Raw genomic sequence first — 57,050 nt, 5'->3', positions numbered from 1 at the left:
CGCCGGACTGCTGGTCGGCACGGCGGTCGGCCACCTGGGCAGATCGGGGCGACGATGCCGGCGCGGAGTCCGTCGCCCCGCCGGCGGCCTGCGCCTCGCGTCGCTCCTCGGCCAGTCCGGGCGGCCGGATCAGCGGCAGCGTGTCCGCCGCGACCTCGAAGCGCAGCGGCAGCCGCATCCACATCACCTCGCCGTCGGTCGCGACCTTGATGCGCCGCGCGCCGAAGGCCCGCCCCCGCACCGTCAGCCGCCGGAACGGGAAGTTCTCGACCTGATCCGCCTCGCCCAGCTTCCCGAGCGCGCCGCAGGCCAGCAGCCACAGCAGCATGCCCCGGCCGACGCGCTTGAGCATCACGCCCGCGAGCGCGCCGCCATCGATCGCCCGCGACTCCGGCAGCCCGACCTGCTCCATCTGCAAGGCGTTGTTGCCCACGAAGAGCGTCGGCGTGCGGACATGGCGCGGTTGGCCGTGCTGCTCGATCGTCAGCCTCAGACTGCGGTGACCGCGGAGGAGGGTCGCGATGCCAGCACCGAGGGCCACCAGCCGGCTGCGTCCGAACTGCTGCTTCCAGCTCTCGCGATCCTCGAGCAACTGCGGATAGAGCCCGAGGCTCGCATTGACCAGGAAGACGCGGTCGTTGACCAGGCCCACCTGCGCGGGCATGGGGCGCTCGTGCAGCAGCACGCGCAGCGCCCCGTCGAGGTCGGCCGGGATGCCATGGGTGCGGGCGAAGTAGTTGAAGGTGCCGCGCGGCAGCACGCCGAAGGCGCACCCGCTGCCGAGCACCGCCTGCGCGACACCGTTGATCGTGCCGTCCCCGCCGGCCGCGACGACGATGCCGCCCTCGTCCCGCGCCCGCCGCACTGCCTCGCCCGCGATCTCGGCCAGACGCCCGGGCGATTCGATCGGCAGCAGCACGCAGCGTCGCCCCACCGCCGCGCAGGCCGTCTCCACCGCAGGTCCGACCTCATCGCGGTCGCCGTGACCGGAGGCGCGGTTGAAGACGACGAAGAGGGGCGCTTGCGAGGAATGGTTCGAGGCGGTCATCGGCATGGGGGCGCAGCGACAGGAAGCGGCAACGATAGCTGCCCTGGCAAGCTGCGGACCCACCCAGGCTTGCCGAGGCCCGCATCGGCCTCGATCTGTCGACTACCGCCCACCTGGCACAGGCAGTTCCTCCAGGCCGATCACCAGACGTCGACCGAGCATCTGGACAGCCTCCGCGATGCGCGGCAGCTTGGAGGCATGGTGAGGATCCAGGAGTCGGCGGACCTCCTTCTCATCGACGCCGAGCCGACGCGCCAACTGCACCTGGGACACGCTGGCGGACCGCATGGCGACATGCAACGCGGCCTTGGCCACCGTTTCCGGGGGGGGCGAGACCCAGTGCTCGCGACGTCGCGCGGGCGTGGCCGGAGGAAACGCGAGTCCCTCCGACATGTAGAGCGCGAAGACCTCATCCAACGCGTCCGCCGCCTCGCTCAACGCGTGGTCCTGATCGTCGCCCTGCGTGATCAGTTCCGGCAGATCGCGGCAGGTCACGACGAACCCGCCCTCCTCCGCGGGCGCCAGATGCACGGCGTACTCGAATCGCTCCATGACCCACTCCTTCATAGATCCGTGACCCGAAGCCCCAGCTGCGCGCACATGCCATGCAAGGTGCCAGTCTTCAGTTCATCCTTCGGGTTCCGGACCACCGTTCTCGCCGCACCGAAGTGCAGGATCTGATGGCTGCCTTTGCCCCGCTTGGCGTCCAGCAGGACCGGCACGCCGCGCGCTCTGCCGAGCGCCCGGATCCGCCTGATGAAGTCGTTGCCCGTCATGCGACGACTTTCGGACAATTATGTCCGAATCATCAATGACTGGAAGAAGTCGATCTCGCGGGGCGACTGGCCGCTGGATGGGGCCGGCGCCCTGATCCGAGGAGCGGACGCGAGCGGCCCGCCCCTCACTCCACGAAGTAGGTCCGCCCCGTCTGTCCGCCTTCGACGCTGCGCTGGTACGCGAGCGCCACGCGGGCGGCCGGGACGCCTTCCATGCCGGGCATGAAGTCGCCGTAGTCGGCCAGCGACTCGGTCAGCACGGTCGGGCTGATGACATTGATGCGCAGCCCGCGCGGCAGATCGATCGCCGCGCCACGCGCGAAGCCCTCCAGCGCCGCATTGACCGCGGTCGCGTTCGCGCCCGAGCGGATCGGCTCGCGCGACAGGATGCCGGCGGTCAGGGTGATGGAGCCGCCGTCCTTCAGCACATGCTGGCCCTGCAGCGCCAGCCGCACCTGACCCAGCAGCTTGTCCTGCAGGCCGATGTCGAACTGCGCGGCGGTCATCTCGCTGACCGGGCCGAAGTGCAGGCTGCCCACCGTGCTGACGATCGCGTCCAGCGGGCCGCCCGCGGAGGCCTCCGCGAACAGGCGGCGCACGCTGTCGTCGTCGGTGATGTCGACGCGGAACTGGCCACTGTTGCGGCCCGCGGTCAGCACCTCGTGGCGCTGCGACAGGTGGGCGTGGACGGCTCGGCCGATGACGCCGCTGGCGCCGACGATCAGGACTTTCATGAGGAGCTCCTTCTGGGGATGGGAACGAGAAGAGAAAGGGACCGGGGACTCGGGAAGGCCTCGATTCTTTCCATCACCATCGATTCGATAAAGTCCCCTCCTGTTTCTTCATTCCATAGGAAAGCGATCGAATCATGTTCGACAAGCTGCGCAGCATGGAGGTGCTGGTCGCGGTGGCCGACGCGGGCAGCTTCGCGGCCGCGGCACGGGCGCTGGACCTGACCCCGGCGATGGTCGGCCGGCATGTGCAGGCACTGGAACGCCATCTGGGCGCGCGGCTGATCCAGCGCACCACGCGCCAGCACCGATTCACCGAAGTCGGCGAGGCCTTCACCCAGGACTGCCGCCGCGTGCTCGAGCAGGTCCGCTGGGCCGAGACCGCCGTCGAGCGCAACCGCAGCGAGCCGCAAGGCCAGCTGCGCGTGTCGGTCCCGATCGCGCTGGGGCAGTTCGCGATCGCGCCGCTGGTGGCGGATTTCCTCGCCCGCCATCCGCAGGTGAGCGTCGAGCTCCACCTCGGCGACGGCCTGACCGACCTGCTCGGCGAGGGCTTCGACGCGGCCATCCGCGTCGGAGAGCTGCACGCGGACGGTCTGGTGGCGCGCCCGCTGCGGCCCTACCGGATGGTCATCGCCGGCGCGCCGTCTTACTTCGAGCGGCACGGCGAACCGCGCAGCGTGGCGGACCTGGCCAGGCACGAGTGCCTCAGCCATTCGGTCTGGCAGCGCCGCAGCGAATGGGCGCTCGTGAACGGACGCGCCACGATGCAGTGGCCCAAGACCGCGCGCTTCACCGCGAACCAGGCCGATGTGCTGCGCCGCGCCGCGGTGCAGGGGCTGGGCCTGGTGATGCAGGCCGAGGTGGTGCTGGCCGAGGATCTGGCCGCGGGTCGCCTGCGCGCGGTGCTCCCCGACAGCGTCCCGCCCGCCCGCGCCGTGCACCTGATCTATCCGCCCGATCGACAGCGGCTCCCCAAGCTCGGCGCCTTCATCGACGCGATCCTGGCCGGCTGGGGGCCGGAAGCGGCGCCGACCTCGCGCCCGTCGAACGCGTCGCCGAGGCGCTCCGCGCCTTCGCCTTCGCCTTCGCCTTCGCCTTCGCCTTCGCCTCCGCCTCCGCCTTCGGGTTCGGGTTCGGGTTCGGGTTCGGGTTCGGTTCCGGGTTCGAGCGCGCCCGCGGTGGCACCGGCCCCGACGCGGACAGCGCCTCGATCAACGCCCGCACGCCGGGCAGCGAAGGCGCCTGGGCGGAGTGGCAGATGAGCAAGGTCCGCCGCGCCCAGGGGTCGTCCAGGCGCAGGATGCGCAGCGCCGGAGACAGGTAGCGCTCCGCCGCGCCGCGCGGCATCACGGCCACGCCCGCGCCGGCCGCGACCAGCGGCGCCATCGCGTCGAAACCGCTCACCCGCACGCGGTGATGCGGCACGCGGCCGCAGCGCGCGGCCTGCGCCAGCAGGAAGCGGCTGAGGCCGCTGTCCGCGCCGAGCCCGACGAAGCTCTGGTCCAGCAGGTCGACGAAGCGCGTCGACGCGCGACGCCGCCCCACCGCGGGCACCAGCGCCACGAGCTCGTCCTCCAGCCACGGCCGTGCGTCCAGGCCGCGGGTGTCGACGTGATCCGCCACGATGGCCACATCGGCCACGCCCTCGCGCAGCGCCTGGAGCGCGGCGTCGCTCGCCATCTCCTGGAGCTCGACATCGATGTCCGGATGCGCGGCCAGGAAGCCACCCAGACGCGGCGGCAGCGCCTCCACGATCGCCGCCGTGTTGCCGAGCAGCCGCACCGTGCCGCGCAAGCCGCGCCCGAAGGCCGACATCGCCACATGCAGCGAGTCCAGCTCCGCCAGCACGCGATGCGACTGCCGCGACAGCGCGCGGCCCGCATCGGTCGCGACGGCGCCGGCCTTGGATCGCTCCAGCAGCCGCACGCCGACGCGATGCTCCAAGGTCTGGATGCGCGCACTGGCGGCCGCCAGCGACAGGCTCATCGCCTGCGCGCCGGCCGTGATCGATCCCTGCGCGACGACCGCCTCGAAGAGCTGCAGGTCGAAGGGATCGACGCGGTAGTCGACGGCGCGGCGCTCGATCGGCACCGCACCGGTCGCCGCCGCGGTCTTCACCCGTCGTGGGCGGGACGCCGATCGCGCGACAGAGGCCGAGCCTGATGCGGGGGCGACGGCAGACGCGGCGTTTGCAGCAACGACAGAAGCCGCGCCTGCGGGGCGGGCGGGGGTGTTTCGTCGGCTCTTGGTCATCGTCATCCTCTTGCTGCGCCGAAGGATATCCGCCGCGCTTCGTGATCGACATCCGCCCCCGCGGCCCGTCAAGATGCCGACCATCACGAAGCGACACCTCAAGGAGTTCCGACATGTCGTACGCGCAGCTCGCGCCCTGGCTCGGCATCGCCGCCGTCTTCATCCTGGCCGGCGGGGTCAAGGGCATCACGGGCATGGGTCTGCCCACGGTCGCGATGAGCCTGCTGGGCCTGTGGATGGCCCCCGCCCAGGCGGCGACCCTGCTGGTGATGCCGTCGCTGGTCACCAACGTCGCGCAATGCCTGGGGCCCGCGTGGCGGCGACTGGTCTCGATGCTCTGGCCGGTGTGGCTGGGCATGGTCGTGACGACCGTCTGGTCGCCGGACCTGGGCGCCCTGGCGCCCATCGACGCGCGGGTGGCGCTCGGCGCGATCCTGGTGGTCTACGGCCTGTGGGGACTTTGGAAACCGGTCGTGCCGCAGGTCGCGCGCGACGCCTGGTGGATCGGCCTGGTCGCCGGGCTGGCGACCGGCTTCGTCACCGCGTCGACGGCCGTCTTCGTGCTGCCGCTGGTGCCCTATCTGCAGGCGCTCAGGCTGGACAAGGACACGATGATCCAGGCGCTCGGCCTGTGCTTCACCGTCGCCACGCTCGCGCTCGCCGCGCGGCTGCATGCCTTCGAGGGCGGCACGCTGCTCGCCGGACCGTCGTTCGCCGCGCTGGGCGCGGCGGTCGCGGGCCTCGGGGTCGGCGCGATGGTGCGGGCGAGGATCAGCGCGACCACCTTCCAGCGCGCGCTGTTCCTCGTCTTCATCGCGCTCGGCGCGGCCAACCTGTGGCGGGCGATGTGAACGACGAGCGGGTGGCGGTGCTGGACGAGGCGCGCGTTCGCCTGATCACGCCAGCCGGAACGCCGCGGCCAGCTCGTTCATCCGCTCGGCCTGGTCGTTGAGCGAGGCCGCCGACGCGGCGGCTTCCTCGACCAGCGCGGCGTTCTGCTGCACGGTGCGCTCGACGTCCGCGAAGTTGCCGCGCAGCTGCTGCAGGCTGTCCGCCTCCTCGGCGATCTCGTGGGAGATGCGCTCGATCTCGGCGCTGACCGCCGCGATGCCGCGTTCGATGCCGACGATGGCGGCGCCCGCGGTCTGCACCTCGGCCTGACCGCGCTCCACGCGGCCGACCGAGTCGCCGATCAGCACCTTCACCTCGCCGGCCGCGTCCGCGCTGCGCTTGGCCAGGTTGCGGACCTCCGCGGCCACCACGGCGAAGCCGCGTCCCTGTTCACCCGCCCGGGCCGCCTCGACCGCCGCATTGAGCGCCAGGATGTTGGTCTGGAAGGCGATCGCGTCGATCACCGAGACGATCTCCGACATGCGATGCGAGCTGGCGCCGATCGCGCCCATCGTGTCGACGAAGCCCTGCACCAGGCGTCCGCCATGGGCGGCGCTCGCGCTGGCCTCGTCGGCCAGGCCGCGCGCGCGGGCCGAGGCCTGCGCCGTGCCGTCCAGCGTCTCCGACAGACGCTGGACCTTGTTGGAGGCCTCCTCCACACGCGCCGCGGTCGTCTCGCTGCGCACGCTCAGGTCCTGGTTGCCGGCAGCGATCTCGTCGGCCGCGCCGTGGATCTCGCCCGAGGCGATCTGCATCTGCGTCACCAGCGCGCGCAGCCGGTCCCGCATGGAGCGGATCGCGTCGATCATGCGGCCGGCCTCGTCGCTGGAGCGCCACGGCGAGTCGGCGGTCAGATCGCCATGGGCGATACGGTCGGTGAGCCTCTCGGCCTCGCGGATCGGCCGCCAGACGCCGACCAGCGTTCGCCACAGCATCAGGCCCAGCGCGATCAGGCCGCCGATCACGACGACCGAGGTCAGCATCAGGCGGCGCTGCATCGCGGCCTCGCGCTCGTCCAGGCGCTGGGCGACGCCGTCCATCACGCGGGCGGACAGCTGCGACTGCAGCACCGCGCCCTTCTTGAGCGTGGCGACCAACTGGTCCAGCGGATAGTTCACGTCCTTGGCCGAGGCCTCGAGCGCCTCCAGCACGACCTGGCGCTGCTGGTCGACGCGCTGCAGCGTCTCGGCGTACTCGGCGGCGCGCTCCGTGTCCGCGGCGGCGGCCTGGCGCAGCGCGGCGGTGAGCTGGCGCAGGTCCGCGCGATAGCGCCCCGCGGCGTTGCCGACCGCGGCCACGTCGTCCACCGCGGCGGCCGACGCGATCGCGCCCAGCTCGGCCAGCGTGTCCGTCAGCTGCGGCGCGATCTGCAGGCCGGCGACGATGTCGGCCTGCATCGCGCCGTCGGCCTGCAGCATCAGACCGCCATGCGCGTTGAGCCGCGCGATGGCGTCGAAGATGCCGTCGACCAGCGCGCGGTACTGCGGCGCCTGGACGTTCAGCATCTGATTCGGGCCCTTGTCGTGCAGCGTCTTGAACTGCGCGCGGAGCTCGTCCACGCCGGCGATCAGCGGCGCGCTGTCGCGCACCGGCGCGAGCTCGACGACGACCGCGTCGAAGTCCTGCTGCAGCTTGGCCGCGGCGGCGTCGCGCGCGGCGGCCTGCTCAGGATGGGAACCGGCGGTGGCCGAGGCGAGGCGGTGCTCGGCCAGATCGGCGATCACGCGTTGCCAGGCCTGGTTGGCGGGAAGCGCCGCGCGCTCCAGGCGCACGGTGCCCAGGGCGTTCAGCAGGTTGACGCCGAGCTGCCCGGTGGGCAGCAGGCAGACCACGCCGCACAGCAGGGCGACGAGGGCGAGACGGTGTTTGAGAGACATCGGGCAAACCTTGGGAGGTCGGGTGAAGCGGGTGTGCAAGGGAGTGCCCGGCCAGTCTTGCAATGCTTTGTTACAGCCTTGGTGGAAGCCCTGAATCCCCCCGCCTGGGCGACCGGGCTTCATCGGGAATTAATGGGAAGCGGCTAACTTCAGGATCGGCCGTGAAGTTTTCACGGTCCATGGCCGGTCGCCCTGCGCGGGCGGGGCGACCGGGGGTCGGGAGGGCCCCCTTGCAAGCGGGCCGGAGGCGTCCCTTAAACTCGCGCCCCATCCCACCGCCATGAGCGCGCCATCCATGAAGAGCTCCAAGACTCGCCCCGCCACCAAGGTCACGCTGGGCATGGTCGCGGAGCACAGCGGCGTCTCGCCCAGCACCGTCTCCCGCATCCTCAACGGCACGGCCGTCGTCAGCCAGGAGAAGAAGGACGCCGTCGACCGCGCCATCGCCGAGCTCGGCTTCGTCCCCAATCCCATCGCCCGCGTGCTGGCCGGCGGCCGCTCGCTGAGCGTCGGCGTGGTGACGCAGGCGATCGACAGCCCGTACTACGGCGTCGCCTTGCGCGGCATCGAGGAGGTGCTCGACGCGGCCGGCTACGTGCCGCTGTTCGCGAGCGGCCACTGGAACGCCAAGGAAGAGCAACGCTGCATCGACACGCTGCGCGCGCGGCGCGTGGACGGGCTCATCGTCCTCACGGGCCGCCTCAGCGACGAGGCGCTGCGCAAGCTCGGCAAGGAGCTGCCGGTCGTCGTCACCGGGCGGAATCTGAAGGCGAGCGGCTTGTACTCGCTGAACTTCAACGACTTCGAGGGGGCGCGGTTGGCGACCCATCACCTGCTGTCGCAAGGGCATCGGAAGATCGCGTTCATCAGCGGGGATCCGGTGCATCCGGACGCGCAGGAGCGGCTGCGCGGGTATCGGGCGGCGCTGGAGGCGGCGGGCGTGAAGTACAAGCCGGCGCTGGTGCTGCCGGGCATGTTCCATGAGGAGAGCGGGCTGATGGCGGTGGAGCGGCTGATCGACAGCCGCGAGCCGTTCACGGCGATCTTCGCGGCCAACGACCAGATGGCCTTCGGGGCCTCGCTGGCACTGTACCGCCGGGGGCTGCGGGTGCCGGATGACGTCTCCATCGTGGGGTTCGACGATCTGGCGGGCGCGGCGCATTCGATTCCGCCGCTCACGACGATTCATCAGGCGGGGCTGGAGCTCGGACGGTGCGCGGCGCAAGCGCTGCTGGACCTGCTGGCGGATCGCAAGCCGACGGCGCAGTTGCCGGAACCGCGGTTGATCATCCGGTCGTCGACGCGAGGGGCTTGAGGGGTTCGGCGAGCCCGGAAGACCCTCTCCCCTGCCCTCTCCCGCAAGCGGGCGAGGGGGCCCACCGCGCTAGGCGATGGGATGTGTGCTTAGCCCTGACTTACTCCCTCGCCCGCTTGCGGGAGAGGGCGGGGGTGAGGGTCTTCGGGCTCCTTAGCGATAACCCTGGTACGTTCCCCCTCCAGTGATCGATATTATGAAAGCGCTTTCATAACAACATCGACACGGAGACCTCCAGCATGCGGCAGTGGGCCCGACGGCTATTGGCGACGGCATTGACCCTGAGCGCGGGCCTCGCGGGGTCAGGCCTTGCCGTCGCCGGCACCACGCTCACCGTGGCCGCTTTCCCCGCCGTGGACGAGATCGTCCGCGCCGCGCTGCCCGAGTGGAACCGCCTCCACCCCGACGTCGAGGTCCGCGTCGTGAGCCGCGAGCTCAACGACCACCACACGGCGATGACCACGGCGCTCTCGACCGCCAAGGGCCTGCCCGACGTGATGGCGCTGGAGATCGGCTACCTCGGCCGCTTCGCGCAGGGCTCCGGCCTCGAGGACCTGTCCCAGCCGCCCTACTCGCTGCGCGCCGACCGCGACCGCTTCGTCGGCTACGCCTTCGACCAGGCGACGACCGCCTCCGGCGCCGTCGTCGCCGTGCCCACCGACATCGGCCCGGGCACCCTGCTCTACCGCACCGACCTGCTGGCCCGCGCCGGCCTGCGCGAGTCCGACCTCACCACCAGCTGGGACGGCTACGTCGCCGCCGGCGTGCGCCTCAAGGCCGCCACGGGCGCCTTCCTGCTGGCCCATGCGCGCGACATGAAGGACATCGTCATCCGCACCGGCCTGCGGCCGGGCGAGGGGCTCTACTTCGACAAGGACTCCCGTCCCCTGGTCACGTCGCCGCGCTTCGTCCGCGCCTTCGAGCTCGCCCGCGCGGTGCGCCGCCAGCAGCTCGACGCCAAGGTCACCGCCTGGTCCTCCGACTGGACCGAGGGCTTCCGCCGCGGCGGCATCGCCACGCAGATGGCGGGCGCCTGGCTCGCGGGCCACCTGAACAGCTGGCTCGCGCCCGGCACCCGCGGCCAGTGGCGCGCCGCGCAGCTTCCCGAGCACGCCTACGCGGCCTACGGCGGCACCTTCTTCGCCCTCGCCCGGCACGGCGACGCCGCCCGCAAGCCCATGGCCTACGCCTTCATCCGCTTCATGACGATGAACCGCGCCCAGCAGCTGGCGGCGTTCAAGGTCCAGGACGCCTTCCCCGCGCTGGTCGACGCGCAGACCGATCCCTTCTTCGACCAGCCGCTGCCCTTCCTCGGCGGCCAACCCGCGCGCCGCGACTGGCGCGAGGCCGCCGCCCACATCCGCGCCTTCCCCGTGCACAAGCAGGACGCCTTCGCCCGCGAGGTCATCGACACCGAGCTGGACAAGGTCCTGGACCGCGACAAGGACATCGCCACTGCCCTCGCCGACGCGCAGCGCCTGCTGCTGCAGCGCGCGCGGCGCTGACCGGGATCCCCGACGATGAGCTTCCGACTGCCTCCCGCCCTGCGCCTGTCGCCGCGCTACGCCCCCTATGCGCTGCTGGCGCCCTTCCTGGTGCTGTTCGCGGTCTTCGGACTGTTCCCGCTGCTGTTCTCGCTCTACCTGGCCTTCCACAGCTGGGAGCCCACCAGCGGCCTGGGCGCGATGCACTGGGTCGGTCTGGACAACTTCGCCTTCGCGCTGCAGGACGACTGGTTCTGGAAATCGCTGCGCAACACCGGGTGGCTCGCGATCGCGTCCGGCGTGCCGCAGCACCTGGTCGCCATCCCGCTCGCGACCTTCCTGCACATCGCCTTCAAGCGCTGGCGCAATCCCATGGTCGGGGCCTACTTCCTGCCCTACATCACCTCCTCCGTCGCCATCGCGATCCTGTTCAGCTCGCTGTTCTCCACCGACTACGGCCTGATCAACATCGCCCTGGCCACGCTGCGCGAGTTCCCGGTGCTGGGTCATCTGATGCCGCAATCGGCCATCGACTGGCTCAACGATCCGGACGCGCTCAAGCCCGCCATCTCGATGATCGTGTTCTGGCGCTACGTCGGCTTCAACGTGGTGCTCTACCTGGCCGCGCTGCAGACCATCCCGCCCGATCTCTACGAGGCCGCCACCATGGACGGCGCCAGCCGCCTGCAGCAGTTCTTCCACATCACGCTGCCCAGCCTGCGGCCGATGATCTTCTTCGGCGTGACGCTCAGCGTCATCGGCGGGCTGCAGCTCTTCGAGGAGCCCTTCATCCTCACCGGCGGCAAGGGCGGCTCCGACCAGGCCGGCATGAGCGCCGCGGTCTACCTCTACCGCAACGCCTTCGACTTCAACGACTTCGGCGCCGCCAGCGCGATGTCCTGGCTGCTGTTCCTCATCGTGGCCGCGCTCACGTGGCTGACCAACCGCGCCTTCCGCCCCAAGGGCGAATGAGCACGCCAGCGCGCAAGACCGACCAGGCCGACCCATGAGCACCACGATGCCCGCCGCCCCCTTCGACGCCGCCGCGCCCCGCGCGACGCAGCCGCCGCGCATGACCGCCTGGGCCGCCTACCTGCTGGTGGGCGCCGGCGCGCTGATCATGCTGGCCCCGTTCTATTTCATGTTCGTCTTCGCGACCCACTCGCGCACCGAGATCTTCAGCCTGCCGCCGCCGCTGTGGTTCGGCGACGACTTCCTGAACAACGTCGCCATCCTCACCAAGCGCCTGCCCTTCTGGCGCAACCTCGGCCTGAGCCTGTACGTCGGCGTCTGCAACACCGGCCTGACGCTGCTGTTCTGCTCGATGGGCGGCTATGCCTTCGCGATGTACGAGTTCCGCTTCAAGAAGGCGCTCTTCGGCCTCGTCATGGGCACCATGCTGCTGCCCAGCTTCATGAACATGATCCCCAGCTTCATGATCATGGACCTGCTGGGCTGGATCGATCAGCCGCGCGCGCTCTACATCCCCGGCGCGGCCAGCGCCTTCGGCATCTTCCTGATGCGCCAGTTCATCAGCTCGGCCGTGCCGCGCGAGCTGGTCGAGGCCGCGCGCATGGACGGCTGCGGCGAGCTGGGCATCTACGCCCGCATCGTGCTGCCGCTGCTCAAGCCGGCGCTGGGCACGCTGGGCCTGATCACCTTCATCGCCTCCTGGAACAACTTCATCGGCCCGCTGGTCGTCATGCGCTCGCCCGAGATGTACACGCTGCCCCTGGCGCTGCGCAGCCTGCAGAGCCCGGTGGACACCGAGTGGGGCGCGCTGATGGCCGGATCCGCCATCGCGACGCTGCCGCTGATCGTCCTCTTCGTCCTGTGCTCGCGGCAGCTCATCTCGGGCCTGACCGTCGGCGCCGTCAAGTGAAGCGCCCCGCGCCCGGCGCCTTCGCCCCTTCCAACGAACACCCCCACGCGACTCGATGACCTCGACTGCTTCCACTGCTCCCGCCGCCTCCGACGCCCGCGCCGTCACCCTGCCGACCGCCTCGGCGACGGACTTCCCCGCCGACTTCGTCTGGGCCGTGGCCACCAGCGCCTTCCAGATCGAGGGCGCGCACGATGCCGACGGCAAGGGCCCGTCCATCTGGGACACCTTCTGCCGCCAGCCCGGCGTGATCGCCGACGGCAGCAACGGCGACACCGCCTGCGAGCACGTCCTGCGCTGGGAGCAGGACCTGGACATGATCCGGGACCTGGGCGTGGATGCCTACCGCTTCTCGGTCTCCTGGCCGCGCGTGCGCCCCACCGGCGACGGCGACTGGAACGAGGCCGGCCTGGCCTTCTACGACCGGCTCGTCGACGGCCTGATCGCCCGCGGCATCAAGCCCTACCTGACGCTGAACCACTGGGACCTGCCGCAGGCGCTGCAGGACATCGGGGGATGGGGCAGCCGCGCCACCGTCGATCGCTTCGTCGAGTACGCCATCGGCATCGCCAGGCGCTACGGAGACCGCGTCGTCTCCATCGCCACGCACAACGAGCCCTGGGTCGTCGCCCAACTGGGCCATGAGACCGGCATCTTCGCGCCCGGCCTCAAGGACCGCGCGCTCGCGGCGCAGGTCTCGCATCACCTGCTGGTCAGCCACGGGCTCGCGATCACCGCGTTGCGCGCGCTGAAGCTCAAGGCCTCGCTGGGGATCGTGCTCAACCTCGCGCCCATGTACCCCGCCACCGACAGCGAGGCCGACCGCGCCCAGGCGCGCCTGGAGGACGGCAAGCTGCGCCGCTGGTACATGGACCCGCTGTTCAAGGGCCACTATCCGGCCGACGTGATCGAGATGCTGGGCGAGGACGCGCCCCAGGTCGAGGCCGGCGACATGGACCGGATCCGCGTGCCCATCGACTTCCTGGGCGTCAACTACTACTCGCGCGGCATGATCAGCGCGGACGGCAGCTTCGACGTCAGGAAGAGCGGCCTCGAGCTGACCGACATGGACTGGGAGATCTACCCGCAGGGGCTGACCGACCTGCTGGTCCAGCTGCACCGCGACTACCCGGTCCCCCGCCTGTACGTGACCGAGAACGGCGGCGCCTTCAAGGACCCGGTCGGCGCGGACGGCCAGGTGCACGACGCGGACCGCACCCGCTACCTCGACACCCACATCGCCGCCGTCGGCGAGGCACTGCGCCAGGGCGTGCCCATGGGCGGCTACATGGTGTGGAGCCTGATGGACAACTTCGAGTGGGCCTCGGGCTACGCCAAGCGCTTCGGCATCGTGCACGTGGACTACGCGACGCAGCGCCGCACGCCCAAGGACAGCGCGCTGGCCTACCGCGACTTCGTGCTGCGGCAGCGCGCCCAGCGCCGCGGCTGAGCGGCCCCCCCCCCGGCAGAGCAAGAACGCAAACGGAGCCTCACCCCATGGGACAAGTGACGCTGCGCGGCATCCGCAAGCGCTACGGTGACAACGAAGTCCTCCGCGGAATCGACCTGGACGTGCGCGATGGCGAGTTCATGGTCTTCGTCGGCCCCTCGGGCTGCGGCAAGAGCACGACGCTGCGCATGATCGCCGGCCTGGAGGACATCAGCGGAGGCGAGCTGCTGATCGACGGCACGCGCGCCAACGACCTGCGCCCGGCCGACCGCGGCGCGGCGATGGTGTTCCAGAGCTATGCGCTCTACCCGCACATGACGGTCGCGGAGAACATGGGCTTCGCGCTGAAGATGGCCGGCGTGGGCCGCGCCGAGCGCGACGAGCAGGTGCGCCGCACCGCCGAGATCCTTCGCATCACGGACCTGCTGGACCGCACGCCCAGGCAGCTGTCCGGCGGCCAGCGCCAGCGCGTGGCCATCGGCCGCGCGATCGTGCGCAAGCCGCGGGTCTTCCTGTTCGACGAGCCGCTGTCCAACCTGGACGCCGCGCTGCGCGTGGACATGCGCATCGAGCTCACCCGCCTGCACCAGCAGCTGGGCACGACCATGATCTACGTCACCCACGACCAGGTCGAGGCCATGACCATGGGCGACCGCATCGCCGTCTTCAACCGGGGCGGGATCGAGCAGCTCGGCGCGCCGATGGACCTCTACCAGCATCCGGCCAACGAGTTCGTCGCCGCCTTCCTGGGCGCGCCCAAGATCAACTTCGTCGAGCGCCCCGGCGCGGACGCGCCCGGCCCCTGGCGCCAGCTGTGGGAGCTGCTGGGCGGCGCCGCGCGCCCGGCGGCGCACCGGCTGGGCCTGCGCCCCGAGCACCTGCGCCTGGCCACCGAGGGTCAGGGCGTGCCCGCCACCGTGGTGCTGGCCGAGCACCTGGGCGACGTGTCCATCCTCCACCTGCGCGTCGACGGCCTGCCCGGCCTGCTGACCGCCAAGCTGCCCACGGGCGCATCGATGCTGCACGACGGCCATGCGGTGCGCCTCATCGCCGACGCGTCCGACGCGCTCGGCTTCGACGTCGAGGCGCGCGCCCTGCCCGGGCGACCGCGGCCGGACCCGGCCCGGGCCGGCGCCGACGGCGTGGCGCAGGCCGCGGCCTGACGCGCGTCGCGTCGCGCCGCAGGGCGGGAGGCCCCCGGGCCTCCCCGCTCACGCAGTTCCGTAGTTCAGTCGTCCAGCAGTACCCGCGCCGGTGTGGCGCCAACCCCTCGCTAGGGAAAGTCAGTAGAGGACCCGGGGCCGAAGCGGATAAATTCTGAAAGCGCTTTCACAAACATCCGCCGAAGCATCGGATCCAGCTTGCCCTGCCTCCCATCGGGCCCGCCACGACGGGGCCCCGGCCAAGTCTGAGAGATAAGAAGGAGACAAATGAAGCACGTCCATTCCCACCGGCCGCGCGCCCAGGCGCCGCGCCCCCTGCCGATCGCCGCGGCCTGCGCGCTGCTGGCGCTGTCGGCCGCCGCGCAGGCCCAGCAGGCGCCCGCCGCGCCCGAGGCCGCCGCCTCCGCGGCGCAGGCCGATGCCGCCCGCAAGGACCAGACCCAGCAGATCGAGACCGTCGTCGTCACCGGCATCCGCCAGTCGATGTCGACCTCGCTGAACCTCAAGCGTCAGCAGCGCGGTGTCGTCGACGGCATCGTGGCCGAGGACATCGGCAAGTTCCCCGACACCAACCTCGCGGAATCGATGCAGCGCATCTCGGGCGTGTCGATCGACCGCTCGATGGGCGAGGGCTCCAAGGTCACCGTGCGCGGCGTCGGCCCCGACTTCAACCTGGTGCTGCTCAACGGCCGCCAGATGCCGGCCTCGACCATCGCCGACACCGGTCCGTCCAACTCGCGCGCCTTCGACTTCGCCAACCTGGCGTCCGAGTCGATCGCGGCCCTGGAGGTCTACAAGACCAGCCGCGCCAGCACGCCCACGGGCGGCATCGGCGCGACCATCAACATCAAGACCGCGCGTCCGCTGGACACCGGCAAGACCGTCGCCAGCCTGGGCGTGAAGGCGGTGCACGACGCGGGCAACTCGCGCCTGCCGGACAACCTCAAGGGCGACAGCGTCACCCCCGAGGTCTCGGGCATCTACAGCACCACCTTCGGCGACGGCAAGTTCGGCATCGCGGTCTCGGGCAGCTTCCAGAAGCGCGACCTGGGCTACAACAGCGCCGGCGTGCCGGGCGGCTGGCTCCCGTTCAAGGGCGACGAGGGCGGCTGGGGCTCGATCCCGCAGGCGGGTCAGCCGGGCTCGCAGAACATCACCAACCGGCCCGGGCCGAACGATGTCTACTCCGTCCCGCAGAACCTGAACTACAACATGAACGGCGTGAGCCGGGAGCGGACCAACGGCCAGCTGACCTTCCAGTTCGCGCCGACCAAGTCGCTCACGACCACGATCGACTACACCGCGTCGCAGAACAAGATCCACACCCGTCGCAACGACGTGTCGGCCTGGTTCAACTTCGGCCCGTCGACCAGCTCGTGGACCAACGGCCCGGTGTCGGGTCCGCTGCTCTACGGGGAGACCATCGACGGCGTCAAGAACCCGGCCGACATCGCCATGGGCGGGGCCGACTTCGCGGTGAAGAACAAGAACGAGTCGCTGGGCTTCAACGCGGACTGGAAGGCCAGCGACAAGCTGCGCTTCGAGTTCGACGCCCACCACTCGACCGCGACCTCCGGCGCCGACAGCCCCTGGGGCACCAACAACGTCATCGGCACGGCCAGCTACACCCGCGGCACCACCACGGTGGACTTCAGCCAGCAGCTGCCCATCCTGATGATCGACGGCGTGGCCGATCCGGCCAAGCAGCTCGTCACCGGCTCGTCCTTCCGCAACAGCTACATGAAGTCGCAGGTCGACCAGCAGCAGCTGCGCGGCAGCTGGAAGATCAGCGACGAGTCCAAGCTGGACTTCGGCGTCGGCCTGTCCAAGGTGCGCAACCGCTCGGCCTACTCCAACGTCCAGCTCGACACCTGGGGCGGCGCCACCAGCGCGGCGGACTATCCGGACAGCGTCTGGCAGCAGCAGAACCTGCGCAACTTCTTCGGCAACATCTCGGGCAGCGGCGACCCGCGCCTGTTCACCAACTTCTACACCTTCAACTTCGGCGCGGTGCGCGACCTCGCCGCGGCCGCCGCCGCCGCGGCCAAGGCCAAGGACCCGAACAGCCCGCTGTCGGCCGACAAGTACCTGGCGTCGAACGTCTTCGACACCGATCGCCGCACCACCGAGAAGTCCTCCAGCGCCTACGCCGAGTACACCCGCGAGTGGGAACTGGGCGTCCCGATGAGCGCCACGGTCGGCCTGCGCTACGAGAAGACCAAGGTGACGTCCAGCGCGCTGGTGCCCATCGCCACGGGCATCAGCTGGGGCTCCAACAACGAGCTCACGGTGAACAAGGGCACGCCCGGCTTCACCACGCTGGACGGCAGCTACAAGTACTGGCTGCCCAGCATCGACTGGGACGCGGACCTGACGGACAAGCTCAAGCTGCGCGCCAGCTACGGCACCTCCCTCGGCCGTCCGGGCTGGGACGCGATTCAGGGCGGACAGACGCTCAACGACCTGGCCCGCATCAACGGCGGCACGGGCGCGCAGGGCAACCCGGCGCTCAAGCCGCTCAAGGCCAAGAACATCGACTTCTCGCTGGAGTACTACTACGCGCCGGCCAGCTACGTCGCGGCGGGCTTCTTCCGCAAGAACATCGCGAACTACATCGGGTCGACGCTGCAGAACATGACGCCGTTCAACTTGCACACGCCCATCGGCGGCAAGTACTACCAGGCGGCGCAGACGACCGGCGCCTGCAACGGCGACATCACCTGCATCCGCGACTACATCCTCAACAACTTCAACGGCCAGCCGGGCGTGACCAGGACGGGCACGGCCAACGGCCATGCGACCGGCAACATCGTCGGCCAGCCGGACGACCCGATCGCCAACTTCCAGATCACGGTGCCGGCCAACACGCGCTCCAACAGCCTGAACGGCTACGAGCTCAACGTGCAGCACGCGTTCGGACGCTCGGGCTTCGGCGTGGCGGCCAACTACACGCATGTGAAGTCGGGCCTGAAGTACGACCCGATGAGCTTCGACCAGCAGTACGCGCTGATCGGCCTGAGCGACTCGGCCAACCTGGTGGGCTTCTTCGAGAACGCCAAGTACAGCGTCCGTGTCGCGGTCAACTGGCGCGACAAGTTCCTCGCGGCGGTGAACGACGGCAACACGCTGGGCCGCTCGGCGCCGATCTATACCGAGCCCTACACGCAGGTGGACGTCAGCCTGGGCTACAACTACAGCGAGCGGCTGAGCTTCCAGGCCGAGGCGATCAACCTCACCGACGAGGTGATCCGCCAGCACGGCCGCACCAGCCAGGAGGTCTTCTCGGTGACGCAGACGGGCCGGCGCTTCATGCTGGGGCTGCGCTACAAGTTCTGACCCGCCGCCGGGGGTAGTCCCTGGCCCTGCCCGCGGCGCGCGGCCCGTAGCATCCACGGTCCGCGCGCCGCTTCCTCCTTCCGACGTCAATGAGCTCCGTCCTCCTGAATCACGCCGACCATGCGGGCCTGCGCCTCGTCACGCGACGCGGCACGGCCTACGGCGACGGCGTGATGTCCTCGCCGCTGTTCCCGCCCGAGTTCCGCAGCGCGCAGGCGCACTACCCCATCGTCTTCCGCGCCGACGGCGACGGCGGCTTCCATCCGGTCGCGCTGTTCGGTCTGGTCGAGGGCAGCAACCTGTTCCTCGCGCACGACGGCCCGGACACGGTCTGGGACGCGCACTACCTGCCCTGGGCCATCGAGCGTCAACCCTTCATGATCGGGCGCGGCGACCCGGGCGTCGACGAGCTGCTGGTCCACGTCGACCTGATGCATCCCCGGGTGCGGCTGGCCGAGGACGACGACGCCGCCGTCTTCGACGCGCTGGGCCGTCCCACCGAGTACCTGGAGCGCTCGGCCTCGCTGCTGCGCGCGATCCACGAGGGCATGCAGACGCTGCCCGCCTTCATCGACGCGCTGCTGCGGCACGAGCTGCTGGAGTCCTTCGTGATGGACGTCGAGTCGGCGCGCGGCGTCTCCCGCCTGGCCGGCTTCCACGCGATCAACGAGGAGCGTCTGGCGGCGCTGGACGCGGACGCGCTGGCCGCGCTGCAGCGGGCCGGCCATCTGGCGCCGATCTACATGGCGATGGCCTCGCTGTCGCAGCTGCGCGCGCTGATCGAGCGGCATCGGCGCCTGGGCCTGTGAGCGCGACGCGCCGACCATGAAGCCGATCCGCGAGATCGCCGCCACGCCAGGCCGGCTGCCCGACGACCTGCTGTCCGCAGCCGAGCCGGTGGTGCTGCGCGGCGTGGTGTCGCACTGGCCCGCGGTGCAGGCCTCGCGGCGCTCGGACCGCGCCGCGGTCGACTACCTGCGCCAATGCTGGCGCGGCGAGCCGGTGGCCATCATGACGGGCGCGCCCGAGATCGACGGCCGCTTCTTCTACAACGACGATTTCAGCGGCTTCAACTTCGGCCGCGAGGACGCGCCCCTGCCCGCGGTGATGGAGGCGCTGCTCGAGCTGCGCGCCGAGCCGCGTCCGCCCTGCTTCTACGTCGGCTCCACGACGGTCGACACCTGCCTGCCGGGCTTTCGCGCGCACAACGACCTGGACGTGGGCGATCCGGACGCGCTGGTCAGCGTGTGGCTGGGCAACCGCAGCCGCATCGCCGCGCATTACGACCTGCCGGACAACGTCGCCTGCGTGATGGCCGGCCATCGGCGCTTCACGCTGTTCCCGCCGGAGCAGCTGCCCAACCTCTATGTCGGCCCGCTGGACTTCACGCCCGCCGGCCAACCCGTCAGCCTGGTCGACCTGAGGGCGCCGGACCTGGCGCGCTTCCCGCGCTTCGAGCAGGCGGCGGCGCACGGGCTGGAGGCGGTCCTGGGGCCCGGCGACGCGGTCTACATCCCCAGCATGTGGTGGCACTCGGTCGAGGCGCTGGACGGCTTCAACGTGCTGATCAACTACTGGTGGCGGCAGTCGCCGGCCCACATGGACTCGCCGGTGCTGGCCCTGATGCTGGCGCTGCTGACGATGCGCGACCTGCCTCCCGCGCAGCGCCGTGCCTGGCAGGGGGCCTTCGACCATTACGTGTTCGCGGCGGACGCGGACACGGCTGCCCACATCCCCGAACACGCCCGCCACGCGCTGGCCCCGCTGAGCGCCGAGGGCGCCGGCCATCTGCGCGCCCATCTGATCCAGCGCCTGCGGCGCTGAGGAGCCTCTCATGACCCAAGCCCCGACCTCCCGCCGCCCGGTCCGTCGCGTCGTCATCGCCGGTGGCGGCACGGCCGGCTGGATGGTGGCGGCCTGCCTGTCCAGGACCCTGGGGCGGCTGCTGGACATCCGCCTGGTGGAGTCCGACGAGATCGGCACCGTGGGCGTCGGCGAGGCCACCATCCCGACGCTGCTCACCTTCCATCACCTGCTGGGCATCAGCGAGCCGGAGTTCATGGCCGCGACGCAGGCGACCTTCAAGCTGGGCATCCGCTTCGAGGGCTGGCGCGACGTGGGCGAGGACTACATCCATTCCTTCGGCACGACCGGCACGGACCACTGGACCGCCGCCTTCCAGCATTTCTGGCTCAAGGGCCGCGAGCGCGGGCTCGCCTCCGACTACGGCGACTACTGCCTGGAGCTGCGCGCCGCGCAGGAGCACCGCTTCGCGCATCTGCCACGGGCCGGCATGAACTACGCGTTCCACATGGACGCGACGCTGTACGGGCGCTATCTGCGCCGGCTCGCCGAGGCCCATGGCGTGCAGCGCATCGAGGGCAGGATCGCCGAGGTGCTCACGCACGAGGGAGAGCCCGGCGCCGCGCCGACCGACCGCGACCTGCGCGCGCTGCGGCTGGACAACGGCGCCGAGATCGAGGGCGACCTCTTCATCGACTGCACGGGCATGCGCTCGCTGCTGCTGGGTCAGACGCTGGGCGTCGGCTACCAGGACTGGTCGCACTGGCTGCCCTGCGACAGCGCGATCGCGGTGCAGACCGCGTCGGTGCGCGAGGCTGTGCCCTACACGCGCTCGATCGCGCATCCCTGGGGCTGGCAGTGGCAGATCCCGCTGCAGCACCGGGTCGGCAACGGCGTGGTCTTCAGCAGCCGCTACACCGACGACGACACGGCGCGGTCGACGCTGCTGGGGAACATCGACGGCGAGGTGCTGACCGCGCCCCGCGTGATCCGCTTCAAGCCGGGCCAGCGCGACGTGGTCTGGAAGCGCAACTGCGTCGGCGTGGGCCTGGCCAGCGGCTTCCTGGAGCCGCTGGAGTCGACCAGCATCCACCTGATCCAGCGCAGCGCGATCCGGCTGATGCAGATGTTCCCCAAGGACGGGATCCGCGAGCCCGACATCGCCGAGTACAACGCGCAGATGGCCGACGAGCTCGAGCACATCCGCGATTTCATCGCGCTGCACTACCACGTGACGAATCGGGCGGACTCGCCGATGTGGCGGGACCTGCGCGCGATGGCGCTGCCACCGTCGCTGCGGCACCGCATCGACCTCTTCCGCGAGACGGCGCGGGTGTTCCGCGGCCAGAACGAGCTGTTCACCGAGAACTCCTGGGTGCAGGTGATGTTGGGGCAAGGCCTGACCCCGGAGCAGTTCCACCCGACGGCGGACCTGATGGGCGACGCGGAACTGGCCGGCTTCCTCGGCGACCAGCGCGCGCGCATCGAGCAGACCGTGCGGCAGCTGCCGCCGCACCAGCAGTACGTGATGAAGTACGGCCCGGCGATGGCGCCCAAGGCCGCGACGGCCGCGGCCTGAGCGATCAACGGAGGCGGCCTGCGCGCCGGCCCGATCCGGTGACCGCCCCTCCTCCGACCGGCGCACCCTGCGCCGCCATCGTGACGAGACTCCGCGCGCCGGAGGGCGACCACCGCGGAACGCGCCCCAACCTGGCGTGAGAATCGCGGGGTCGAATCACATGGCCCGCGCGACGACTACGGGCCTCCACCCGGGGAGGGCTCGCATGACCGATCACGACTCCACATACGCCGGCGACTTCGTGCGCGTCGCCACCTGCTACACGGCCACGGAGGCCCATGTGCTGCGCAACGTCCTCGTCTCCGCCGGCTTGGATCCCGAGGTCGCGGACGCGAACATGGCGCAGATGCAACCCTGGATGACCGTCGCCTTCGGCGGCGTGCGGGTGCTTGTTCCGCAATCGCAGGTGGCCTCGGCGCGGCGGGCGATCGAGGACTACGAGGCAGGGCGGCTCGTGCTGCCCGGCGAGGATCCCGCGCCCGAGCCCTTCGCCACCTTGCCCGCGCCGGTCTTCAGCATCGACCGCGCGGCGCTGCTGAGCTTCGCGCTGACGCCGCTGTTCGGCGTGGCGGTGCAGATCTTCAATGCGTCCGTCATCGGCCCGAGTGCCCAACGGCTGGGGCACTGGCTCTGGCTGGCCTTCTTCCTCGTCGCGACGCCGGGCAGCATGGTGCTGCTGGCCGCGGGCAATCCGGGGTCATTCATCGTGCTGCGCGCGGCACTCTCGCTGTCGATCTTCACCGGCGCCTGGTATGTCTTCTCGGCGCAGAAGCAGAGCCGGCAGTTGCTCACCGTCTACGGTCCGGCCTATCGCAAGCGGAGCCTGCTGACACCGGCGATCGTCGCGGCGCTCGTGGCCATGGCCCTGGGCCAGGTCTGGAGCACGCTGGACTGAGATCCGCGTCCTGATCGTCCGCGCGAGGCGCGGCGCCCGGGGGCCCGCCCTTCACGACCAGTTCCTTGAACCCGGTCCGCGCGTCGACCTCACGCGACAGCGATCCCGCCGGCAGCCAGGCGACGAGCAACTCCGCGGTCGTCCGCACGGCGCAGCCCGCCGGCACATGGCCGCCGACGACGCGGCCTTGCGCGTCGGCGACCACCGCGTGCAGGTGCGCGCCCGCCGGCGACAGCGATCCCGACAGCGACACCAGCTCGCTGGGGCCCGGGATGGGGGTCTCCTCGTCCGCCTCCGCCAGGCGCAGCCGCGCGTCGGTCAGGCTGCCGATGCCGGCGACGACGAAACCTGACGCGCCCTCGCGCGCGCACAGGGCCTCCAGCGCGCGTCGCAGATCGTCACCGGGCTCGAGTCGAAGGGCTTGGAGGCGCATCGGGCGAGTGTAGGACGCGCCATGCCGGGTCCCGTGGCGCCCCGGCCCGTCGATCCCGCGCCACATCCGGGTCACCGGATCCGGCGACACCGCGCGCCCGCGTCACCGGTCACGCGGGCAGCCCGGCGGTCAGACATCACGGATCCTCGGGCCGGGCCCCGCCCATCGGCCAAACGGCCGATGGCCCCGTCACCGTCCGCACTTCAAGAATTCATCCGGCCCGGACATCGTCCCGGCCCGAGAACAACGACATCCGAGAAGAGAGGACCCCATGAAGCACCTTGCCACCAAGCCCCAGGCCGCGGCCCTGGCGACCACCCTGATCCTGCCCGCCCTGCTCGTCGCCTGCGGCGGCGGCAGCGACAGCACGACACCGGCGCCGGTCACCCCCACCTCCCTGGTGATCAACGGCACCGCCGCCACCGGCGCGGCGATGGCCAGCGCCGTCGTGAAGCTGAACTGCGCCAAAGGCACCGCCACCGTCACCGCCTCCGCGGCCGGCGTCTTCAGCGCCACCATCACGGACGGCGCCCTGCCCTGCGTGCTCACCGCCACCAGCGCCGACGGCAAGACCGAGCTGCACTCGCTGGCCGCCGGCACGGGCAACGCCGCCACGACCGCCAACGTCACGCCACTGTCCGAGCTGCTGATCGCGCGCCTGTCCGGTGGTGACGCCAAGGCCTTCGTCAGCGGCTTCGGCGCCAGCACGGCCATCAGCGCCGCCGACGTCACCGCGGCCCAGACCGCGCTGCTGGCCTCGCTCAAGGCCGCCGGGCTGGACACCGGCAGCGTCACCGACATCGTCGGCGGCGCGCTCACCGCGGGCAGCAGCGCCGGCTATGACGGCGTGCTCGACAAGCTCGGCGTCCTGCTCACCTCCGCGGGCATCACGCTGACGGACCTCAGCACCGCGGTCTCCACCACGACCAAGACCGGCTCCGACACGAGCAACGCCACGATCGGCACCCTGCTGGCCCCCGCCGCGAGCGACTGCCCGGGCTTCAAGAGCGGCGCGCTGCGCGTCATCGACCTGACGGGCGGCGAGTCCACCGTGATGACCGTCGACGCCACCAAGCTGACCGTCAACGACGGCACCACCACCTATCCGCTGACCAGGAACGCCGCCTGCGACTACACCGTCGGCAACGCCAACGCGGCGCGCGTGCTGGTGTCGCGCGCCGGCGTGGCGGTCTTCATGTCCGGCTCCGGCAAGACGGGCTGGGTCGGCGTGGCCTTCCCCGAACAGAAGCTGGACGTGTCGGCGCTCGCCGGCACCTATGACGCCGTGACCTACGACGCGGTGGCGGGCGGCGGATTCGGCGACACCGTCTTCGCGGCCGATGGCAAGAACGGCCTGTCCCACAACTGCACGACGCTGACCGACTGCACCGCGGACACCAACGACAAGGGCCAGCTGGTGCCCAACGCGAAGGGCGGCTTCGACTACACGAACGATCCTCGCAACGACCACGCCCGCGTCTACGCCTATCGCAACGCCTCGGGCAAGCTGCTGCTGGTGGGCCAGGACGACGACGGCTCGCTGACCCTCTTGGTCAGCAAGGACAAGCTCGCGCTCCCGGCGGTCAATCGCGTCGCCAACTACTGGCAGTTCACCGTCAACAGCGCCGGCCTGGGCGCGGTGGTGTCGGACGCCAACACCATCACGGCCGCGGACAGCGCGACCGGCCTGGTGACCCGCAGCTTCGCGTCGGACGGTCATACGGACAAGGTCACCTACAACGCGCCGTACGACGGCTTCCGCGCCCGCGTCGTCAACAACTGCGCCAGCGCCTCGGGTGGCGCCTACGCCTGCAACGCCGTGGCGCAGCTGCCCTATGGCGGCCTGGTGGTGTCGGTCAGCGCCGACCCGGCGAAGAACTTCGTCAGCGTGTCCGTCGACAAGCCCTGACCCGGGTTTGCGCGACTCCCCGCCCCGAGGGTTCACGGGCATGGTGTCGGCGAGTGTCGCCACCTGCCCCGCCATGACCGTGACCGACGAGATCGAACGCCCCGAGGACGCGGCCGCCCTGGACGCCGCCGTCGCCAGCGAGAAGCGCCGGCTGCTGGTCGACGGGACGACCGCCGACGTGCTCGGCTCGGTCGGGGCGGTGATCGTGATCGTGCTGGCCGAGTACGCCCACGCCGATCACGCGCGGATCGCGCTCTGGGCCGGCGGCATGCTGGCCCTGCTGCTGGGGCAGGTGCTCTTCGTCCGCCTGCAGCGGGGCGCCTCCGATGCGCGCTTCCTGTCGCGCTTCGTGGGGCTGGCCGTGGCGCTGGCCCTGGGCTGGGCCAGTTGCGCCCTGCTGGTGCGGCCCGACGACTTCAGCTTCGAGGCCTTCGATGTCCTGGCGCTGTGCGTCATCTTCACCGCCGGCAGCGTCTACAACGCGCACCACCTGCCGGCGCTCTACGGGTTCCAGTTCGCCGGACAGGGCGCGCTCACCCTGATCTACGCCGTGCGCGGCGGCGCCTCGCTGCTCAACGGGCTGATCGCGGCCGGATTCGCGATCCTGATGTGGACGCTGGTCGGCTACGGGCGCAGCTTCCACCGCGGACTGGTCCGCGCGGTCGAGCTGGGTTTCGAGAACTCGCGCCTGGTCGCGCAACTGCAACGCCGGACGCAGGCGCTGGAACAGGCCAACATCGCCAAGACGCGCTTCCTGGCCTCGGCCAGCCACGACCTGCGCCAGCCGCTGCACGCGATCAGCCTGCTGATCAGCCTCCTGGGCGAGCGCGCGCGCGGCCAGCCACCCATCGAGGATTTGATCCGCCGCGTCGAGTCCTCCACCGAGGTCATGGAAACGCTGCTCAACGGCATCCTGGACATCTCCCGGCTGGACGCGGGCGTCGAGCGGCCGCGCATCGGCGCGGTGCCGGCCCGCCAGATCCTCGAGCGACTCGAGCGCCAGTTCGCGCCGATCGCGACCGCGCACGGCCTCCAGTTGCGGGTGCGCGTCGACAGCCGCGCCTGGGTGCGCAGCGACCCCGCGCTGCTCGCCCGCATGCTCGACAACCTGGTCGCCAACGCGCTGCGCTACACGCCACGCGGCGGCCGGGTGCTGGTCGCGTTGCGGCCGCGTCGCGGCGGTGAAGCCGCGTTCGAAGTGCGCGACAACGGCATCGGGATTCCGGCCGACAAGCTCGACGAGGTCTTCGAGGAATTCGTCCAGCTGCACAACCCGCGCCGCGAGCGGAGCATGGGGCTCGGCCTGGGCCTGTCCATCGTGCGGCGCACCGCGCGGCTGCTGGCCCACCTGGTGGAAGTGCGCTCGATGCCGGACCGCGGCTCGGTCTTCCGCATCGTCGTGCCCCTGGCCGACGCCGACTCCCCGGTCGAAGCCGGTCCGCGGGCCGACACCGAGACGCCGGACGGACTGATCCGCCTGCGGGTGCTCGTGGTCGACGACGAGGCGCCGATCCGCGAGGCCCTGCGCGAGCTGCTGGAGGCCTGGGGCTGCGACTGCATCACCGCCGCCGACGGCGCGGAAGCGATGGACCGGCTGGACGACGACCTCGACGCCCTGCTCTGCGATTACCGGTTCGAGCAGGAGACCGGGGTGGCCCTGGTGCTCCGTCTGCGCGAACGGCTGGGGCGCGAGGTGCCGGCGCTGATCGTCACGGGAGACGTCACCGCGCATCAGTTGATCGACATCGCCAGCAGCGACCTGCCCGTGATGCACAAGCCGGTCAATCCGGCCGCGCTGCGACGGTGGCTGGCGAGCGCCGGCTCAGCCGTTCAGGCGTAGGCCCAGGCGGGCCGCGGCCACCACCGCCTGCGTGCGCGAGGTCACTTCCAGCCGGCGATAGAGCGCCTCCAGGTGCGTCTTGACCGTGGACTCGGAAATGTCGAGCACCTGGCAGATGGCCTTGTTGCTGCGCCCTTCGATCAACAGGCGCAGCACCTGCGCCTGGCGCGGCGAGATGCCCAGCGCGTCGGTGGCCTCGCGCGGCGCGACGGGCGCCTGCGAGAAGCCGGCAGGAAGAAAGACGCCGCCGTCGAGCACGGTCCGCATCGCCGCGAGCATCGCCCCGGTCTGCGAGGTCTTGGGCACGAAACCCGACGCGCCGTGATCGATGGCGCCCAGGATCAGGTCGGGGTCCTCGCTGGCGGAGAGCATCACGTAGCGGGGGCGCGGGGCCCGCGCGCGCAGATGGATCAAGCCGTCGAGGCCCGCCGCGTCGGGCAGGGACAGGTCCAGCATCACCAGCGTGATCGGTCCGCCGGCGGCCTCCGGGTCGGCGTCGTCCGCCGCGAGGCAATCCAGTGCCTGCGCGAGGCTGCCGGCCTGCAGGACCTGCCAGCGCGGGAACTCATGGGCCAGCAGCAGGGCGAGCCCCTCGCGGAACAGCGGATGGTCGTCGACGAGAAGGGCGCGGGTCTGCACGGTGGAGCGGCGGCGGGCCGGAGAGTGGCCTCATCAGAACACAGCCACGGGACCCGGGTCGACACACCGATTCGCGGGGATGGGCGTGGGCCCGGTCCAACGCTCCGGTCCGCCCCGTGCCCCCATCGCCCAGAATCCGCGACTTCGGACACCGTCGGGAAACATTCCTGACACCAGAACAACGAGACCGATCTCGAGGGATACCTTGCCAAGCCGCCTCCATGCCCCCCGCGCCGCCAGCCTGTGCGCCGCCGTCCTCGCCCCCGCGCTGCTGATCGCCTGCGGCGGCGGTGGTGACACCGTCAACAAGAACGTCCAGGTCGTCCCGGTCATTCCGCCGCCACCGACCACCAGCTCGCTGGTGATCAAGGGCACGGCCGCCACCGGTGCCCCGATGGCCAATGCCGCCATCAAGCTGAGCTGCGCCAAGGGCAGCGCGACCGCCACGGCCACGACCGCCGGGGCCTTCACCGCCACCATCACCGACGGTGCCCTGCCCTGTGTGCTGACCGCCACCAGCGCGGACGGCAAGACCGAGCTGCACTCGCTGGCCGCCGGCACCAGCAACGGCAACGCCAACGTGACGATCAATGTCACGCCGCTGTCGGAGCTCCTCATCGCGCACCTGTCCGGCGGCGATCCCAAGGCCTTCGTCGCCGGCTTCGGCAGCGGCACGGCCATCGCGACCTCCGACGTGGCGGCCGCCCAGATCGCGCTGCTGGCGGCGCTCCGGGCCGCCGGCCTGGACATCACCACGGTCTCCGACATCGTCGGCGGCGCGATCACCGCCGGCAGCGGCGTCGGCTACGACAGCGTGCTCGACAAGCTGGGCGCGATGCTCACCGACGCCGGCGTGTCGCTCGCGGACCTCAGCGCCGCGGTCTCCGGCACCGCCAGGATCGGCATCGACACCAACCACGCCGCCGTCGGCACCGTGCTGGCCCGCGCCGCCACCGACTGCCCGGCGCTCAAGGGCGGCCCACTGCGCCTGATCGATCTGACCAGCGGCACCGCGCAATTGATGACGCTGGATCCGGCCAAGCTGACCGTGTCGAACGGCACCGCCAGCTACACGCTGGTGAAGAACGCCGCATGCGACTACAGCGTCCCCAGTCTGATGAACGCGCGCGTGCTGGTCGCCCGCTCCGGCATCGCCGTCTTCTTCGTCGGCTCGGGCAAGACCGGCTGGGTCGGCGTGGCCTTCCCCGAACAGCGCCTGGACCTGAGCGCGCTCGCCGCCACCTACAACACGGTGAGCTACTCGAACGTCGCGGCGGGCGGCTTCGGGGACACGGTCTTCGCGACCGACGGCAGGAACGGCCTGTCCCACAACTGCACCACGCTCAAGGACTGCGTCGCCGACACGCAGGCCAAGGGCCAGCTGGTGCCCAACGCCGGCGGCGGCTTCGATTACGCGAATGATCCGCGCGGGAGCCAGGCACGCGTCTTCGCCTATCGGACCCTGTCCGGCAAGCCGATGATGATCGCGCTGCGCAACGACCACACGGTCACCGTGATGACCAAGCAGGAACCGCTCGCGCTGCCCGCGCTCAACCGGGTCGCCGCGTACTGGCAGTTCAATGCCAACCAGTACGGCGTCTTCCCGGCGGTCGTCGACACCAACACCGTGACCTCCGTCGACCCCGCGGCCAGCACGGTGACCCGCCTGTTCTCGTCGGACCTCCACACCGACGCGGTGGTCTACAACACGCCCTTCCCAGGCATGCGACACCGCGACGGCGCCTCCTGCGCGCCCGTGAAGGGCGGCTATGTCAGCTGCAACTCCGCGGTGCACCTGCCCTTCGGCGGCATGCAGCTGTCGGTCAGCGCGGAGCCGAGCAAGGTGATCTTCATGACGGTGGTCGTCGACAAGCCCTGACCCCGACCACGCGGGCGCCCTCGGGCTCCCGCGCCCGTCGTCATCCCTTCAGGTGGGCAGCGCCAGCTCCCACGTCTCCCCCACCAGGTCCTGGCCGAAGCCGCGGAAGGACTCGGTGCCGACGAGCTGGTAGCCCGCCTTGCGGTAGATGTGCTTGGCCGCGTCCAGCTGGCTGTTGGTCCACAGCCGCACCCGGCGATAGCCCGCCTCGCGCGCGAAGCGATGGCATTCGGTGACGAGCCGGTCGCCCAGGCCCAGGCCGCGGGCGCGGGGCTCGACCAGCAGCAGCCGCAACTGGGCCGTGCCCTCGATCGGCGCCTGACTGCCCTCCTCGCGCGCCTGCACCAGGCACACGCTGCCCAGGTTCTCCCCGTCGCGATCCGCGATCCAGCAGGCCTCGCGCGCCGGATCGAAACGCTCGATGAAATCGGCGGCGATGCGCGCCACCAGCGCCTCGAAGCCCAGGTCGAAGCCGTACTCCCGCGCGTACAGCGCGCCATGCCGCGCGATCACCCAGCCCAGGTCGCCCGGTCCGTGCGGGCGCAGGACCACGTCCCCGTCGGCGCCCGGCTCCCCGAGCAGCCGCTGCACCCGCTGCATCGCCTGCAACAGCTCCGCCTGGCGCGCCTCGCTCAACGGCCCCAGCATCTCCGCGACCTGCGCCTGCGATCGGCGATCCAGCGGCTTGAACGCCCGCCGCCCCGCGGGACTGAGCCGCAGCAAGGACTGCCGCGCATCGACCTCGCTGCGCGTCGCGCGCACCAGGTCGCGCGCCTTCAGGTCGCGCAACAGGCGGCTGAGGTAGCCGCCGTCCAGGTCCAGCAGACGCCCCAGGTCCGTGGCGGTCAGGCCGTCGCCGTTCTCCAGATGCGCCAGTTCCCAGAGGATGCGGCACTCGGTCAGGCTGAACTCGGAATCGAGCAGGCCCTCGTTCAGCACGCCGATCCGGCGTGTGTAGAAGCGGTTGAAACGACGGATGGTCTCGATGCGGTCGGGGGCGTCCATGGCGCGATCCTCGTCGAGATGCTTGCTTTTGGCAAGCATTTTCCTGGCCACGAATCCGGGCGATCCCTCGGGTAGAACCGAGCATTCCCGCGCGCCGACCCATCGCCACAATCCGGGCCACAACAAGCATCGAGGGAGGAACGCATGGGCAGGATCCATCGGTCGCCGCGCGCGACGCTGACCGCCGTCGCCGGCACCTTCGCCGCCGTCACGGCCATCTCCACCGTCCTCGCGCTCGCCGCGGCGGGTCCCGCGCGGGCACAGGCCGCGCCTCCGGCCCAGCCGTCGATCGAGGACTTCTTCCGCGATCCGCAGATGCGCCAAGTCAAGCTGTCGCCCGACGGCCGCTTCCTCGCCTTCGTCGCCAACAAGGGCGACAGCGCGATGCTGGTCGTCGCCGACATCGACAGCGGCATGAAGCCCACGCCGGTGGCGGGCTTCCAGGACGCGGACGTCGGCACCTACGCCTGGGTCGGCAGCGAGCGCCTGGTCTACACCTCCGCGCAGAACCAGGGCGACCGCTGGCGCACGCTGCACAACTCCGGTCTGTGGGCCGTCAAGCGCGACGGCACCGAGCGCCGCCAGCTGATCCACGCGATGTACGGCGCCGACGGCCAGACCGGCTCGCTGGTGGCCAGCCGCATCCTGCCGGTGGAGTGGCAGCTCCTGCGCGCGCCCGACGACGGCAGCAACGAGGTGCTGGTCGTCAGCGGCCGCTTCGACGGCCGCGAGCAGCTGGCCGACGTGCGCCTCGCGCGGCTGGACATCACGACCCAGCGGCGCCGCAACCTCGATGCCGACGCGCCCCGGGAGACCAAGGACTGGGCCATCGACGTGGCGGGCGAGCCCTGGGGCCTGGTCACCTTCGAGGGCTCGAACGCCAGCGTCCATCTGAAGAATCCCGCCGGCGGCTGGTCGGTCTGGAAGACGGGCGGGCTCTACGAGAACGCGGCACCCGACCTGTTCGCGTCGGACGGACGCGGCCTGCGACTGGTGGTCACGCGCAATGCCGACCGGGTCGACGCGCTGTACCGCGTCGATCCCAAGACGCTGGAGATCGAGGCGCAGCCGCTGATCGCCACCAAGGGCTACGACTTCGACGGCGACGCCGCCTTCGATCCCGAGACCCGCCAGCTGCTGGGCCTGCACTTCGAGACCGACGCGCCCTCGGCCTACTGGTTCGAGCCCCGGCTCAAACAGTGGCAGGCCGAGGTCGACAAGCGCCTGCCCGGTCGCGCCAACCGGATCGACTGCGGCCGCTGCCTGCGCACCGGGCGCTTGCTGGTGACCTCGTTCTCGGACCAGCAGCCCATCCAGTACCTCCTCTTCGACACGGCCAAGGGCAGCCTGACCTTGCTCGGCTCGACGCGCCCCTGGATCCGGGCCGCGCAGATGGGCCAGCGCGACCTGAGCCGCATCCCCGCGCGCGACGGCCTCGAGATCCCCGTCATGGTGACCCAGCCCGCGGGCAAGGCCGCGGGTCCGCGACCCGCCGTGGTGCTCGTGCACGGCGGCCCCTATGAGCGCGGCACGCATTGGGGTTGGGACAACGAGGCGCAGTTCCTGGCCAGCCGTGGCTACGTCGTCATCGAGCCCGAGTTCCGCGGCAGCATGGGCTACGGCGACAAGCTGTTCAAGGCGGGCTGGAAGCAATGGGGCCTGGCGATGCAGGACGACATCAGCGATGCGCTGAAGTGGGCCGTCAAGCAGGGCTGGGTGGATCCGAGGCGGGTCTGCATCGCGGGCGCCAGCTACGGCGGTTACGCGGCGCTGATGGGCCTGATCAAGGACCCGGGCCAGTACCGCTGCGCGGTCAGCTGGCTCGGCGTCACCGACATCGGGCTGATGGCCTCCGACGAATGGAGCGACATGTCGGACGCATGGCGCACCTACGGGGTCAAGGCCATGGTCGGCGACCCCGTCAAGGATGCGGAGCAGATCCGGCAGACCTCGCCGGTGCGTCGCGCGGCCGAGATCCGCCAGCCGGTGCTGCTGGCCTACGGCGGCACCGACCGTCGCGTGCCGCTCAAGCACGGGCAGGAGATGCGCGCCGCGCTGGAGGCGGCCGGTCATCGGCAGGTCCAGTACGTCGTCTACAACGACGAGGGCCACGGCTGGCGCAAGCTCGCGACCCAGGTCGACTTCTACGGACGGATGGAGCGCTTCCTCGCCGAGCACATCGGAACGGCATCGGAACGCGGTCCTGACGCGTCGCCGACGGCCGGAGCGTCCGCCCGGTAAAGAAGGGTTGCGGGCGACATCCGGCGCGTGTCCGGGGTCAACGACGTCGGAGAGACTTCGTTGTGGAGCGGCAGGATCGACCGACATCCGGATCGATCCGCTTCACTTCAAGGAGATCACGAATGTCCTCTCGCACCCGCCTGGCCGCGCTGTCGCTGGCCGTCGCCGCCTTCGCGCCCCTGATCGCCTGCGCGCAACCGCTGCCCGGTGCTCACCCCGCCTACCTGCACGCGCTGACCGACCTGCGCGCCGCGCGCTGGATGCTGTATCACCAGCCGGGCGACGACAAGGTCTTCGCCGAGGAGGATGTCGGCATCCGCGAGATCGACGCGACCATCGCCGAGATCAAGGCCGCCGCGATCGATGACGGCAAGGACATCGGCGACCACCCCAACGTGGACGTCCACGAGCACGGCAGCCGCCTGCTGCGCGCGATCGAATCGCTGGAGAAGGCCAAGGCCGACATCTCGCGCGAGGAGGACAACCCGCAGAGCCGCCAGCTGCGCCATCGCGCGCTGGAGCACCTGGACCGCGCCATCCACGCCACCAAGTCCGCGCATGCGCACTGGCTGAAGGACATGGGCCGCTGACCGGTCCGCGCGGCTCGTCGGCCGCGCCGTCGAGCGGGTCCTCGAGCGACCCGCGATCGACGCACCAAGGCCTCAACGCGGCGCTGCGGTCCCCACGGACTTCAGCGCCGCGATCACTTGGGTGTGGGCCTGCACCAGCGCCGGCGACTGATCGAAACGTCGCGCGTAGCGCTGCTTGAAGTCCTCGGCGCTGTCGCGGTCCAGGCTCAGCAGATCGCGCGCGCGCTGCGCGACGGCCAGCGGCGTCTCGTCGGCGTCGGCCGCGCCGTCGATGGCCTCGTCCAGCATCGTGATCAGGCGGCTGAGCGGCTCCAGCCAGCGCATCTCGTCGCCGAAGGCCATCACCTGCAGGAACTCGCCCGCGCTCTGCGGGCCGTGGGTCTTCTCGTAATCGCCGCGCTCCAGGTCGACCAGACCGCGGTGCAGGTCGAGCAGGCTGCTGCGGAGTTGTTGGCAGGCTTGAGTGGACATGGTGTTCTGACCGGAAAGCGAAGACGGCCGCCAGCTTAGCGCCGCCAGACGACGCCTGCCTCTCTCCCTGGCGACGGATGTCCCTGCCAGATGGGAGAGGCGCGATCAACCGAGGAATGCCGGTTGCCGCGCACCCGTCGGCTGCGAGGATCGCAGTCGCCGGCCCGGGGCCGGCTCCAGCCGCGGCCCACGAGGCGCGCGGTTCCCTCTCACATGTCGGAGACAAGCATGAGCAGCAAGACCGCCAAGAACACCGTCTGCGTCTGGTACGACAAGGACGCCGAGGCCGCCGCCCACTTCTACGCCAAGACCTTCCCGGACAGCCGAGTGGACGAGGTGATCCACGCGCCGGGCGATTTCCCCTCGGGCAAGCAGGGTCAGGTGCTGGTGGTGAAGTTCACCGTGATGGGCATCCCCTGCGTCGGACTCAACGGGGGGCCGCAGGTCCAGCACAGCGAGGCCTTCTCCTTCCAGGTCGCGACCGATGATCAGGCGGAGACCGACCGGTTGTGGAACGCGATCGTGGGGAACGGCGGCAAGGAGAACGCCTGCGGCTGGTGCTCGGACCGGTGGGGCATCCGCTGGCAGATCACGCCGCGCGTGCTGACCGACGCGCTGTCCGATCCCGACCGCGCCGCCTCCAAGCGGGCGTTCGACGCGATGATGACCATGACGAAGATCGACGTCGCGAGGATCGAGGCGGCGCGCAAGGGATGAGCGCCTCGGCGGGACGGCGCGCCCGCGGCCCCGTGGCTCAGCGCGTCCTCCCGCAGGCGGCGTCGAGCGTCGCCCGATCCGCCACCGTCGCCACCTCGTCGCGCGACGCCTCGTAGGCCGGCTGCAGCCGCTCCAGGCGCGGCAGCGGCGGCTTGCCGGCCGCGACCGCTCCGCAGAACTGCGCGACCGCGGCCCGCGCATTGCGGAGCCGGACCGCCGCGGACGGATGCGTCTTCCGGCCTTGCGTCGCCAAGGCCGGCAGGCGCCGGTCGGCATCGCGCCAGAACGCCACGGCGCCGCGGATGTCGTAGCCGGCCAGTCCCGCGAAGACCAGTCCCAGCGTGTCGGCATCCAGCTCCTGCTGGCGCTCGTCCCGGGGCGTGTCGTCGTGCGGCGTGGGGTGGTTGGTCTGCAGCAAGCCGAGCAGGCCGTCGTCATATCGACCGGCCTGTCCTTCGCGTTGCCGCTGCAGCCGCACGTAGCCGTGCGCCAGCACCAGGTGCGCGAACTCGTGACCCAGCACCATGGCGAGCTCGTCGCGGGACAGGCGCGCCTGCATCTCACGGGTCACGAAGGTCCCGGAGAACAAGGCGAACGCGTTGGTGACGCCCGCCGCGTCGAGCGGCTCCGTCCGGATGGTGCAGACGCGGGTCCCCTGCGCGTCGAAGTCCGCGAGCTTGCCGCACCACGGCGCCGCCACCACCCGCAGCTTCGCGTGGATCGCCTCCAGGTCGGTGTCGTCGGTCGCCGCGTGCGCGGCCATCGTGACCGCCATCGCGGACACGAGTCCGGCGGCGACCCGCCGGAGGATCCCTCTTCTCATCCACGTCTCCCTGCTTCCGAGGAGGGCCATGATAGAAGCCCCCCGTGTCATCCCGGGGTCAGGACTTGCCGGGGCGTCCCCCGGATGAATTACATTCGCCGACGGCCGGCGTCAGGGAGGCGCCGGAATCACCCGACCGCTCACGCCCTCGATGGCGTGACGAAGAAACGGAACGGACTCATGAAGCCGAAGAAAACCCTCGTGCGCGCGGGCGCGCTGATCGCCGGTGTGCTCGTCGCCGCCGCCGCCGGCCATGTCGCCGCGCGCGCCTACGAACAGGACCGCGCATCCGCCGTCCCGATCGACCTCAACGCCGCCTTCGACCCCAAGGCCTGCTACGCGCGTTGCATGGAAGAGATCAACGACGCCCGCAAGTGCGATCGCATCTGCGATCCGAATCAGAAGTAAGCCGCCCTGTCGAGCGGCACCCCAGGGTGCATCCGTGAAAGAAAACCTCACCGGCGCGTTGATCGCCGTGGCCGCGCTATGGGCGGGCGACACGCTCGCCCAGTCGCCCGGCCCCGCGACGTCCGCCTCGCCATCCCCCGTCACCGCGTCACCGGCGTCGGTCACGCCCGACGCGGTCCCGGCCGACACGAAGAAGGCCTCCAGCCCGGGCGCCCCGACCGCGTCGCTGCAGACCGTCGAGGTCTCCGGGAGCGCCTCCGACGCCGCCCAGCGCGAGGCCTTCGTCGCCGGCCGCATCGTCATCGGCCGCCAGGCCATCGAGAAGAGCGGCGTGAGCACGGTCAAGGACCTGCTGCGGCGCGAGCCCTCGGTCACCGTGTCCGCCAATGGCCGCCTCGGCCTGCTCGGTCTGCCGGGCTACACGCAGATCCTGGTCGACGGCGTCGCGCCGCCCGCCGGGCGTGATCCGATGGAATCGGACCTGGTCCACATCGAGCGCGTCGAGATCATCAAGGGCTCGGTGGCCGAGCACGGCCCCTTCGGCATCGCCGGCACCATCAACCTCGTGACCCGTCGCACCGAGCGCGTCGCCAGCGAGTCGCTGCGCATGACCGCGCAAGGCGGTCCCGACAGCGTGATGGGCGACGGCGCCTGGTCGCTGACCTCGGTCGACAAGCAGACCGGCACCACGCGCAGCCTGCGCGCCTCCTTCCGCGACGGCGACACCCTCGTGCGCGCCCGCACGCGGACCTCGGTGTCCTTCGCGCCCTGGGGCGATGGCGACACCGCCACCCGCGACGAGCGCCAGCACCAGCGTCGCACGCAGGCCTCGCTCTCCGCCAACCTCGGCTGGCGCGACTCGGCGACGCGCGAGTTCTCGATCGATCCCAGCCTGTTCCTCCTGGCCCTGAGGAATCACGGGGACGAGCAGTATCTGGAGCGCCCCGGCACGCCGTCGGTCGACGCGCGCGTCGCCGCGCGCCACGTGCTCGTCAACGTCGGACTGGACCTCACCTGGAAACAGCGCTTCGCCGATGGCAGCCGCCTGCAGCTGCGCGTGACCCCCGGCTGGATGCAGGTCCGCCGGCGCGGTCTGCGCGAGGACGGCCTCGCCACCGCCGCCGACCTGTTGCGCGAGACCCTGCGTCAGCAGCACGCGCGCAACGACCATCTCAAGCTCGACTACAACGCCGCCTCGCCCAAGGACCACGACATCAAGGCCGGCCTGGGCCTGGGCCGCAACGCGGTGGACCACCGCGTGGACGCCTGGTTGCAGGGGCAGGACGACCCGACGCTGACGCCCTACTTCGGCAAGGTGGGCAGCGCCCGCACGCGCCGCGCCAACGCCTTCATCCAGGACGACTGGCGCCTGAACGCCCAATGGGCGCTGAACGCCGGGCTCAGCGCGGACTGGCGCGACATCGACCAGGTCGACGGTCCGCTGCGCGCGTCGAGTCGATTCACGGTGCTGGCGCCCTCGCTGAACCTGGCCTGGAAGCCGGCCGACGGCGGACGGCTGCGCGCGCGGCTCAGCCTGGCGCGGACCGCCAGGCTGCCCGACGCCGATCAGCTCAGCGCCCGCCCGACGATCAATCCGCTCGCGCCCTGCCGGCCCGGCGGCCCCTGCGGCGGCAACACCCCCGACCAGGCCGATCTGGTCGGCAACCCGGGCCTGCGGCCGGAGAAGGCCTGGGGCCTGACCGGCTCGCTGGAGCGGTACATCGGCAAGGACTCGACGCTGGGCGTGGATGTCTTCGCCCGGCGCATCGAGGACCTGGTCGGCAGCGAGCTGCTGCTCGCCGCCGTGCCCTGGTCCGCGACGCCGCGCTACATCAGCCGTCCGATGAACTTCGGCAAGGCCTGGTCCGCGGGCATGAGCCTGGACGCCCGCATGAAGGCGCCCGAGTTCATCGACGGCGCGCCCAAGCTGGAATTGCGCAGCGGCATCACCTGGGCACGCTCGCGCGTGTCCACCGTGGCGGGTCCGGACAACCGGCTGGACGGGCAGTCGCCGTGGTCGGGCAAGGTCGGCCTGCGCTGGGAACCGGCGGCCTGGCCGGCGGAGCTGAGCCTCGACATCAACTGGCTACCGCCGACCTGGCGTCGCGCGGACGACACCCGCCTGACCCGCAGCGGCCGCCAGATCGACGCGGACCTGCAGATGGCGTGGACGCTGTCGCCCAAGACCAAGATCCGGGGAACGATCAACAACCTGCTCGCCCGCGATCGCCGCAGCGACGACTGGTTCGCGCTGGTCGGCACGCCGAATCCGGCGACGCTCGACCGCTCGATCGTCACGCGTGGCGATCGGCGCTTCGGCCTGACGGTGGAGATGAAGCTCTGAGGGCGCGCGCGCACGCGGTATCGCCGGAGAGGGCGATCTCCGATGCCGCCGCCATCACGACGCCGTGCACGAGGCGATGAGCGCCTGTCGACCGGCCGCCGACAGCCACTCGTCGGGCGCGGTGTCGACCGCGCCACACAGCGCCACCTTGTCGCGACTGCTCATGAGCATGCCCCGCTGCAGCGGCGACATGTCGGTGAAGTGCCGCAGCACGAAAGGCCGCACGCGGTCCCGCTGCGCCTCGTCCAGCGACAGCAGCGCGATCAGGGTGTAGGCGGTGTCGGCCTGGCTGCGGCCCTCGCGCCGCGGCAGGCTGTCCACCAGTTCCTCCACGGCGAGCGCCGCGTCCTGCGCCGTGCGCAGGGCCTGCGGCGAGCTCAGGTCGGCGATGCCCTGCCAGCCCGGCACCGTCTCTCCACGCAGGAAGGCCCGCGTGTCGGTCATCGCGGAGAGCAGCGACTGATCCGGCGCCTGGGCGGAATCGATCCAGGCCGCATGCAGCAGCTCGAGCTGCAAGGGCAGATGCCGCGAGCTGCCCAGCCCCATCCGGATCTCGTTGCCCACGTCGGCGCACTGGGGACCCGGCGCCGTGAACAGGCGCGCCTTCTCGCGCGTGGCCGTCTCCCCGCCCAGGAAGGCGAGCTGACGCGCGGCCGCCTCGACCGGCCGGCAAGCCCCGCCCTTCTCGATCGCCGCCACCAGCGTGGCGACGCGCGCGGCCTCCTGGCCCTCGTCCGCCGCGGTGATGGTGAGCATGAGCGGCGCCGTCGTGATTCGCGTGCTCGAACGATCCGAGGGCTTGGCCGTCACGCGGCGCTCGATCGCCGTCGTCACCGCCAGCTCGTAGCGCCCCGGCTGCTGGAAGCTGATCGCCCGATTGACCACCACCGGCAGACGCACGGGCTTGGCCCCGATCACGCGCATCGAGCTCATGTCGAAGTGATCGACGCCACGCGCGCGGAACCAGCCGGTCGCGGGGCTGATGTCGATCTGCCGGCTCACGCCGCTGGACTGCTCGTCGACCGCATAGATCCACGGGCCGGCCGTCCCGCCATCGCGCGCCACCAGCACCAGATCGAGCACGATGGGCTCGCCCTGCGAGAACGTGCGGCGTCCCCCGCGCGGCTCCAGCCGGACCTCGAGTCCCCCCTCGTCGATCGACGTCGAGGCGGCGCGGCTCGACGTCGCCACGGACGCCGGTTGTGCCGCCGCCGGCGGCGTTCCCGCCATGACACCGAAGGCGCCCAGGGCACCGATCACACCGACGATGAGCTTGCGCATGCGCCTCCCCAGGCTTTCGAGGATCGCGATGGTAAGGCGCCCTCGGGCCGGCCGCGCCAAGAACGCGCTAAGGCGGCGTCGCAGCCTGATAGACGCGCACGTGCTCGACCTCGTAGCGGACGGGGAAGATGCGGTCGTCGATCGGGCCGCCGAGGTCACCGCCGATCGCGAGATTCAGGATCAGGAATTGCGGCTGGTCGAAGGGCCATTGCGCCGCGCCCTGCCCCAGGTTGGGATAGGCCGCGTGCACCTGTCCGTCCACGCCGAAGCGGATCTCCCGCGGCGTCCACAGCATCTGGTAGTCGTGGAAGCGACCGCAGGCGGTCTTCAGCACGCGGCCGTCGCCGACGCCGTGGCCGCCATGGCCCGAGCTCGTGTGCACCGTGCTGAAGACCCATTCGGGCTTCTGGCCCATGTGCTCGAGGATGTCGAGTTCGCCGCTCGCCGGCCAGTCGCCCTGGCTGCCGAGCATCCACACCGCCGGCCAGGTGCCCTTGCCGCAGGGCAGCCTGGCGCGGATCTCGAAGTAGCCATAGGTCCACTCGGCCTTGCCCTTCGTGATCAGGCGCGTCGAGCTGTAGTGCTGGCCGCCCCAGTCCGGGCGCGAGGACAGATCCTCCTTGCGCGCCGTGATGACCAACTTCCCGCCTCGCTGCGCGGCGTTCTCGGCGCGCGGCCCCGAGTAGTACTGCTGCTCGTGGTTGTGCCAGCCCTGCTGATTCATGCCGGTGTCGTAGGCCCACTTCGACGCGTCGGGCAAGGCGCCCGAGGGGCCGTCGAACTCGTCGGACCAGACGAGGCGGTAGCCGGCGGGCAGGCCGATCGTGCCCGTCGCCGCGCCGCCCTTGCCGGTCGCGGTCTGCGGCGCGGTGGTCGAAGCGGAAGCCGAGGCGGGTGTCGACGCGGCGGCGGTCGCGATCGGCGTGGGGGCGCCGCCGGGCGTGGCGGAGGCCGCTTGCGCGTGCGCGTTCCCGGGGCCCGCGGCGGCGCCGGTGCCGATGGCGATCGCCGCCATCAGCGGCACGGCGGCCCGGCGCCGCGACAGTCGTCCTTGCTTCGAGCTCAATCCGGATCTCCCTGTCGATGTCTCAGCGCCGGGCGCGCAGCGCGAGCAGCTGCTCGGCGTCGACCAGCGCGGTCTTGATGGTCTTCTGTCCGCGCAGCACCTTGTCGAGCTCGGTCTGCACGACCTCCTCGGCGAACTTGTTTTGCTTGTGCACCGGCATCGCCGTGATGCGCAGCGCATCGTCGCGCCACAGCAGCCGCGCGCGCTGGCCGGCGAGGAAGGGCACGGGCTCGCTGAAGAAGGGATCCTCGTGCACGTCGCGCAGCGCGGGGAAGGCGTCGTAGTCCTTGAAGGCCCGCAGTTGCTGCTTCGAGTCCAGCGTCATCAGCTGGATGAAGTCCCACGCCAGCCGCTTGCGCGCCGGCGCCGACTTGCGCGGAATCGCGTAGTACGAGCCGCCGTAGGCCGAGTGCGCGCCGCCGGGCAGCGAGGCCGCGCGCCACAGTCCCCTGGTCTCCGGCGCGACGAAGGCGTTGAGCTGGCCGACCAGCCAGGCGCCCGAGAGTTCCGTCGCCAGCCGGCCCTGCTTGAAGCCCGCGCCCCAGTCGTTGGACCAGGCCTGGACCTTCGCGTCCAAGCCCAGTTGCCGCGCGCGAAGCGCCACCTCGAAGGCGCGCTCGAAGCGCGGCGAGTTCACCAGCACGCGGGAGTCGACGTCGAAGTACAAGCCCTCGCCCGGCTTGAGACCGTCGGCGACGAGGATGTCCTTGATCTCCTGCACGTTGGCGATGAGATAGGCCCCGGTCCGCGCCTTGATGCGCTCGCCGGCCGCGACATAGCTGTCCCAGTCGCGCGTCAGCTCGTCCGGCGTGACGCCGGCGCGATCGACGATGTCCTGACGGTAGAGCATCGTGCCGGGGCCGATGTCCGTGGGCATCGCGACCATGGCGCCGTTGCGGGCGACGGCCTGGTCGTAGGCGTAGGGGACGAGGCGGGATCGATGCGCCTCGACGCCGAAGGGCGCCTGACGCAGGTCCTCCAGCCCCCCGCCCTGCGCGAAGCGGCCGACGTAGCTCGATTCCAGGGCCATCACGTCGGGCAGGCCCACCGCGGTCGACAGCGAGGTCGTCATCGCCGTGTGGTGATCGGCGTACTGGCGCATCAGGATGCGCAGCTCCACGTCGGGATGCATCGCGCGCCAGGCCGGGATCGCGGTGCGGGCGATCTCGTCGACCAGCGGGAAGGCGGCGACGGTGAGGACCTCGGCCGGCTGGGCGCGTGCCGGGACGACGATCAACGCGGGCAGCGCCGGCAAGGCCATGCCCGCCAGCCAGGTGCGGCGTCGGATCAGCGTGGGATGCTTCAAGCGCGTCCCCGGCGTCAGCGCGGCAGCGCGTAGCTCGCGATCGCGCGGGCCGGCAGATCGGCCACGCAGGCCTGTCCATCGACGTTCAGCACGAATCGGTGCGCGCGCTCGCTGCGGTTCATCACGACGACGACGAGGGTACCGTCCTCGTTGACGGCGGCGGTGCACTCCAGGTCCTGGCTGCTCGCCGAGCACAGCACGCGATGCGCGCCGGGACGGATGAAGCGGCTGAAGTGGCCGAGGTAGTCGTAGGAGCTCTGCGGCATCAGCCGGTTCTGCGCCCGATCCGCGAGCATCGGCGCGCTGCACAGGTTGCCGACGTGGTTCGGTCCGCCGGTCTCGTCGAGCAGCAGGTTCCAGTCGATCCAGCCGACGGTCCAGCGGTTGAGGTCGTTGATCACGCTGCGGGCGTAACGCTCGCCGGTGGCCCAGGCGCCGATGTGCGGGCCGCCTTCCTGGCAGCCTTCGGTGAAGAGCAGCTGCTTGTCGGGGTAGGCGTCGTGCAGCAGCTGCACGTGATCGAAGTGGTCCTCGACGTACCAGTGGAAGCCGCAGCCCCAGACGTACTTCGCGGCCTCGGGGTCGGTGTAGACGACGTCGGCGCGCTGCACCATCTGGTCGCGGTTGTGGTCCCACACGACGATGCGGATGCGCGCGAGGCCGGCCGCGTGCAGCGCGGGGCCGAGGTGGTCGCGGACAAAGTCGCGTTCCTCCTCGGCGGAGTAGAGGCAGGAGTCCCAGCGCTGGGTGGCGTCGGGTTCGTTCTGGACGGAGACGCCCCAGATGGGCACGCCCTCGGCCTCATAGGCCTGGATGAAGCGGACGTAGCACTGGGCCCAGGCCCTGGCGTACTGCGGCAACAGCTTGCCGCCCTGGTTCATCTGGCCATTGGTCTTCATCCAGGCGGGCGGGCTCCAGGGGGAGACCAGCAGCTTCATCGGCGTCGGCGCGATGGCCTGCGCGGCCTTGATCATCGGGAGCAGCGCACGGCGGTCACGGTCGATGCTGAAGTGGGCGAGGGCCTCGTCGCCGGGGACCTCCGCATGGGCGTAGTTGCCGAGCGAGAAGTCGCAGCTGTTCATGTGGACGCGGTTGAAGGTGTACCCGTGTCCGGCGTTCGCGTCGAAGTAGGCGAGGAGGAGCGCGTGGGCTTCCGCGGGGGGCAGGTGTTGCCAGGTGGTCGCGGCGGCTTCGGTGAAGGCCCCGCCGAAGCCTTCGATGCGTTGGAAGCGCCTGGCGGAGTTGACCACCAGCTTGGGCATGCCGCCGATGGCGGGGTCGCGGGTGAGGTGGGCGATCGGGGTGAGCCCGAGGTCGGGCTGCGGGGCCAGGCGCGTCGAGGAAGCGAGCTCCTCCCCTTTCGCGGACAGCGTCCAGCGCAGGGACGCGCGAGCGCCCGCCGTGTTTGTCTCCGTCATGGAATGCCTCTGTTCGGGTCAATGCTGCGAGCGCTTTATGAAAGCGCTTTCATGACCCGAGCATAAAGGGCATCGACGGGTCGGTCAAATTGGGGGTGGTCCCGGGGGGCTCGCTGTCTGCAACGGCCCTCACCCCAAACCCCTCTCCCACGCCGTGGGCGAGGGGCCGCGTTGTGATCAGCGTCGCTCACCAGCCTCAGGTGGACTCTTCGCCTTCACTGGACAAGTCGACCAATGGCTTCTCTTCCTGCTTGGATCCCTTCCCGGAGCCCTTCTTGGATTCCTTCGATTCCTTCTTGGGTTCCTTCTTGCTTTCCTTCTTGGTCGTCTTGCTCTCGCTCTTGCGGGTCGGTTTCAGTTTCACGGACGGCCCGAACGAGGAGGTCTCGTCATCGAGTCTTTCCGCCCCCTCGTAGGAAAGCCGAACGCGGGGATCCGATGTACGGTCGTCGTCGGACTCTGACGACCCATCCAGCAGGGGCAACGCCAAAGGCCTCGTCTTCGCTTGATCATTGGTTCTCGTGCGCTTCTTCTGACCGAACGGAGACTTCTTCTTTCTCGGCTTCTCGTTCGTGGAGACCGTCAAGGGGTAGCTCTTGTTGAAAGTACCGCCTGGCGTGTGGTGATCAACGGTGATCGAGGGATACCCAGGCCGGGGTGTCGGGGAGAAGTGCTGATTCTCTCGATTGAACGATTGCTTGGCTTCAGGGCTGAACGCCGACAAAAGCGTGACCGAGGGGGCCTTCTTGCGGTGAGCATCGGCGATGGCGGAGTTGGCGTTCCCCTTGGCCTGCGAGGAATCCCCATCGATCGTCTTGACCTCACCATGGAGCGAGGATCCCGTGATCTTGTACCCGGCTGATTTCCTTTTCGAGAGATCGAAGCGGAAGAGATCGGCCCCAGCCTTGGCGCCAGGTCCGATGACGGACGGCGGCTCTGTGCTGTCCACACGCCACATCCCCGGTTCCGCGGCTTCTCCCGCCAAGGTGGTGGCGGCGTGATTCGCCTTGAAGTCGAGATTGGTCTTGAGCGCGCTCGCCTTCCCGTTCTCCTTGATCTGCAGCTCATCCAGCTGCTCGTCGAACTGCTGAGCCCGTTCGGCTGCTTCGGCCCATCGCGCAGCCGCGTGTCCATATCGTTTGGCATTGAAGAAGCCCTGCACCACGCCATGCCCGGCAAGTCTCGCGATGCTGGCGCGCTGCGCAAGTTGCCGCGGGGATCGGTGGACAGACTCGATCAGGGCTTGCTGCCGAGACAACCGGGCGCCGCCGGGTTGGCTTGCCTGACGCTCATCCGGGCCTTTCGAGCCCGTCGTCATCGACTCGGCCGCCGGCCGCGACGAAGCGAACTCGAGAGGGGGCCTCGGCGATCGATGGCGATTCGACATGGACGTGTCCCACTGGATTCCTCAACGCGCCATGATCCATCGCGTCGAGAGGAAGCGGCATCAGCAGATCGCTGAATCGGCGCGCCTCGTGCGCCTAGGAGGAGGGTCAGCCCGGCTGACGCGCGCCCGCGATGATGATCCCCATGCCGACGAAGCAGACGGCCACGCCGATGAGATCGGTCGTCGTCGGCGAGATGCCGTCGACCAGCCAGAGCCACAGCACGGCCACGCCGATGTAGACGCCACCATAGGCGGCGTAGACGCGGCCCGCGGCGGTGGGGTGCAGGGTCAGCAGCCAGGCGAAGAGGCCGAGACTCAGCGCGGCGGGGAGCAGCAGCCACGGGGACTTGTCCTGCTTCAGCCAGAGCCAGGGGAGATAGCAGCCGACGATCTCGGCGAGCGCGGTGACGACGAACAGCGCGAAGGTCTTGAGCAGGTCCATGGCGGGGGATTGTCGGGGCGCTCAGGACGCCCCCGACCCTCCCCCAAGCTCAGATCGCGAAGGCCAGCCCGTCGGCCGGGGCCGAGATCTTCTCGGCGTCCCACAGCGCGAGGCCGCCCTCCAGGCTCCAGGCCTGCGCGTGGCCGAAGCGGCGCAGCGCCTTCGCCGCCTGCGCGCTGCGATTGCCGCTGCGGCAGAAGAAGATCACCGGCGCGTCGGCCGGCAGCGCCGACCAGCGCGGCAGCGCGTTGAGCAGCGTCGACAGCGGCACCGACTCGGGCGCCAGCTCGCCGGTGGGGCTCAGGCGCACCTCGTAGTCCTCACGGACATCCACCAGCACCGGCGCGACCGCGCCGCGCAGCGCCGTGCGCAGCTCCGCGGCGCTCATCTCGACGCGCTCGGCCGCGCGGGCGCACGCCACGCGTGCACCGCAGGCCATGGTCTGGTACTCCGTGGGCGGCAGATCGCGCTCGAGCTCCGCCTTCTCGGCGGCGAAGGCCTCGGCGCTCAGCCGGCCGCGCAGCACGCCGTCCAGCAGCGGCTGCGCGAGGGACTCGATCGCGAGCGTGGTCGCGAACCGGTCGTCGTAGTCATGCCCAGGAAGCAGCGTGACGTCGGCGCCGACGCGCTCCGCCAGCGTCTTCAGCGAAGGGCCGAAGGCGAGCGGCGCGCTCACCGTGAAATCGCTGCGGCCCAGCGCGCCCGGCATCACGGTGTCGCCGACGAAGGCGGCTCGCAGGGTCTCGCCCTCGTGGAGCAGGTAGGCGGTGGCGTCCTCGGTGTGGCCGGGCGTCGCCAGCCGCGACAGCCGCAGCGCGCCCAGCGCGAGGCGGTCCTGATCCAGCGGCCAGCCCAGCGCGTCGACGCGATGGCCTTGCGCCTCGGGCGCGAGCAGGTCCTTGGCGGCCGCGCGCAGCGCCGGCGCGGACGAGGCGTGATCGCCGTGGCTGTGCGTGTCCAGCACCGCCGCGAGCGCGATTCCTCGACATCGCATCCATTGCGCCAGGCGCTCGGTCAGCTCGGGCAGCGGATCGATGACGACCGCGCGGCGGCTGGCCTCGTCGGCCACCACGTAGCAGCAGGCGCCGTCGACGACGAAGCGGGTCAGGCGCTCGGCGTGGCGCGGGGCCTCGTCGGCGGACGGGATCTGGCAGCTCGCGCGCAGCGACTCGCCGCAGGCGCGCAGGCGGCGGCAGGCTTCGTCGAGCGTCGTGTCGGCATCGGCGCCGCCGAAGGACAGGCGCACCGCGGCGGCCGTGCGCCAGGCCGGCAGGCCCATCGCCTCCAGCACATAGCTGGGCTGCGCGCGCGAGGCGCCGCAGGCCGAGCCCCCGCTCACCCGCAGGCCGGCGGCGTCGAACAGGTCCAGCAGCAGCTTGGCGCTCAGGCCCGGCACCGAGACATTGAGCGTCGTGGGCAGGCTGAGCGCGAAGGGGGCGTTGAAGACCACGCCCGGGAAGGCGTCGCGCAGCGCGGCGGCCAGGCGCTCGCGGCGCTCGGCCAGCCGCTGGGCGGAGGCGAAGACCTCGCCGGACTCCAGCGCCTTCAGCACGGCGCCCAGCGCGGCGATCCCGGCCATGTTCTCGGTGCCCGAGCGCAGCGCGCCCTCCTGGCCGCCGCCGGCGATCAGCGGCGTGAAGGGAGCGCCGTCGCGCACGTACAGCATGCCGATGCCCTTGGGGGCGTACAGCTTGTGGCCGGAAAAGGGTGCGTAGTCGATCGGGCGGCGGTCCAGGTCCAGCGCCAGCTTGCCCAGCGCCTGCACGCCGTCGACCAGCCACAGCGCCGGGCTGCCCTGCAGCGCCTCGGCGATGCCGTCCAGGTCGCTGATCACGCCGGTCTCGTTGTTGGCGGCCATGGTGCAGACCAGGCCCGCCTGCGGCGCCTGCTCGCGCAGCCAGGCCAGGTCGTGGCGCCCGTCCAGGCCCACCGGGATGGCGACGACCTTCAGGTGCAGGCCCAGCAAGGCGTTCCAGTGCTTGAGCGCTTCGGGCACGGCCTTGTGCTCGGTGGCGCCGTAGAGCAGCTGCGGGGGCAGCGATTCGCCGGTGTCGCGGCGGCGGCGCAGCGCGGTCAGCGCCGACAGCACGGCCGTCTGGATGCCCTCGGTGGCGCCGCTGGTGAACAGCAGCCGGCCGGTCGAGGCGCCCAGCACCCGGCGCGCGGTGGCGCGGGCCTCGTCCAGGACGGCACGGGCGCGCAGGCCGCTGCCGTGGATGCTGCTGGGGTTGCCGAAGGCCTCCGCCATCACGGACAGCGCGGCGGCGCGGGCCTGCGGCAGGACGGGGGTGGTGGCGTTGGCGTCGAGATAGATTTCCATGGGCAGCGATTGTCGGAAGGCGCCTGGGGAATCTACGTGCAAAATCCGGCCCGCGAACGCCCTCTTACGACATTCGATTCCAATCCATATGAGCAAAACGAAATTGGATTCCATCGACCGCAAGATCCTCGCCGTGCTGCAGGAGGACGCGACGGTCCAGATCGCCGATCTGGCGGCCCGGGTCGGCCTGTCGCAGACGCCGTGCTGGCGCCGGGTGCAGCGGCTGAAGGAGGCCGGCGTGATCACCCGCGAGGTGATGCTGGTGGACCGGCACGCGGTGAACGTGGGGGTGACGGTGTTCGTCTCGATCAAGACCAACGTCCACGGTCAGGGCTGGTTCGAGCAGTTCCGCGCGGCCGTCGAGGCCATCCCCGAGGTGGTCGAGTTCTACCGGATGAGCGGCGATGTCGACTACCTGCTGCGCGTGGTCGTCCCCGACATCGCCGCCTACGACCAGGTCTACAAGCGCCTGATCGCGGGCACCCAGCTCTTCGACGTCAGCTCCAGCTTCGCCATGGAGGAGCTGAAGTTCACCACGGCGCTGCCCTTGTCCTACATCGGATGAGCCCGTGCCCGCGACGCTCCCTCTGAGCACCGTCCGGCCTGCCCCCGACGGGCCCGCCAGGCGCGGGATTACCCGCCCCCTCCCGCGCTGACGGCTGTCGGCGCATTGCCTACACCCGCTTCTCGGATTCCCCCGACCCGCCCTGCCGCGATCGGCTTCTGCAAGTCACAAGGCGTAACGCCGAAGATTTGTCCATCGCAAACAGGGGGTCGCCATGAACAAGTTCTCGAGCAAGCAAGTCGCCAAGCGCCTGGTCGTCGGTCTGGGCCTGATGGCCGCCTCGGTCGCCGCGCAGATGTCCGCCAACGCGCTGACGGTCACCAGCACCTTCCAGGTCACGGCCACCATCACCAGCTCCTGCACGGTCTCGGGCAGCACGCTGAACTTCGGCAGCACCATCGACCCGCTGGCCACCGCCGTGCCGCTGGACGCCGCCTCGACCCTGACGGTCACCTGCTCCAACACCACCCCCTACGCCGTGTCGCTGAACGCCGGCACCAACGCGGGCGGCGCCTCCAACTTCACGGCCCGCACGATGAAGAGCGGCGCCAACACCCTGGGCTACCAGCTGTACCTGGACTCCGGCCGCACCACGGTCTGGGGCGACGGCACCGCCAGCTCCAGCACCAAGTCCGGCACCGGCTCCGGCAGCGCCCAGTCCCTGACGGTCTACGGCCGCATCCCGTCGCTGAGCGGCGTGATCCCGGGCACCTACACCGACACGGTCACCGTCACGGTCACTTACTGATCGCGACGCCGGGCGCTCCGGCGCGCCCGCGGACGGGACGCGCGCGAGCGGCACAATGCCGCCTCCAGACGCAGCCCGCCCCCGAAGGAGTCCGATTGAGCGCCGTGAAACCGGGACCCGGTCCCAGCCGCGAGGCCGCGCTGTTGCGCGGCGTGGGTCTGTATGCCGTGGGCATGCTGTTCACCCGTTTCGCCGGCTTCCTGATGCTGCCGTTCTACACGGCGGTGCTGAGCAAGGAGGCCTACGGCTACGTGGACCTGGTGCTGACCGGCTCCACGCTCTTCGGCACCGTGGTGACCCTGCGCCTGTTCGACGCGATCTACCGCGCGCTCTGGGACGAGCCCGACACCGACCGTCGCGCCGCGATGATCACCTCGGTGCTGGGGCTGACGACGATCAACGCGATCGCCGGTTCGGCGCTGGTCTGGGGCGTGCTGGCGCTGGCGGACATCCCGCTGCCGCACCCCTGGCTGCTGCTGGCCTGGACGGTCCTGCGCATCCCCGCCGAGTTTTTCCAGCAGACCACCCGCGTGGTCGGCGACCGCTCCGCCTACGCCGGCGCGGCCATCGTCAACGCCAGCGCCATGGCCGGCAGCAGCCTGCTGCTGCTGGGCGTGTTCAAGCTCGGCGCGCTGGGCTACCTGGGCGCGATGACCGCGGCGTCGGCGTCCATGCTCATCTACCTGCTGTGCAAGGACACCGGCGCGCGCCTGGTGCGGCCGCGGCTGTTCTCGCTGGCGGTGCTCAAGCCCATGCTGGCCTACTCGCTGCCGCTGGTGCCGGCGGCGGTGAGCTGGTGGGTGATCCGCATGATCGGGCGCTACACGCTGGGCCATTCCCATGGGCTGCAGGAGGTGGCGGACTTCGCCGTCTCGGACAAGCTGCCCGCGGTGGTGGCCATGCTCAACATCACCTACTACATGGCCTGGCAGGACGCGGTGCTGCGCCAGTCGGCCCACGGCGACCGCGAGGAGCAGGTCGCCTTCTACCGCCGCGCGCTGGGCGCCTACGCCCGGCTGGGGCTGGTGGCGCTGGGGCTGATCGCGCTGTTCCTGCGGCCCTTCTTCGCGCTGATGATCGACCCGTCCTACGCCCAGGCGCGCACCTACGTGCCGCCGTTGCTGCTGGCGGTCTTCCTGCTGTGCGTCGGCGGGCTCTACGACGTGCTCTACCAGCAGCAGCGCCGCACTGGCGCGATCTTCGCGACCAGCCTGGTGTCGGCGCTGGCGGCGGCCGTGGCCAGCGTCGCGCTGGTGCCGGCCTTCGGCGTCTGGGGCACCGTGGTGGCCACGATGAGCGCGGCCGTGGTGCTGGCCACGATCCGCGGCATCGACCAGTACCGCCGGCTGGGCCTGACCCTGCCCCTGCGGGACATCGCGCTGGGGGCGCCCTTCTTCGCGCTGGGCTGGGCCATGAACACCGTCACCGATCCGCTGCGGTACACGGTCGGCGCGGCGCTGGTCTGCGTGGCGGCCCTGGTGACACAGCGCTCGCTGCTGATCGCCGCCTGGGGCCACTGGCGCGCCGGCAAGCAGGCCAAGGCGGCGCCCGCGGCGCCTGTCACCGAAGACACTGACAAGGCCTGACCGCGCCCCTCCCAGCCCCCTCAAATCGGCGTGAACCCTGTGTGAATGGGGCGTGAGGACCCTTAACATTCGCGTTTTCGGCCCGCAGAGGCCGACGACGAGAGGTTCAGGGGGAAGAGGATGGGGCAGCAACACGCGCAAGCCCGGCTGCTGATCGCGGCCGTCTATCACTCGCAGTTGCCGTATCTGTGGCAGCTCGCGCATGGCCTGGAGCGGGCGGGCTGGCCCGCGATGTTCCTGGCCTTCACGCCGCGCGAGCGGGACTGGCTGCGCCTGCAGGGCGCGCCCGCCTGGCCCGAGGATCCCAGCCGCCTGCCCCTGCCCGCGACCCCGGTCTTCACCGATGCGGAAGCGGCCGAGATCCTGGGCTTCTCGATGTCCAAGGCGCCCGCGCCGGCCCGCACCGCCGACTGGCGCGCCCGTCTGGAACGCATTGGCGCCGCGATGGAGATCGCGCTGGACCGGCACCGGCCCGAGGCGGTGCTGGTGTGGAACGGCAGCGAGTTCATCGGCAAGGCACTGTCGGTGCTGGCCGCGCGCCGCGGGGCGCGCACGATCTTCATGGAGAACGGCTACTTCCCGGCGACGCTGCAGATCGACGACGAGGGCGTGAACAGCGGCTCCTCGATGACACGGCTGCCCTTCGACGCGCTGCGCCAGGCGGTGATGACGGCGATGCCGATCGTCGCGGTCGAAGGGGTGGAGACGGCCCCGGTCGGTGCCGCGGCGCCGATGACCTCGCTGGTCCCGACCGCCGGGTTCAGCCGCGCCTACAACCTCAAGCGCTTCCTGCTGCGCCGTTTCGATCCCACCCATCTGCGCAAGTACCCGGAGAACCGCGGCAACAGCCTGCTCAAGACCCGCCAGCTGAGCCGCCGGCGCGCCGCCGTGCCGGTGGACGAGATCGCCCTGCCGGAGCGCTACGTCTTCATCCCCTTCCAGGTCCACGACGACACGCAGATCCTGGAGAACTCGCCGCACTTCCGCGCGATGGAGACCTTCTTCGAGCATTGCCACGCCGCCATTCGGCGCCAGTTCGGGCCCTCCATCGGCATCGTCGTGAAGGAGCATCCCGAAGACCTGTTCCGTCACGACTACACCGAGCTCAAGCGCCGCTTCCCGGACGTGACCTGGCTGGTGAAGTTCAACGTCGACCAGTTGATCCGCGATTGCGCGCTGATGATGGTGGTGAACTCGTCCACCGGCCTGCAGGCCATCGCCGCCGGCAAACCGGTCGTGACCTTCGGGCGCTCGTTCTACGCCCGCCCGGAAATCTGCTTCCCCGTCGATGATCTGGCGGCCACCGAGGCGCAGCTCGCCCGCGCGGCCGACGGCCTGACGCCGCAGATGGCCGCGGACGCGGCGACCTTCGTGGACTACCTGAAGCAAGTCTTCTTCATCAGCGGCACCTGGTCGCGGGTGGAGCTCCACGGCGTGCTGCGCAGCGTCGAGCGCGTGCTGCAGCTGCTCACGCCGCCGCGGGACGCGGCGCCGGCCCTGCCCGAGGACGAGCCCCTGCACGTGGCCTGACGCGCTCGAGCACCGGCCGCGGGCCTTCCGCGGCCGCGTGCTAGAGTCCGCCCATAGATTCGCGCAAGACCTTCTCCTGAGGTCTTTTTCCTGCGGCCCCGCTGGTCACCCCCGACCTGTCTCGCGAGCGGCTCGCTTCAGCAACATCTCCCCGCTGACTGCTCTTGAGTGTTTCTGTCTCGGCACACCTTCGTGCGCCGAGTAAATCTGCATGCGCAACGACAAGGAACATCATGACGATCAAGAGCGGAACCGTGAAATGGTTCAGTGACGACAAGGGCTTCGGCTTCATCACGCCGGCCGACGGCAGCAAGGACCTGTTCGCCCATCACAGCGAGATCCAGTCCTCGGGAGGCTTCCGCACGCTCGCCGAAGGCGCGAAGGTGGAGTTCGAGACGAAGAACGGCCTCAAGGGTCTCCAGGCGACGAACATCCGCCCGGTCTGATCCCGTCATCCTTCGACGCCATGGGAGCGGACGACGCGAGCCGACGCTCTCCCCCTTCGACGGCGCCTGGTCCGAGCGGCGGACGCCCACACGCGAGAGCCATGCACGGCACCAGCATCGAGGTGGGACGATTCCGCGTCTCGCCGATGACCTCCACCGACCGGGACGGGCGCTTCGCCTCCTCGGTCTCGATTCAATCCGGCCGCGGATCCGCCACGACGGATCGCATCTTCCGGTTCAAGGAAACCTTCGCCACCTGTGACGGCGCCCAGCGGTACGCCCTGGACGAAGGGATGGCATGGGCGCTGGGACGGCGGTGACGTCGACGCGCGTCCGGATCCAATTGGCGGATCTCGCCGACCTGAGGATCGCCTCGTTCGACCTGGTCCTCGTGACACCGCCGGCCTCGGAGGTGGGGCTGGTGATCTTCCATCGCGAAGGCACGGTCGCCCGCCGGATCCTCCAGGTCGAGGTGCCCCAGGCGGCGCGGGCCGGCGCCCGCGCGTTGATCCAGCGCGCGCTCGACCCGGACGGGGGCACGCCCGGGTGGATCTTCGTGGCGGGCTCGACGCGAATCCCGGACTGAGCGTCGCAAGGGGGAAATCCTTCCGCCCTTGAAACGTCAAACCTCGTCCATATAATCTCCCTGCTAGCACTCGCGATGGTCGAGTGCTAACAAGCCCCGGACCCAGGTCGCGGGGCTTACTTCTTGTGATGGGCTGGCCGGGCGATGAGCGCACGGCGGGTCCAGGAATCAAGTCCGACACAGTCAAGGAGATCTGGATGAATCTGCGTCCTCTGCACGATCGCGTGATCGTTAAGCGCCTGGAAAACGAAACGAAGACGGCCTCCGGCATCGTCATCCCCGACAACGCCGCCGAGAAGCCCGACCAGGGCGAAGTGCTGGCCGTCGGCCCGGGCAAGCGCAACGACAAGGGTGAGTTCGTCGCCCTGAACGTCGCCGTCGGCGACCGCGTCCTGTTCGGCAAGTACTCGGGCCAGGCCGTCAAGGTCGACGGCGACGAGCTGCTGGTCATGCGCGAAGAGGACCTCTTCGCCGTCATCGCCAAGTAAGCGACACCGCGACAGACCTCACCTCATACAGATAGAGATTCGGAGAGATAGACATGGCAGCAAAAGACGTTGTCTTCGGCGGCGAGGCCCGTGCCCGCATGGTCGAAGGCGTGAACATCCTGGCCAACGCGGTCAAGGTCACGCTGGGCCCCAAGGGCCGTAACGTGGTGCTGGAGCGCTCCTTCGGCGCCCCCACCGTCACCAAGGACGGTGTCTCGGTCGCCAAGGAGATCGAGCTCAAGGACAAGCTCCAGAACATGGGCGCCCAGATGGTCAAGGAAGTCGCTTCCAAGACCTCCGACAACGCCGGTGACGGCACCACCACCGCCACCGTGCTGGCCCAGGCCATCGTCCGCGAAGGCATGAAGTACGTGGCCGCGGGCATGAACCCGATGGACCTGAAGCGCGGCATCGACAAGGCCGTCGCCGCCCTGGTCGAGCAGCTGAAGAAGGCCTCCAAGGCCACCACCACGTCCAAGGAAATCGCCCAGGTCGGCACGATCTCGGCCAACTCCGACGCGGACGTCGGCGAGATCATCGCCAAGGCGATGGACAAGGTCGGCAAGGAAGGCGTCATCACCGTCGAAGACGGCAAGAGCCTGGACAACGAGCTCGACATCGTCGAAGGCATGCAGTTCGACCGCGGCTACCTGTCGCCCTACTTCATCAACAACCCGGAAAAGCAATCCGCGATTCTGGACAACCCGTTCGTCCTGCTCTTCGACAAGAAGATCTCGAACATCCGCGATCTGCTGCCCACGCTGGAAGCCGTCGCCAAGGCCGGCCGTCCGCTGCTGATCATTGCTGAAGAAGTCGACGGCGAAGCGCTGGCGACCCTGGTGGTCAACACCATCCGCGGCATCCTGAAGGTCGTGGCCGTGAAGGCGCCGGGCTTCGGCGACCGTCGCAAGGCCATGCTGGAAGACATCGCCATCCTGACCGGCGGCAAGGTGATCGCTGAAGAAGTGGGTCTGTCGCTCGAGAAGGTCACCCTGGCCGACCTGGGCCAGGCCAAGCGCATCGAAGTGGGCAAGGAAAACACCACGATCATCGACGGCAACGGCGCCGCCGACGACATCCAGGCCCGCGTCAAGCAGATCCGCATCCAGATCGAAGACGCCACCAGCGACTACGACCGCGAGAAGCTGCAAGAGCGCGTGGCCAAGCTGGCCGGCGGCGTGGCCGTCATCAAGGTCGGTGCCGCCACCGAAGTCGAGATGAAGGAAAAGAAGGCCCGTGTCGAAGACGCGCTGCACGCCACCCGTGCCGCCGTTGAAGAAGGCATCGTGGCCGGCGGCGGCGTCGCGCTGCTGCGCGCCCGTCAGGCCGCTGGCGCCATCAAGGGCGACAACGCCGACCAGGACGCCGGCATCAAGCTGATCCTGAAGGCCATCGAAGCCCCGCTGCGCGAGATCGTCTACAACGCCGGCGAGGAATCGTCGGTCGTCGTGAACGCCGTGCTGGCCGGCAAGGGCAACGAAGGCTACAACGCCGCCAACGGCACGTATGGCGACATGATCGAGATGGGCATCCTGGATCCGACCAAGGTGACCCGCACCGCGCTGCAGAACGCCGCTTCGGTCGCTTCGCTGATGCTGACGACCGAATGCATGGTCGCCGAAACGCCGAAGGACGAGTCGGCCGGCCCCGCGATGCCGGGCGGCATGGGCGGCATGGGCATGGACATGTAAGTCCCGCGCGGCCGACACGGACGGCCGGAGCCTCGCGCTCCACCGCCCGGTCGATCGCACGACAAGGGGTCGCTTCGGCGACCCCTTTTTCATTGGCGGCTTCTCTCCCGCTCAACGGGGACGGCTCGCTCCGGGCGAGGCGATTGCCGGGCGCGAGGGGCCGGGCGTTCAGGTCGCGTGAAGATCGCCCCCGGCGCCGCGCGACCACCGCACCAGGGGATGTACCTCAAACAAGGGGCGCTCATAATGCGGCCGAACATTGAAAAGCAAGATGGTTCCATCGTCCCATCCCTCCCTCGCGAACATCATCGATGCCGCCCTGGCCCACGTGCCGGCGCTGTCGCATGCGCTCTACAACGGCATCCAGGATGAGCTCAAGAGCCGCCTCGAGCACCACCAGCTGCTGGCGGGGTGGTCGAAGCGGCGGGCGCAGTTCGCCAACGACCTGGAAGCCTCGCTGAACCAGTTGCTGGCCTCGGCCCGCACCGGCCGTGATCCGCTGCAGCGGGACCGCTCGGCGGCGCCGGACTTCGGCGACCTGAGCCTCAGCCTGGTGGACGAGAACCAGGCGCTGAAGGACGTCGCGATCGCGCACGTCATCACCGCCATCGAGGACCAGGCCAGGGCCGAGCTGCACCAGCTGGGCAACTTCTTCGCCGCGCTGCGCGGCATCGCCCGCCCCCTGAAGAACGACAACCCGCTGCGCGCCGCCGTGTTCGCGCAGGCGCTGTCGCGCGCGGTCGAGGGCGTGGACCTCGACCCCGAGGGCCGCTATGCGCTGATGCGCGTGGCCGCGCACCCGCTGGCGCTCAAGCTGCAACCGATCTACACCGAGCTGTGCGCGGAACTGCGCCAGGCCCAGCTCGGCGGCCTGCTGACCAGCCACGGCAGCGCGCTGAAGGAATCCGACCTGCGCCTGCGCCAGTTCAAGACGCTGACCGAACCGAGCTCGCCCCCGCCGACGCCGGCCGCGACGCTGGACCAGGTCGCGATGAAGCTGGACCTGATGAACACCCGCGCCGCGGCGCTGGCGCCCGCGACCTCCCCGGCCGCCGCGCCGACGGTCACGATGCGCCTGGGCCCGGGCACCGGCGCGCCGGGCTCCGACCTGCTCTCGCGCCTGTACGACCAGATCCTGGCCGACGACCGCCTGCAGCCCCCGCTCAAGGTGCTGATGGGCCGGCTGCAGGTCGCCATCGTGCGCCTGTCCCGCGAGGACGCCACCCTGCTGCGCCGCCAGGAGCATCCGACCTGGCTGCTGCTGAACCGCATCGCCGCGCACGGCGCCGGCTTCGCCCGGCCCGACGACGCCGAGCTGCGCAGCTTCCTGAGCTTCCTCGAGAAGGCCATCCAGCCGCTGCTGGACGCCGCCCACCCCTCGGCCCTGCAGTTCCAGCAGGCGCTGGTGCAGGTCGACGCCCACATCCGCGCCGGGGCCGAGGCCCGCGGCCAGCGCAGCGCCGTGGCGCTGGAGCGGCTGGACCGCGAGCAGCAGCGTCAGGAATGGAAGCGCATGCTGCGCGACCAGCTGCAGCACCAGCTCGACGACGCGCTCGCCGGCAAGCTGATGCGGCGCTTCCTGCTCGGTCCCTGGGTCGAGGTGATCGCCCAGGCCATGGTCCACCACGGCCGCGACGCGGCGCAGGCCCAGGCGACCGTCGAACTGGTCGACGCGCTGCTGCACAGCGTGCAGCCGCATCCGGACGAGGCCGACCGCCAGCGTCTGCGCACCCAGCTGCCGCAGCTGATCCGCGCGCTGGACCAGGGCATGGACTCGATCGCGCTGCCGCAGATCCAGCGCCAGGCCTTCATGGACGAGCTGATGCGTCAGCACGGACGCGTGCTGCGCGGGCTGCCCGCGGTCGAGGACACCGCACCGCCCGCATCCTCGCCCAAGCGCCCCGCCCTCACGCCCGAGGAGGTGCTCCAGCAACTGCTGGACGAGCGCGAGTCGCAGTTGCCCTCGCGCTGGGCCCACGAGCGCGTGGACCGCGGCCAGTTGCCCACCGTGCCGGTCGCGCTCTACAGCGACGAGCATTCGCCGCATGCGCAGGCCGCGCTGCAGGACTGGATCGCCGGCGTGCAGATCGGCGGCTGGTACCACCTGTTCCTGCAGAGCGAATGGATCACCGCCCAGGTGGCGTGGATCAGCGACAGCCGTCAGCTCTTCCTCTTCGTCGGCCAGGTGCCGGACGAGCGCCACTCGATCACGCGCGGCGCGCTGGAGCAGCTGGTGGCCAATGGCCTGATCACGCAGCTCGAGGACGAGCCGTTGCTGCAACGCGCCATCGGCACGCTGATGCAGGACCTGGATCGCGCGAGCTGAGCGCGGCTCGGTCACAATGCGCCCGCCCGGCCCTGCGCCGGCGCGCCTCGCACCGACCGATCGCCGCTCCGCCCCGCGT

At 70.5% G+C, this 57,050-nt stretch carries 48 protein-coding genes and 1 pseudogene (1 of these 49 only partly in view); 31 read left to right on the top strand and 18 right to left on the bottom strand.

Annotated elements, in window-relative coordinates:
- From MCHT01_RS00475 to MCHT01_RS00460, 4 genes are all read right to left on the bottom strand, one after another.
- Window positions 1–1,048, bottom strand: partial view of a diacylglycerol/lipid kinase family protein gene (locus MCHT01_RS00475; RefSeq protein WP_084451537.1) — the 5' portion only. It extends 56 nt beyond the left edge of the window; only the first 1,048 of its 1,104 coding nucleotides appear in the window; its start codon is at window positions 1,046–1,048; its stop codon lies off the left edge, out of view.
- Between the two features lie 102 nt (window positions 1,049–1,150).
- Entirely contained in the window at window positions 1,151–1,600 is a 450-nt protein-coding gene (locus MCHT01_RS00470) for a type II toxin-antitoxin system HicB family antitoxin (protein ID WP_148661320.1), read from the bottom strand.
- A gap of 11 nt (window positions 1,601–1,611) precedes the next feature.
- Complete coding sequence (locus tag MCHT01_RS00465) at window positions 1,612–1,824, bottom strand: type II toxin-antitoxin system HicA family toxin (protein ID WP_067060856.1); 213 nt, start codon at window positions 1,822–1,824, stop codon at window positions 1,612–1,614.
- A gap of 125 nt (window positions 1,825–1,949) precedes the next feature.
- On the bottom strand, window positions 1,950–2,558 hold the full coding sequence (locus tag MCHT01_RS00460) for a short chain dehydrogenase (protein ID WP_067060853.1): 609 nt from the start codon (window positions 2,556–2,558) through the stop codon (window positions 1,950–1,952).
- Window positions 2,559–2,692: 134 nt separating this feature from the next.
- Between MCHT01_RS00460 and MCHT01_RS27255 the strand changes: the two are divergent.
- A pseudogene (locus tag MCHT01_RS27255) lies at window positions 2,693–3,505 on the top strand (LysR family transcriptional regulator); the annotation flags it as partial.
- Between the two features lie 40 nt (window positions 3,506–3,545).
- Here MCHT01_RS27255 and MCHT01_RS00450 read toward each other — a convergent pair.
- On the bottom strand, window positions 3,546–4,676 hold the full coding sequence (locus MCHT01_RS00450; protein ID WP_218017843.1) for a LysR substrate-binding domain-containing protein: 1,131 nt from the start codon (window positions 4,674–4,676) through the stop codon (window positions 3,546–3,548).
- A 248-nt stretch (window positions 4,677–4,924) separates the two neighbouring features.
- Here MCHT01_RS00450 and MCHT01_RS00445 point away from each other — a divergent pair, with 248 nt between their 5' ends.
- Window positions 4,925–5,662: a sulfite exporter TauE/SafE family protein gene (locus MCHT01_RS00445; RefSeq protein ID WP_067060847.1), complete on the top strand. Its 738-nt coding sequence runs from the start codon at window positions 4,925–4,927 to the stop codon at window positions 5,660–5,662.
- Window positions 5,663–5,707: 45 nt separating this feature from the next.
- Here MCHT01_RS00445 and MCHT01_RS00440 read toward each other — a convergent pair whose 3' ends face one another.
- On the bottom strand, window positions 5,708–7,579 hold the full coding sequence (locus MCHT01_RS00440) for a methyl-accepting chemotaxis protein (RefSeq protein ID WP_067060844.1): 1,872 nt from the start codon (window positions 7,577–7,579) through the stop codon (window positions 5,708–5,710).
- Between the two features lie 280 nt (window positions 7,580–7,859).
- Here MCHT01_RS00440 and MCHT01_RS00435 point away from each other — a divergent pair, with 280 nt between their 5' ends.
- The 11 genes from MCHT01_RS00435 to MCHT01_RS00385 all read left to right on the top strand — a co-directional run bounded on the left by MCHT01_RS00435 (window position 7,860) and on the right by MCHT01_RS00385 (window position 22,486).
- The gene (locus MCHT01_RS00435; RefSeq protein WP_084451458.1) at window positions 7,860–8,894 is read left to right on the top strand and encodes a LacI family DNA-binding transcriptional regulator; all 1,035 of its coding nucleotides are present in this window, start codon (window positions 7,860–7,862) and stop codon (window positions 8,892–8,894) included.
- A gap of 335 nt (window positions 8,895–9,229) precedes the next feature.
- On the top strand, window positions 9,230–10,399 hold the full coding sequence (locus MCHT01_RS00430; RefSeq protein WP_245643113.1) for an extracellular solute-binding protein: 1,170 nt from the start codon (window positions 9,230–9,232) through the stop codon (window positions 10,397–10,399).
- 15 nt (window positions 10,400–10,414) lie between these two features.
- Window positions 10,415–11,350 (top strand): carbohydrate ABC transporter permease, encoded by a 936-nt coding sequence (locus MCHT01_RS00425; protein WP_067060834.1) that lies wholly within the window; start codon window positions 10,415–10,417, stop codon window positions 11,348–11,350.
- 34 nt (window positions 11,351–11,384) lie between these two features.
- Entirely contained in the window at window positions 11,385–12,260 is an 876-nt protein-coding gene (locus MCHT01_RS00420; RefSeq protein ID WP_245643112.1) for a carbohydrate ABC transporter permease, read from the top strand.
- Between the two features lie 55 nt (window positions 12,261–12,315).
- On the top strand, window positions 12,316–13,710 hold the full coding sequence (locus MCHT01_RS00415) for a GH1 family beta-glucosidase (protein WP_084451456.1): 1,395 nt from the start codon (window positions 12,316–12,318) through the stop codon (window positions 13,708–13,710).
- Window positions 13,711–13,757: 47 nt separating this feature from the next.
- Complete coding sequence (locus tag MCHT01_RS00410; RefSeq protein ID WP_084451454.1) at window positions 13,758–14,873, top strand: ABC transporter ATP-binding protein; 1,116 nt, start codon at window positions 13,758–13,760, stop codon at window positions 14,871–14,873.
- Between the two features lie 267 nt (window positions 14,874–15,140).
- The gene (locus MCHT01_RS00405) at window positions 15,141–18,209 is read left to right on the top strand and encodes a TonB-dependent receptor (RefSeq protein ID WP_067060832.1); all 3,069 of its coding nucleotides are present in this window, start codon (window positions 15,141–15,143) and stop codon (window positions 18,207–18,209) included.
- A gap of 89 nt (window positions 18,210–18,298) precedes the next feature.
- Window positions 18,299–19,018: a SapC family protein gene (locus MCHT01_RS00400; RefSeq protein ID WP_067060829.1), complete on the top strand. Its 720-nt coding sequence runs from the start codon at window positions 18,299–18,301 to the stop codon at window positions 19,016–19,018.
- A 16-nt stretch (window positions 19,019–19,034) separates the two neighbouring features.
- Window positions 19,035–20,033: a cupin-like domain-containing protein gene (locus MCHT01_RS00395; protein WP_067060826.1), complete on the top strand. Its 999-nt coding sequence runs from the start codon at window positions 19,035–19,037 to the stop codon at window positions 20,031–20,033.
- 10 nt (window positions 20,034–20,043) lie between these two features.
- The gene (locus MCHT01_RS00390) at window positions 20,044–21,591 is read left to right on the top strand and encodes a tryptophan halogenase family protein (protein ID WP_067060823.1); all 1,548 of its coding nucleotides are present in this window, start codon (window positions 20,044–20,046) and stop codon (window positions 21,589–21,591) included.
- 205 nt (window positions 21,592–21,796) lie between these two features.
- Window positions 21,797–22,486 (top strand): putative signal transducing protein, encoded by a 690-nt coding sequence (locus MCHT01_RS00385; protein WP_067060820.1) that lies wholly within the window; start codon window positions 21,797–21,799, stop codon window positions 22,484–22,486.
- Here the strand turns inward: MCHT01_RS00385 and MCHT01_RS25330 are convergent.
- Complete coding sequence (locus tag MCHT01_RS25330; RefSeq protein WP_084451535.1) at window positions 22,380–22,919, bottom strand: PPC domain-containing DNA-binding protein; 540 nt, start codon at window positions 22,917–22,919, stop codon at window positions 22,380–22,382. The genes MCHT01_RS00385 and MCHT01_RS25330 overlap by 107 nt on opposite strands.
- Before the next feature lie 271 nt (window positions 22,920–23,190).
- Between MCHT01_RS25330 and MCHT01_RS00375 the strand changes: the two genes are divergently transcribed.
- Window positions 23,191–24,828 carry a hypothetical protein gene (locus MCHT01_RS00375; protein WP_067060814.1) on the top strand — a complete coding sequence of 546 codons (1,638 nt, stop codon included), beginning with the start codon at window positions 23,191–23,193 and terminating at the stop codon, window positions 24,826–24,828.
- A 73-nt stretch (window positions 24,829–24,901) separates the two neighbouring features.
- Entirely contained in the window at window positions 24,902–26,668 is a 1,767-nt protein-coding gene (locus MCHT01_RS00370) for a hybrid sensor histidine kinase/response regulator (RefSeq protein ID WP_148661318.1), read from the top strand.
- Here the strand turns inward: MCHT01_RS00370 and MCHT01_RS00365 are convergent.
- On the bottom strand, window positions 26,651–27,307 hold the full coding sequence (locus tag MCHT01_RS00365) for a LuxR C-terminal-related transcriptional regulator (protein WP_067060808.1): 657 nt from the start codon (window positions 27,305–27,307) through the stop codon (window positions 26,651–26,653). The genes MCHT01_RS00370 and MCHT01_RS00365 overlap by 18 nt on opposite strands.
- 205 nt (window positions 27,308–27,512) lie before the next feature.
- On the opposite strand from MCHT01_RS00365, the gene MCHT01_RS00360 reads away from it, so the two are divergent.
- Window positions 27,513–29,186 (top strand): hypothetical protein, encoded by a 1,674-nt coding sequence (locus MCHT01_RS00360; protein ID WP_067060805.1) that lies wholly within the window; start codon window positions 27,513–27,515, stop codon window positions 29,184–29,186.
- A gap of 48 nt (window positions 29,187–29,234) precedes the next feature.
- On the opposite strand, the gene MCHT01_RS00355 is transcribed toward MCHT01_RS00360, so the two are convergent.
- The gene (locus MCHT01_RS00355) at window positions 29,235–30,191 is read right to left on the bottom strand and encodes a bifunctional helix-turn-helix transcriptional regulator/GNAT family N-acetyltransferase (RefSeq protein ID WP_067060802.1); all 957 of its coding nucleotides are present in this window, start codon (window positions 30,189–30,191) and stop codon (window positions 29,235–29,237) included.
- Window positions 30,192–30,335: 144 nt separating this feature from the next.
- On the opposite strand from MCHT01_RS00355, the gene MCHT01_RS00350 reads away from it, so the two are divergent.
- On the top strand, window positions 30,336–32,432 hold the full coding sequence (locus MCHT01_RS00350; protein WP_067060798.1) for a S9 family peptidase: 2,097 nt from the start codon (window positions 30,336–30,338) through the stop codon (window positions 32,430–32,432).
- A gap of 122 nt (window positions 32,433–32,554) precedes the next feature.
- A complete protein-coding gene (locus MCHT01_RS00345) occupies window positions 32,555–33,022 on the top strand; it encodes a hypothetical protein (protein ID WP_067060795.1) in 468 nt (155 codons plus the stop codon).
- A gap of 72 nt (window positions 33,023–33,094) precedes the next feature.
- Here the strand turns inward: MCHT01_RS00345 and MCHT01_RS00340 are convergent, their stop codons facing one another.
- Window positions 33,095–33,493: a hypothetical protein gene (locus MCHT01_RS00340; RefSeq protein WP_148661317.1), complete on the bottom strand. Its 399-nt coding sequence runs from the start codon at window positions 33,491–33,493 to the stop codon at window positions 33,095–33,097.
- A 228-nt stretch (window positions 33,494–33,721) separates the two neighbouring features.
- Between MCHT01_RS00340 and MCHT01_RS00335 the strand changes: the two genes are divergently transcribed.
- Window positions 33,722–34,210, top strand: coding sequence for a VOC family protein (locus tag MCHT01_RS00335; protein WP_067060793.1), 489 nt, complete (start codon window positions 33,722–33,724; stop codon window positions 34,208–34,210).
- 37 nt (window positions 34,211–34,247) lie between these two features.
- Here MCHT01_RS00335 and MCHT01_RS00330 read toward each other — a convergent pair whose 3' ends face one another.
- Window positions 34,248–35,033 (bottom strand): M48 family metalloprotease, encoded by a 786-nt coding sequence (locus MCHT01_RS00330; RefSeq protein ID WP_169806072.1) that lies wholly within the window; start codon window positions 35,031–35,033, stop codon window positions 34,248–34,250.
- Window positions 35,034–35,213: 180 nt separating this feature from the next.
- Here MCHT01_RS00330 and MCHT01_RS26595 point away from each other — a divergent pair, with 180 nt between their 5' ends.
- Complete coding sequence (locus MCHT01_RS26595) at window positions 35,214–35,441, top strand: hypothetical protein (RefSeq protein WP_067060787.1); 228 nt, start codon at window positions 35,214–35,216, stop codon at window positions 35,439–35,441.
- Window positions 35,442–35,475: 34 nt separating this feature from the next.
- Window positions 35,476–37,785 (top strand): TonB-dependent receptor plug domain-containing protein, encoded by a 2,310-nt coding sequence (locus MCHT01_RS00320; RefSeq protein ID WP_169806071.1) that lies wholly within the window; start codon window positions 35,476–35,478, stop codon window positions 37,783–37,785.
- A 54-nt stretch (window positions 37,786–37,839) separates the two neighbouring features.
- On the opposite strand, the gene MCHT01_RS00315 is transcribed toward MCHT01_RS00320, so the two are convergent.
- The 7 genes from MCHT01_RS00315 to MCHT01_RS00290 form a co-directional block, all read right to left on the bottom strand.
- Window positions 37,840–39,066, bottom strand: coding sequence for a hypothetical protein (locus MCHT01_RS00315; RefSeq protein WP_067060781.1), 1,227 nt, complete (start codon window positions 39,064–39,066; stop codon window positions 37,840–37,842).
- A 67-nt stretch (window positions 39,067–39,133) separates the two neighbouring features.
- A complete protein-coding gene (locus MCHT01_RS00310; RefSeq protein ID WP_245643111.1) occupies window positions 39,134–40,132 on the bottom strand; it encodes a glycoside hydrolase family 16 protein in 999 nt (332 codons plus the stop codon).
- A gap of 22 nt (window positions 40,133–40,154) precedes the next feature.
- Window positions 40,155–41,438 carry an ABC transporter substrate-binding protein gene (locus tag MCHT01_RS00305; RefSeq protein WP_245643110.1) on the bottom strand — a complete coding sequence of 428 codons (1,284 nt, stop codon included), beginning with the start codon at window positions 41,436–41,438 and terminating at the stop codon, window positions 40,155–40,157.
- Between the two features lie 14 nt (window positions 41,439–41,452).
- A complete protein-coding gene (locus MCHT01_RS00300; RefSeq protein ID WP_084451448.1) occupies window positions 41,453–42,856 on the bottom strand; it encodes a glycoside hydrolase family 30 protein in 1,404 nt (467 codons plus the stop codon).
- Window positions 42,857–43,052: 196 nt separating this feature from the next.
- On the bottom strand, window positions 43,053–44,174 hold the full coding sequence (locus MCHT01_RS25925) for a hypothetical protein (RefSeq protein WP_218017842.1): 1,122 nt from the start codon (window positions 44,172–44,174) through the stop codon (window positions 43,053–43,055).
- A 175-nt stretch (window positions 44,175–44,349) separates the two neighbouring features.
- Window positions 44,350–44,685 carry a YnfA family protein gene (locus MCHT01_RS00295; protein WP_067060778.1) on the bottom strand — a complete coding sequence of 112 codons (336 nt, stop codon included), beginning with the start codon at window positions 44,683–44,685 and terminating at the stop codon, window positions 44,350–44,352.
- Window positions 44,686–44,734: 49 nt separating this feature from the next.
- On the bottom strand, window positions 44,735–47,005 hold the full coding sequence (locus MCHT01_RS00290) for an aminotransferase class V-fold PLP-dependent enzyme (RefSeq protein ID WP_067060775.1): 2,271 nt from the start codon (window positions 47,003–47,005) through the stop codon (window positions 44,735–44,737).
- Window positions 47,006–47,108: 103 nt separating this feature from the next.
- On the opposite strand from MCHT01_RS00290, the gene MCHT01_RS00285 reads away from it, so the two are divergent.
- From MCHT01_RS00285 to MCHT01_RS00240, 10 genes are all read left to right on the top strand, one after another.
- Complete coding sequence (locus MCHT01_RS00285) at window positions 47,109–47,570, top strand: Lrp/AsnC family transcriptional regulator (protein WP_067060770.1); 462 nt, start codon at window positions 47,109–47,111, stop codon at window positions 47,568–47,570.
- A 214-nt stretch (window positions 47,571–47,784) separates the two neighbouring features.
- Entirely contained in the window at window positions 47,785–48,318 is a 534-nt protein-coding gene (locus MCHT01_RS00280; protein ID WP_245643109.1) for a Csu type fimbrial protein, read from the top strand.
- A gap of 95 nt (window positions 48,319–48,413) precedes the next feature.
- Window positions 48,414–49,904, top strand: coding sequence for a lipopolysaccharide biosynthesis protein (locus MCHT01_RS00275; protein ID WP_067060767.1), 1,491 nt, complete (start codon window positions 48,414–48,416; stop codon window positions 49,902–49,904).
- A gap of 120 nt (window positions 49,905–50,024) precedes the next feature.
- On the top strand, window positions 50,025–51,434 hold the full coding sequence (locus tag MCHT01_RS00270) for a capsular polysaccharide export protein, LipB/KpsS family (RefSeq protein ID WP_067060764.1): 1,410 nt from the start codon (window positions 50,025–50,027) through the stop codon (window positions 51,432–51,434).
- Between the two features lie 233 nt (window positions 51,435–51,667).
- Window positions 51,668–51,880: a cold-shock protein gene (locus MCHT01_RS00265; RefSeq protein ID WP_067060761.1), complete on the top strand. Its 213-nt coding sequence runs from the start codon at window positions 51,668–51,670 to the stop codon at window positions 51,878–51,880.
- 101 nt (window positions 51,881–51,981) lie between these two features.
- Window positions 51,982–52,200 (top strand): hypothetical protein, encoded by a 219-nt coding sequence (locus tag MCHT01_RS00260; RefSeq protein WP_067060759.1) that lies wholly within the window; start codon window positions 51,982–51,984, stop codon window positions 52,198–52,200.
- Window positions 52,179–52,466: a hypothetical protein gene (locus tag MCHT01_RS00255; protein ID WP_067060757.1), complete on the top strand. Its 288-nt coding sequence runs from the start codon at window positions 52,179–52,181 to the stop codon at window positions 52,464–52,466. The genes MCHT01_RS00260 and MCHT01_RS00255 overlap by 22 nt, the downstream gene beginning before the upstream one ends.
- A 197-nt stretch (window positions 52,467–52,663) precedes the next feature.
- Window positions 52,664–52,954, top strand: coding sequence for a co-chaperone GroES (groES, locus tag MCHT01_RS00250; RefSeq protein WP_067061246.1), 291 nt, complete (start codon window positions 52,664–52,666; stop codon window positions 52,952–52,954).
- Between the two features lie 53 nt (window positions 52,955–53,007).
- The gene (gene groL, locus MCHT01_RS00245; RefSeq protein WP_067060755.1) at window positions 53,008–54,645 is read left to right on the top strand and encodes a chaperonin GroEL; all 1,638 of its coding nucleotides are present in this window, start codon (window positions 53,008–53,010) and stop codon (window positions 54,643–54,645) included.
- 271 nt (window positions 54,646–54,916) lie between these two features.
- Complete coding sequence (locus MCHT01_RS00240; protein ID WP_067060752.1) at window positions 54,917–56,971, top strand: DUF1631 family protein; 2,055 nt, start codon at window positions 54,917–54,919, stop codon at window positions 56,969–56,971.
- The last annotated feature ends 79 nt before the right edge of the window (window positions 56,972–57,050 follow it).

Source organism: Mitsuaria chitosanitabida ATCC BAA-476 = NBRC 102408 (assembly GCF_001598255.1).
Lineage (GTDB): Bacteria > Pseudomonadota > Gammaproteobacteria > Burkholderiales > Burkholderiaceae_C > Roseateles > Roseateles chitosanitabidus.
The sequence above is the reverse complement of the archived record's forward strand: the minus strand, read 5'-3'. Positions and strand labels throughout refer to the sequence as shown.

Excerpts from the sequence above, each read along its gene's own strand:
- MCHT01_RS00375 (WP_067060814.1), top strand. The coding sequence starts at position 23,191 with ATGAAGCACCTTGCCACCAAGCCCCAGGCCGCGGCCCTGGCGACCACC.
- MCHT01_RS00280 (WP_245643109.1), top strand. The coding sequence starts at position 47,785 with ATGAACAAGTTCTCGAGCAAGCAAGTCGCCAAGCGCCTGGTCGTCGGT.
- MCHT01_RS00260 (WP_067060759.1), top strand. The coding sequence starts at position 51,982 with ATGCACGGCACCAGCATCGAGGTGGGACGATTCCGCGTCTCGCCGATG.
- MCHT01_RS00355 (WP_067060802.1), bottom strand. The coding sequence starts at position 30,191 with ATGGACGCCCCCGACCGCATCGAGACCATCCGTCGTTTCAACCGCTTC.
- groES (WP_067061246.1), top strand. The coding sequence starts at position 52,664 with ATGAATCTGCGTCCTCTGCACGATCGCGTGATCGTTAAGCGCCTGGAA.
- MCHT01_RS00265 (WP_067060761.1), top strand. The coding sequence starts at position 51,668 with ATGACGATCAAGAGCGGAACCGTGAAATGGTTCAGTGACGACAAGGGC.
- MCHT01_RS00255 (WP_067060757.1), top strand. The coding sequence starts at position 52,179 with ATGGGCGCTGGGACGGCGGTGACGTCGACGCGCGTCCGGATCCAATTG.
- MCHT01_RS00350 (WP_067060798.1), top strand. The coding sequence starts at position 30,336 with ATGGGCAGGATCCATCGGTCGCCGCGCGCGACGCTGACCGCCGTCGCC.
- MCHT01_RS00240 (WP_067060752.1), top strand. The coding sequence starts at position 54,917 with ATGGTTCCATCGTCCCATCCCTCCCTCGCGAACATCATCGATGCCGCC.
- MCHT01_RS00340 (WP_148661317.1), bottom strand. The coding sequence starts at position 33,493 with ATGTCCACTCAAGCCTGCCAACAACTCCGCAGCAGCCTGCTCGACCTG.
- MCHT01_RS00315 (WP_067060781.1), bottom strand. The coding sequence starts at position 39,066 with ATGCGCAAGCTCATCGTCGGTGTGATCGGTGCCCTGGGCGCCTTCGGT.
- MCHT01_RS00405 (WP_067060832.1), top strand. The coding sequence starts at position 15,141 with ATGAAGCACGTCCATTCCCACCGGCCGCGCGCCCAGGCGCCGCGCCCC.
- MCHT01_RS00435 (WP_084451458.1), top strand. The coding sequence starts at position 7,860 with ATGAGCGCGCCATCCATGAAGAGCTCCAAGACTCGCCCCGCCACCAAG.
- MCHT01_RS00425 (WP_067060834.1), top strand. The coding sequence starts at position 10,415 with ATGAGCTTCCGACTGCCTCCCGCCCTGCGCCTGTCGCCGCGCTACGCC.
- MCHT01_RS00390 (WP_067060823.1), top strand. The coding sequence starts at position 20,044 with ATGACCCAAGCCCCGACCTCCCGCCGCCCGGTCCGTCGCGTCGTCATC.
- MCHT01_RS00410 (WP_084451454.1), top strand. The coding sequence starts at position 13,758 with ATGGGACAAGTGACGCTGCGCGGCATCCGCAAGCGCTACGGTGACAAC.
- MCHT01_RS00270 (WP_067060764.1), top strand. The coding sequence starts at position 50,025 with ATGGGGCAGCAACACGCGCAAGCCCGGCTGCTGATCGCGGCCGTCTAT.
- MCHT01_RS00345 (WP_067060795.1), top strand. The coding sequence starts at position 32,555 with ATGTCCTCTCGCACCCGCCTGGCCGCGCTGTCGCTGGCCGTCGCCGCC.
- MCHT01_RS00300 (WP_084451448.1), bottom strand. The coding sequence starts at position 42,856 with ATGACGGAGACAAACACGGCGGGCGCTCGCGCGTCCCTGCGCTGGACG.
- MCHT01_RS25330 (WP_084451535.1), bottom strand. The coding sequence starts at position 22,919 with ATGCGCCTCCAAGCCCTTCGACTCGAGCCCGGTGACGATCTGCGACGC.
- MCHT01_RS25925 (WP_218017842.1), bottom strand. The coding sequence starts at position 44,174 with ATGACGACGGGCTCGAAAGGCCCGGATGAGCGTCAGGCAAGCCAACCC.
- MCHT01_RS00395 (WP_067060826.1), top strand. The coding sequence starts at position 19,035 with ATGAAGCCGATCCGCGAGATCGCCGCCACGCCAGGCCGGCTGCCCGAC.
- MCHT01_RS00420 (WP_245643112.1), top strand. The coding sequence starts at position 11,385 with ATGAGCACCACGATGCCCGCCGCCCCCTTCGACGCCGCCGCGCCCCGC.
- MCHT01_RS00415 (WP_084451456.1), top strand. The coding sequence starts at position 12,316 with ATGACCTCGACTGCTTCCACTGCTCCCGCCGCCTCCGACGCCCGCGCC.
- MCHT01_RS00440 (WP_067060844.1), bottom strand. The coding sequence starts at position 7,579 with ATGTCTCTCAAACACCGTCTCGCCCTCGTCGCCCTGCTGTGCGGCGTG.
- MCHT01_RS00370 (WP_148661318.1), top strand. The coding sequence starts at position 24,902 with ATGACCGTGACCGACGAGATCGAACGCCCCGAGGACGCGGCCGCCCTG.
- MCHT01_RS00290 (WP_067060775.1), bottom strand. The coding sequence starts at position 47,005 with ATGGAAATCTATCTCGACGCCAACGCCACCACCCCCGTCCTGCCGCAG.
- MCHT01_RS00330 (WP_169806072.1), bottom strand. The coding sequence starts at position 35,033 with ATGAGAAGAGGGATCCTCCGGCGGGTCGCCGCCGGACTCGTGTCCGCG.
- MCHT01_RS00335 (WP_067060793.1), top strand. The coding sequence starts at position 33,722 with ATGAGCAGCAAGACCGCCAAGAACACCGTCTGCGTCTGGTACGACAAG.
- MCHT01_RS00470 (WP_148661320.1), bottom strand. The coding sequence starts at position 1,600 with ATGGAGCGATTCGAGTACGCCGTGCATCTGGCGCCCGCGGAGGAGGGC.
- MCHT01_RS00445 (WP_067060847.1), top strand. The coding sequence starts at position 4,925 with ATGTCGTACGCGCAGCTCGCGCCCTGGCTCGGCATCGCCGCCGTCTTC.
- MCHT01_RS00465 (WP_067060856.1), bottom strand. The coding sequence starts at position 1,824 with ATGACGGGCAACGACTTCATCAGGCGGATCCGGGCGCTCGGCAGAGCG.
- MCHT01_RS00385 (WP_067060820.1), top strand. The coding sequence starts at position 21,797 with ATGACCGATCACGACTCCACATACGCCGGCGACTTCGTGCGCGTCGCC.
- groL (WP_067060755.1), top strand. The coding sequence starts at position 53,008 with ATGGCAGCAAAAGACGTTGTCTTCGGCGGCGAGGCCCGTGCCCGCATG.
- MCHT01_RS00400 (WP_067060829.1), top strand. The coding sequence starts at position 18,299 with ATGAGCTCCGTCCTCCTGAATCACGCCGACCATGCGGGCCTGCGCCTC.
- MCHT01_RS26595 (WP_067060787.1), top strand. The coding sequence starts at position 35,214 with ATGAAGCCGAAGAAAACCCTCGTGCGCGCGGGCGCGCTGATCGCCGGT.
- MCHT01_RS00295 (WP_067060778.1), bottom strand. The coding sequence starts at position 44,685 with ATGGACCTGCTCAAGACCTTCGCGCTGTTCGTCGTCACCGCGCTCGCC.
- MCHT01_RS00460 (WP_067060853.1), bottom strand. The coding sequence starts at position 2,558 with ATGAAAGTCCTGATCGTCGGCGCCAGCGGCGTCATCGGCCGAGCCGTC.